The 57,671-nt window shown below is 46.0% G+C and carries 44 protein-coding genes and 3 pseudogenes (1 of these 47 only partly in view); 21 read left to right on the top strand and 26 right to left on the bottom strand.

From position 1 onward, the window contains the following. Window positions 1-229: pseudogene (locus QUA47_RS07700) on the top strand (hypothetical protein); the annotation flags it as partial. Window positions 230-453: 224 nt separating this feature from the next. Here the strand turns inward: QUA47_RS07700 and QUA47_RS07705 are convergent. After that, complete coding sequence (locus QUA47_RS07705; protein ID WP_333430308.1) at window positions 454-1,659, bottom strand: DUF4336 domain-containing protein; 1,206 nt, start codon at window positions 1,657-1,659, stop codon at window positions 454-456. Between the two features lie 212 nt (window positions 1,660-1,871). Between QUA47_RS07705 and leuB the strand changes: the two genes are divergently transcribed. Continuing rightward, the gene (gene leuB, locus QUA47_RS07710) at window positions 1,872-2,957 is read left to right on the top strand and encodes a 3-isopropylmalate dehydrogenase (RefSeq protein ID WP_333430309.1); all 1,086 of its coding nucleotides are present in this window, start codon (window positions 1,872-1,874) and stop codon (window positions 2,955-2,957) included. Between the two features lie 328 nt (window positions 2,958-3,285). On the opposite strand, the gene QUA47_RS07715 is transcribed toward leuB, so the two are convergent. Continuing rightward, window positions 3,286-4,764 (bottom strand): bifunctional orotidine-5'-phosphate decarboxylase/orotate phosphoribosyltransferase, encoded by a 1,479-nt coding sequence (locus QUA47_RS07715; RefSeq protein ID WP_333430310.1) that lies wholly within the window; start codon window positions 4,762-4,764, stop codon window positions 3,286-3,288. A gap of 239 nt (window positions 4,765-5,003) precedes the next feature. On the opposite strand from QUA47_RS07715, the gene QUA47_RS07720 reads away from it, so the two are divergent. The 4 genes from QUA47_RS07720 to QUA47_RS07735 all read left to right on the top strand — a co-directional run bounded on the left by QUA47_RS07720 (window position 5,004) and on the right by QUA47_RS07735 (window position 8,523). After that, entirely contained in the window at window positions 5,004-5,216 is a 213-nt protein-coding gene (locus QUA47_RS07720) for a pentapeptide repeat-containing protein (protein ID WP_333430311.1), read from the top strand. 652 nt (window positions 5,217-5,868) lie between these two features. After that, window positions 5,869-6,579, top strand: a complete 711-nt coding sequence (locus QUA47_RS07725; protein ID WP_333430312.1) for a DUF547 domain-containing protein — start codon at window positions 5,869-5,871, stop codon at window positions 6,577-6,579. 205 nt (window positions 6,580-6,784) lie between these two features. Beyond that, window positions 6,785-6,922 carry a hypothetical protein gene (locus QUA47_RS07730; RefSeq protein ID WP_333430313.1) on the top strand — a complete coding sequence of 46 codons (138 nt, stop codon included), beginning with the start codon at window positions 6,785-6,787 and terminating at the stop codon, window positions 6,920-6,922. A 155-nt stretch (window positions 6,923-7,077) separates the two neighbouring features. Next, window positions 7,078-8,523: a hypothetical protein gene (locus QUA47_RS07735; protein WP_333430314.1), complete on the top strand. Its 1,446-nt coding sequence runs from the start codon at window positions 7,078-7,080 to the stop codon at window positions 8,521-8,523. 229 nt (window positions 8,524-8,752) lie between these two features. On the opposite strand, the gene QUA47_RS07740 is transcribed toward QUA47_RS07735, so the two are convergent. Further along, on the bottom strand, window positions 8,753-9,346 hold the full coding sequence (locus QUA47_RS07740) for a Uma2 family endonuclease (protein ID WP_333430315.1): 594 nt from the start codon (window positions 9,344-9,346) through the stop codon (window positions 8,753-8,755). Window positions 9,347-9,537: 191 nt separating this feature from the next. Between QUA47_RS07740 and QUA47_RS07745 the strand changes: the two genes are divergently transcribed. The 3 genes from QUA47_RS07745 to QUA47_RS07755 all read left to right on the top strand — a co-directional run bounded on the left by QUA47_RS07745 (window position 9,538) and on the right by QUA47_RS07755 (window position 13,096). Then, window positions 9,538-10,938, top strand: a complete 1,401-nt coding sequence (locus tag QUA47_RS07745) for a DUF2157 domain-containing protein (protein ID WP_333430316.1) — start codon at window positions 9,538-9,540, stop codon at window positions 10,936-10,938. Window positions 10,939-11,036: 98 nt separating this feature from the next. Then, a complete protein-coding gene (locus QUA47_RS07750) occupies window positions 11,037-11,735 on the top strand; it encodes a GDYXXLXY domain-containing protein (protein ID WP_333430317.1) in 699 nt (232 codons plus the stop codon). Window positions 11,736-11,971: 236 nt separating this feature from the next. Beyond that, window positions 11,972-13,096 (top strand): hypothetical protein, encoded by a 1,125-nt coding sequence (locus QUA47_RS07755; RefSeq protein ID WP_333430318.1) that lies wholly within the window; start codon window positions 11,972-11,974, stop codon window positions 13,094-13,096. A 305-nt stretch (window positions 13,097-13,401) separates the two neighbouring features. Here the strand turns inward: QUA47_RS07755 and QUA47_RS07760 are convergent, their stop codons facing one another. Together QUA47_RS07760 and QUA47_RS07765 are read right to left on the bottom strand one after the other, a co-directional pair. Next, window positions 13,402-13,629, bottom strand: coding sequence for a hypothetical protein (locus QUA47_RS07760; RefSeq protein ID WP_333430319.1), 228 nt, complete (start codon window positions 13,627-13,629; stop codon window positions 13,402-13,404). Window positions 13,630-13,810: 181 nt separating this feature from the next. Continuing rightward, the gene (locus QUA47_RS07765; RefSeq protein WP_333430320.1) at window positions 13,811-13,960 is read right to left on the bottom strand and encodes a hypothetical protein; all 150 of its coding nucleotides are present in this window, start codon (window positions 13,958-13,960) and stop codon (window positions 13,811-13,813) included. A gap of 196 nt (window positions 13,961-14,156) precedes the next feature. On the opposite strand from QUA47_RS07765, the gene hemH reads away from it, so the two are divergent. After that, window positions 14,157-15,320 (top strand): ferrochelatase, encoded by a 1,164-nt coding sequence (gene hemH / locus QUA47_RS07770; RefSeq protein WP_190663261.1) that lies wholly within the window; start codon window positions 14,157-14,159, stop codon window positions 15,318-15,320. A 197-nt stretch (window positions 15,321-15,517) separates the two neighbouring features. Here the strand turns inward: hemH and QUA47_RS07775 are convergent, their stop codons facing one another. Next, entirely contained in the window at window positions 15,518-16,129 is a 612-nt protein-coding gene (locus QUA47_RS07775) for a DUF4126 domain-containing protein (RefSeq protein ID WP_333430321.1), read from the bottom strand. Between the two features lie 408 nt (window positions 16,130-16,537). Here QUA47_RS07775 and QUA47_RS07780 point away from each other — a divergent pair, with 408 nt between their 5' ends. Both QUA47_RS07780 and QUA47_RS07785 read left to right on the top strand, forming a co-directional pair. After that, window positions 16,538-17,824 carry a Glu/Leu/Phe/Val dehydrogenase gene (locus QUA47_RS07780; protein ID WP_333430322.1) on the top strand — a complete coding sequence of 429 codons (1,287 nt, stop codon included), beginning with the start codon at window positions 16,538-16,540 and terminating at the stop codon, window positions 17,822-17,824. 16 nt (window positions 17,825-17,840) lie between these two features. Then, window positions 17,841-18,002 (top strand): hypothetical protein, encoded by a 162-nt coding sequence (locus QUA47_RS07785; RefSeq protein ID WP_333430323.1) that lies wholly within the window; start codon window positions 17,841-17,843, stop codon window positions 18,000-18,002. Between the two features lie 60 nt (window positions 18,003-18,062). Here the strand turns inward: QUA47_RS07785 and QUA47_RS07790 are convergent, their stop codons facing one another. The 14 genes and pseudogenes from QUA47_RS07790 to QUA47_RS07855 all read right to left on the bottom strand — a co-directional run bounded on the left by QUA47_RS07790 (window position 18,063) and on the right by QUA47_RS07855 (window position 35,208). Beyond that, entirely contained in the window at window positions 18,063-19,190 is a 1,128-nt protein-coding gene (locus QUA47_RS07790) for a formylglycine-generating enzyme family protein (RefSeq protein ID WP_333430324.1), read from the bottom strand. Between the two features lie 161 nt (window positions 19,191-19,351). Continuing rightward, entirely contained in the window at window positions 19,352-20,425 is a 1,074-nt protein-coding gene (nrdJ, locus tag QUA47_RS07795) for a ribonucleoside-triphosphate reductase, adenosylcobalamin-dependent (RefSeq protein ID WP_333430325.1), read from the bottom strand. Window positions 20,426-20,669: 244 nt separating this feature from the next. Next, window positions 20,670-21,914: a ribonucleoside-triphosphate reductase, adenosylcobalamin-dependent gene (gene nrdJ / locus QUA47_RS07800; protein ID WP_333430326.1), complete on the bottom strand. Its 1,245-nt coding sequence runs from the start codon at window positions 21,912-21,914 to the stop codon at window positions 20,670-20,672. Between the two features lie 226 nt (window positions 21,915-22,140). Continuing rightward, entirely contained in the window at window positions 22,141-22,485 is a 345-nt protein-coding gene (locus tag QUA47_RS07805) for a hypothetical protein (RefSeq protein ID WP_333430327.1), read from the bottom strand. 384 nt (window positions 22,486-22,869) lie between these two features. Next, window positions 22,870-23,157 (bottom strand): hypothetical protein, encoded by a 288-nt coding sequence (locus tag QUA47_RS07810; RefSeq protein ID WP_006630975.1) that lies wholly within the window; start codon window positions 23,155-23,157, stop codon window positions 22,870-22,872. 163 nt (window positions 23,158-23,320) lie between these two features. Continuing rightward, a complete protein-coding gene (locus QUA47_RS07815) occupies window positions 23,321-25,483 on the bottom strand; it encodes a DUF4394 domain-containing protein (RefSeq protein WP_333430328.1) in 2,163 nt (720 codons plus the stop codon). Between the two features lie 574 nt (window positions 25,484-26,057). Continuing rightward, window positions 26,058-27,725 (bottom strand): hypothetical protein, encoded by a 1,668-nt coding sequence (locus tag QUA47_RS07820; protein WP_333430329.1) that lies wholly within the window; start codon window positions 27,723-27,725, stop codon window positions 26,058-26,060. Between the two features lie 77 nt (window positions 27,726-27,802). Beyond that, window positions 27,803-27,988, bottom strand: coding sequence for a hypothetical protein (locus QUA47_RS07825; protein WP_445301770.1), 186 nt, complete (start codon window positions 27,986-27,988; stop codon window positions 27,803-27,805). Between the two features lie 57 nt (window positions 27,989-28,045). After that, complete coding sequence (locus QUA47_RS07830; RefSeq protein WP_333430330.1) at window positions 28,046-29,719, bottom strand: hypothetical protein; 1,674 nt, start codon at window positions 29,717-29,719, stop codon at window positions 28,046-28,048. Between the two features lie 77 nt (window positions 29,720-29,796). Continuing rightward, complete coding sequence (locus QUA47_RS07835; RefSeq protein ID WP_333175479.1) at window positions 29,797-30,750, bottom strand: ABC transporter ATP-binding protein; 954 nt, start codon at window positions 30,748-30,750, stop codon at window positions 29,797-29,799. Between the two features lie 367 nt (window positions 30,751-31,117). After that, a pseudogene (locus QUA47_RS07840) lies at window positions 31,118-31,620 on the bottom strand (DUF6745 domain-containing protein); the annotation flags it as partial. Between the two features lie 681 nt (window positions 31,621-32,301). Then, window positions 32,302-33,327 (bottom strand): annotated as a pseudogene (locus tag QUA47_RS07845) (leucine-rich repeat domain-containing protein); the annotation flags it as partial. A gap of 96 nt (window positions 33,328-33,423) precedes the next feature. Next, window positions 33,424-34,464 (bottom strand): ABC transporter permease, encoded by a 1,041-nt coding sequence (locus QUA47_RS07850; RefSeq protein WP_242716899.1) that lies wholly within the window; start codon window positions 34,462-34,464, stop codon window positions 33,424-33,426. 231 nt (window positions 34,465-34,695) lie between these two features. Then, window positions 34,696-35,208: an adenine phosphoribosyltransferase gene (locus QUA47_RS07855; RefSeq protein ID WP_190740620.1), complete on the bottom strand. Its 513-nt coding sequence runs from the start codon at window positions 35,206-35,208 to the stop codon at window positions 34,696-34,698. Window positions 35,209-35,445: 237 nt separating this feature from the next. Between QUA47_RS07855 and QUA47_RS07860 the strand changes: the two genes are divergently transcribed. After that, complete coding sequence (locus tag QUA47_RS07860) at window positions 35,446-36,612, top strand: pyridoxal phosphate-dependent aminotransferase (RefSeq protein WP_333430332.1); 1,167 nt, start codon at window positions 35,446-35,448, stop codon at window positions 36,610-36,612. A 108-nt stretch (window positions 36,613-36,720) separates the two neighbouring features. Here QUA47_RS07860 and QUA47_RS07865 read toward each other — a convergent pair whose 3' ends face one another. Then, window positions 36,721-37,494 (bottom strand): RNA polymerase sigma factor SigF, encoded by a 774-nt coding sequence (locus tag QUA47_RS07865; RefSeq protein WP_333430333.1) that lies wholly within the window; start codon window positions 37,492-37,494, stop codon window positions 36,721-36,723. Window positions 37,495-37,956: 462 nt separating this feature from the next. Beyond that, window positions 37,957-38,799: a photosystem II manganese-stabilizing polypeptide gene (locus tag QUA47_RS07870; protein WP_333402245.1), complete on the bottom strand. Its 843-nt coding sequence runs from the start codon at window positions 38,797-38,799 to the stop codon at window positions 37,957-37,959. Window positions 38,800-39,200: 401 nt separating this feature from the next. Here QUA47_RS07870 and QUA47_RS07875 point away from each other — a divergent pair, with 401 nt between their 5' ends. Beyond that, window positions 39,201-39,566: a hypothetical protein gene (locus QUA47_RS07875; protein ID WP_190663272.1), complete on the top strand. Its 366-nt coding sequence runs from the start codon at window positions 39,201-39,203 to the stop codon at window positions 39,564-39,566. A gap of 67 nt (window positions 39,567-39,633) precedes the next feature. Here QUA47_RS07875 and QUA47_RS07880 read toward each other — a convergent pair whose 3' ends face one another. The 3 genes from QUA47_RS07880 to QUA47_RS07890 form a co-directional block, all read right to left on the bottom strand. Continuing rightward, window positions 39,634-41,235 carry a calcium-binding protein gene (locus QUA47_RS07880; protein WP_333430334.1) on the bottom strand — a complete coding sequence of 534 codons (1,602 nt, stop codon included), beginning with the start codon at window positions 41,233-41,235 and terminating at the stop codon, window positions 39,634-39,636. 541 nt (window positions 41,236-41,776) lie between these two features. Further along, entirely contained in the window at window positions 41,777-47,221 is a 5,445-nt protein-coding gene (locus tag QUA47_RS07885; protein ID WP_333430335.1) for an AAA family ATPase, read from the bottom strand. Between the two features lie 169 nt (window positions 47,222-47,390). Then, entirely contained in the window at window positions 47,391-48,377 is a 987-nt protein-coding gene (locus QUA47_RS07890) for an AEC family transporter (protein ID WP_333430336.1), read from the bottom strand. A 212-nt stretch (window positions 48,378-48,589) separates the two neighbouring features. On the opposite strand from QUA47_RS07890, the gene QUA47_RS07895 reads away from it, so the two are divergent. From QUA47_RS07895 to QUA47_RS07905, 3 genes are all read left to right on the top strand, one after another. After that, a complete protein-coding gene (locus QUA47_RS07895) occupies window positions 48,590-51,121 on the top strand; it encodes a VWA domain-containing protein (protein WP_333430337.1) in 2,532 nt (843 codons plus the stop codon). A gap of 328 nt (window positions 51,122-51,449) precedes the next feature. Continuing rightward, window positions 51,450-52,442, top strand: a complete 993-nt coding sequence (locus QUA47_RS07900; RefSeq protein ID WP_333430338.1) for an ImmA/IrrE family metallo-endopeptidase — start codon at window positions 51,450-51,452, stop codon at window positions 52,440-52,442. 2 nt (window positions 52,443-52,444) lie between these two features. Next, a complete protein-coding gene (locus QUA47_RS07905) occupies window positions 52,445-53,110 on the top strand; it encodes a hypothetical protein (protein WP_333430339.1) in 666 nt (221 codons plus the stop codon). Between the two features lie 191 nt (window positions 53,111-53,301). Here the strand turns inward: QUA47_RS07905 and QUA47_RS07910 are convergent, their stop codons facing one another. Further along, complete coding sequence (locus QUA47_RS07910; RefSeq protein ID WP_333430340.1) at window positions 53,302-54,285, bottom strand: AraC family transcriptional regulator; 984 nt, start codon at window positions 54,283-54,285, stop codon at window positions 53,302-53,304. A gap of 287 nt (window positions 54,286-54,572) precedes the next feature. Here QUA47_RS07910 and QUA47_RS07915 point away from each other — a divergent pair, with 287 nt between their 5' ends. The 4 genes from QUA47_RS07915 to QUA47_RS07930 all read left to right on the top strand — a co-directional run. Next, on the top strand, window positions 54,573-55,517 hold the full coding sequence (locus QUA47_RS07915) for a (R)-mandelonitrile lyase (protein WP_333430341.1): 945 nt from the start codon (window positions 54,573-54,575) through the stop codon (window positions 55,515-55,517). 63 nt (window positions 55,518-55,580) lie between these two features. Beyond that, a complete protein-coding gene (locus QUA47_RS07920) occupies window positions 55,581-56,426 on the top strand; it encodes a 2Fe-2S iron-sulfur cluster-binding protein (RefSeq protein WP_333430342.1) in 846 nt (281 codons plus the stop codon). Further along, complete coding sequence (locus tag QUA47_RS07925; RefSeq protein WP_333430343.1) at window positions 56,413-57,405, top strand: xanthine dehydrogenase family protein subunit M; 993 nt, start codon at window positions 56,413-56,415, stop codon at window positions 57,403-57,405. Before QUA47_RS07920 ends, QUA47_RS07925 begins: the two co-directional genes overlap by 14 nt. Before the next feature lie 126 nt (window positions 57,406-57,531). After that, window positions 57,532-57,671, top strand: partial view of a xanthine dehydrogenase family protein molybdopterin-binding subunit gene (locus QUA47_RS07930; RefSeq protein WP_333430344.1) — the start only. Its footprint extends 2,077 nt past the window's final position; the window shows 140 of its 2,217 coding nt (coding positions 1-140); the start codon lies at window positions 57,532-57,534; its stop codon lies off the right edge, out of view.

Below are 57,671 nucleotides of genomic sequence, written 5' to 3' on the forward strand. Positions count from 1 at the left end.
AAAGAAATTCATTCTTTGTGGAACAGGCATCTTGCCTGTTCTTGAAAATGGTGCAAGATGTAAGATTAAACTGAGATGTTGCACTATTCTCAATTACCTGTTTAGCAACGGGCAAGATGCCCGTTCCACAAGAAAGAAATTCATTCTTTGTGGAACAGGCATCTTGCCTGTTCTTGAAAATGGTGCAAGATGTAAGATTAAACTGAGATCTTGCACTATTCTAAATTAGCAGTTTAGGAACGGGCAAGATGCCCGTTCCACAAAACTAAATTGTATTGTGGAACAGGCATCTTGCCTGTTCTTAACAAGGGTGCAAGATGTAAGATTAAACTGAGATGTTGCACCCTTCTTAATTACCTGTTTAGCAACGGGCAAGATGCCCGTTCCACAAAACTAAATTGTATTGTGGAACAGGCATCTTGCCTGTTCTTAACAATGGTGCAAGATGTAAGATTAAACCTTGTCTTTAGCCGGTGGCACAACACCAATTTTATTCAAACCCGCATCAATCTGCCTGAGCAATTTAAAATCGTCTTCGGGTAAGGAATTAACAGGCGAGTGTTTTTCCAGAAACGAGAATGCTTGCCGAAATTCACGGGGCCGGGAGTCGATCGCACTATCGAAGTGACAAGGTACAATTTTTTCAAAGTCCCAACTCGCCACTGTATCCACCCAATCGAGAGTTTCCCTCGGCGCGCGGTTGAGAATCAATGTCTGCAAAATCGGCGCCACAAACAACCGCCCTCCTCCCCGCAAAGCCTCAAACGATCGCTCCCAATGTGTTTTCCACTTGAACGGATACAACCCGAAATAAGCTTTTCTAGAGCGTTCTGGCGCTTGGCGCGCGCTGGCAAATACCTCCGACCACCGCGGCACTTCCAGCACGCTAGGCGTAAAATACATGGCAAATAAGGCGATTCTCTGCCACCCTTTGCGCCGATTTTCGTGGGTGTCTGCCACCGTGTCCAAGGCGCTGTCTTTGGCGTGAAATAGCAGCGGGTACGAGTCGAGTTGGACGATCGCGGGCGGATTTTCGGGAATCGAAACTATGGAATCTGTTAGCATCAGCGTGCGCGATCGCCTGTGAAATAACGCAACTTCCGCAAATCTGCCCAAACCGAGGTCGAGGGGGCCGAGAATTGCCCAGTCAAATTGATCGGCTAACGGCGTGTTGCTGCTGTCAAAGGGCAGTACAGAGGTGCGTTTCGCCGGCAAACCCAGCCAACTCAGCGGCAAATTCACGGGGAAACTCCACTGCTGGGGCGCGACCAACACCTGCGCTTCGGGAAAACTCCTCGCAAAGGGGCCGACAAAAACTTTGTGCTCGATCCCCGAAACCGTTGTCAGCAGGATGTACTTAACCTCGCCATGCTCTGCTACTAACTCTTTTACCAAGCGGATGCACTCAGGAGTCGGTGCAACGGGGGCGTAGACGAGAAGGCCTTCGGGTTCTAGTTTAATTACAGTCATCCGAATCGGGACAACTACGTAGAAAATGCCTTGTAGTTGGTCAAAAGTCCAGATTGTGTCCTTAACTATTTCCTTGCGGATGGTGCGCCGCTTGCTGTAGGGATAGAGGGGGACGACTGGCCAAAAGGCCCAAGAATAGTCCCGAGAATCAATCTGTGCTGATGTTGGTATGCCTTCGCCCTCTGCCACTCCGCGACTCCTTGCCGATGTTTTTGTACGTGCGTGCGATCGAACTATTGTTAGTTATAGATTAACTTATCGTCTCGATCAATCGGCTGTTGAAACCGCTGTCGAGAGTCAAACGAAGTCTGCCTATGCGGACTAAGAGATCGAGAATGAATTTTTAGCTGACTTGTCCTGATACAATGATAAGCTCGCAAAAATTTCTCAACTTACTAGATATGACTCAAAACTACCGCATCACTCTTTTACCAGGAGACGGCATCGGCCCTGAAATTATCGCTGTGGCGGTAGATGTCCTGAAACTTGTCGGTCAACAATTGGACATCGGCTTTGAATTTCAAGAAGCTTTAATGGGCGGCGCTGCTATTGACGCAACAGGCAATCCGCTACCCGAAGAAACACTGGAAAAATGCCGCAACTGCGATGCAGTATTGTTAGCAGCAATTGGTGGTTACAAGTGGGATAATTTGCCCCGCGAACAGCGCCCGGAAACGGGATTATTAGGACTGCGCGCCGGATTGGGATTGTTTGCAAATTTGCGTCCGGCGACTATTTTACCGCAATTGGTTGATGCTTCTAGTTTGAAACGGGAAGTTGTCGAAGGCGTGGATATTATGGTCATCCGCGAACTCACAGGCGGAATTTACTTCGGCAAACCGAAAGGTATTTTTGAGACGGAAACAGGCGAAAAACGCGGTGTTAATACGATGGCTTACACCGAGTCGGAAATTGACAGAATCGGGCGAGTCGCTTTTGAGACGGCCAGGAAGCGCGGGAAAAGGCTGTGTTCCGTTGATAAAGCGAATGTTTTGGACGTTTCGCAACTCTGGCGCGATCGTATTATTGCCCTTTCTTCAGAATACCCTGATGTCGAACTTTCTCACCTCTATGTTGACAACGCAGCAATGCAGTTAATTCGCTGGCCGAAACAGTTCGATACAATTGTCACCGGCAATTTATTCGGCGACATTCTTTCCGATGCGGCGGCAATGCTAACTGGTAGTATTGGGATGCTTCCTTCTGCTAGTTTGGGAGCAAGCGGGCCGGGAGTTTTTGAACCCGTGCACGGTTCCGCACCAGACATCGCCGGACAAGATAAAGCAAATCCCATTGCCCAAGTTTTAAGCGCGGCAATGATGTTACGTTACGCTTTAAATCAACCGGAAGCTGCTAATAAAATCGAGCAAGCAGTTGTCCAAGTTTTGGATCGAGGTTATCGCACTGGTGATATCATGTCGGAAGGCATGAAACTCGTCGGCTGTCGGGCAATGGGCGATGCTTTAATTGAAGTTTTGCAAGGTTGATCTATTTACCTTTACTCGTTCCCAGGCTCTGCCTGGTAACGCATTTGAGGAGGCTCTGCCTCCATTAAAACAAGCCAAATGAGACATAAATAAAGGAGGCAGAGCCTCCGGGTATTAATTACCAGGCAGAGCCTGGTAACTAGAAAACGAGACAATTAATTCTTACTCGTTCCCAGGCTCTGCCTGGTAACGCATTTGAGGAGGCTCTGCCTCCACTAAAACAAGCCAAATGTACATTAAGGTTTACAGCTTGGTGGGGGCGGGTTTATGAGATTATTAATTTTTGGCGTAGATGGTTGGTAAAACCCGCCCCTACAGGAATTGGGGTTTAATGTTCCGGTTTCAAAAGATTGAATTGCTCGGTATCAATTCGATTTGCTTGATACAAAATCTCAGCAATTTCCGAAAGCGCTAACACAGAATGTGCGCGATAACCATTAGCCTGCAATTTATCTTTAACTCCCTGTTCGTGGTCGATCAATACCACGATATCTTCCACATTCAACCCAGCCGATTTTAACTTACCCGCCCCTTCCATCACGCTTTTGCCACTAATCAAAATATCATCGACTACGACAATCGTTTCTCCTGCCTGAAAATGCCCCTCAATTAATTTGCCGGCACCGTAAGTTTTCACCTCCTTGCGCGGGAAAATCATCGGGCGTTCCATCCGCAAGGCTAAACCGGTTGCTGTGGGTAAAGAACCGTAGGGAATTCCCGCAATGCGATCGAATTTTAAGTTTTTAAGAATGTCTGCATAAGCGCTGACAATTTGATGGAAAATCTGCGGAATTGAGATAATTTTCCGCAAGTCGATGTAATATGGAAATACAGCGCCCGATGCTTGTACGTGGTCGCCAAAAACTACGCAGCCGATGTCATAAAGTTGCAAGATTAAATCGCGGTGAGGTTCCGGTTGCAAAAAGCAAACATCCGGCAGCCACAATTCGCAAGTGGGGCTACCTTCGATCGCCCGCAGCCTCTGTTGATTAATATTATCCCGCAATTTCTCAATTTCTCGGCGCGGCTCTTTCTCCGCTAATAAACTCGGGGGGACTGGCAGCAATAAACCTTCACCATTCTTGCTTAAACCGGCCGCCAGCAGTTGTGCGAGGTCGTTTCCTTCTGCGATGCCATTTTCTTCGGCGATGTCTCCTTCGACTAAAATTAGGCGTTCAGGAGCCTCTTTGCGGATGCGAGCTAACATATCCGGCATTACTCCTACTTCTAAACCGACTTTTTCGGGAGTTCCCCAAGTTTGAGAGAGTCGGACTAATTGCAAATAAAAAGGGTTGTTTGGCGTCGGGTATTCTTGCAAATCCGCCGCTGACGGGTTGGCGGTAGCACAGAGCACAAAAACAGTTTTTCCGGCGTATAACAAAAAAGGCGCTACTTGGTCGAATCCGGCATAGGGACTTAAAGTAATAGCGTCAACTTGCCAGTCTTGAAATACAATTTTGGCAAAGACTGTGCTGGTATTTAAATCGCAGTGTTTGGCATCTAAAATTACTGGCAGGTGAGGGGGAATAATTGTTAAAATTTCTTGCAGCAATGCCCAACCGGGAATACCGAGAGATTGGTAAAAACCGAGGGTGATTTTGCAAGCACAGATTAAATCGGCTGTTTGGTCGATCGCACTTTTTAGCTTTGCCAACAAATCAGTTACAAAACTTTGAGTTTCCTCCCCAGTCATAGAAACCAGCGCGGGCAAGGTTTCCGGGTCTGGATCGAGGGCTAAATACAGCAAACTTTGATTGGTTTCAACAGCCGCTAACAGTTTATCGAAAAAGTCGGTTCGATCGCTCATAGTGTGTTAGGGAGGTAAGGGGAAATTAAAAAATTGCAGCTCAAAGTGGGAGGGGTGTTGTGCCGGAAAAAACCGATCCCCGTTGAAATTGAAATTAAGAATCTTTTAAGATTGTAGAATGTAAAGAGCAGGAAATCTGTAACTTTGCGAGCAGTTTCATGGGGAATGATTTTCGGGTTGGCTACACCGGTGATTCCACCTAACCCCCAGCAAGTCAATTAGTTGTGGTAAACTAACCAGTGTCCGGGCGGCGATTTTATCGGCATTCCCTGCGGCAGGCGAGTTTAGCAAATGCCCATTTGCAAGGGGCAGATTTGAGAGAAGCAAATTTTAGAGAAGCTAATTTATCGGGGGCCAATTTGAGCGGCGCTTCTTTGTGGCAAGCTAATTTACAAGGCGCTAATTTGACTGAAGTTAATTTAACCAGAGCCCGTTTAACGGGGTTAATCTAAAAAATACTACCGTTGCAGGTGTTATTTCGGTTGACGGTAGTATTAAATATAGAAATACTAAATGAGCCGTAAATTTTTTACCCCACCCCAACCCTCCCCTTAGCAAGGGGAGGGAGTAAGAAATTCACAAATGATTTAGTATGGCTATAGAAGCAGAAGCTAAAGCAATGCCCGCCTTATCAAAGAAATGGGTTTAAAACCCCCTCCTTTTAGGACGGCTTTAATTTCTTAAATCCCTTCCTAAAAATCAGGGAATTCCTAGTGTCTGTGGTATACTAGAATAGTCAAGGTTAAACTCCTTCGCCATCGTGAAACAGGGACTCAGACACACTTTTAGGCGTTAATCGGGGGACAAAGAGCGGCGAAAACTCTTAAAACAGCTAGAGGCTTAATACAGTCTCACAACCAGAAAAACAAACAATTTACTTTTGGTAGGTAGGGTAGGGCATACCCAAACTCTAGGTCAATATCCTAGTACGCTTTTGGAGATAGACCCTCTGGGGTGGCTGCGAATCAGGCTCGTTAATTGGTAGGATTTCTACGGTTAAAAGGTTTGAGTATTGCCGTAAGGACGCAACACTTAAAGGTTAGTCGCTGAATTAAGAATTCCCATCCTTTAGGTTGGGGAGTGTCAAATTAGGGATAGTAATAAATGAGCGCTACGATCGACTTTAGGATTTGGGACGAGTTGCTGCAACGCTACGTTGACGATTTCGGCCGCGTCAATTATCGGGGCTGGAAAGCTGAAGGGGCGGATGTTTTGAGGGCGTGGCTGGAAAGTTTGGCGGATTTGGATTTGGCCGAATGTACTGATGCGGATGCGCGGCTGGCGTTGTGGCTGAATGCGTATAATGCGATCGCAATTTCTCAAGTTCTCGAAGTATATCCGATCGCGTCCATCCGTCCCAAAGTTTTGGGAATTCCCAACTGGCTGAGTTTTTTGGATTTTTTCACCCGTTCAAATGTGATTATTGGCGGCAAAAAGTACAGTCTCAATCAAATCGAACACGCAATATTGCGGCCGGAATTTGCGGAACCGCGCATCCATTTTGCATTAGTTTGCGCTTCAGTCGGGTGCCCGCTGCTGCGCCGGGGGGCTTATTTCCCGAAGTCGGTGCGGACTCAACTAGAAGCGGATGCCAGCCGTTTTATTCACAATCCTGATAAGGTGCGATATGATGCCCAGAAAAAGACGCTTTATTTGAGCAAGATTTTTAAGTGGTACGGCGAGGATTTTGTAAAGGCGGCGGGTTCGGTGGCTGAGTATGTGGGCGGTTATTTGGGGTCGGAGGCGGCTGTGGGTGATGGATGGGCGATCGTTTTTTTGCCTTACGACTGGAATTTGAATCGGGTTGATGGATAAAATTTGCGCCTGTGGGTAGGTGTTTTTTTGAGGGGGTAATTTTTTTAGTCTGTGGTTACCCCTTCAAATTGCCAGATTCAACAGGGCGATCGGATGACTCCGAGGCGATCGACTGTGACCAGGTGAGAGGCGATCGGACGGCTGGCACTGGCACGGCTTCAAAATGCACCATTTAGGGCGGTGTGTGGGGTTTTGGGGTGATTGGATGGCTGGCACGGCTGAAGGCTGGCAGAATCGCACGACAGGCACGGCTGAAGGCTGGCAGAATCGCACGACAGGCACGGCTGAAGCGATGGGAGAGGCTGGCACGGCTGGGACGGTTCGAGAGACTTCCACGGTCTAGCACTTGGAGCCATCGGAATTGATAGAAAATCCGCTACAGGTAACTTGTAGCAGGTTTTCTTTCTTCGTTTCACATCTAAATGGTTGACGTGTACTAGAGATAAATTATTATAGTGGTGTGACTTTCTGAATAAGTAAAGGCTGTTTAATAAAAAAATGCCTAAAAGAATTAGTGATGTGTTTAACGTAGAACCGACAGTATTAAAAAAACTGAATGTTTTTAATGGTTTTATTAATTTAGATTCTAAATTGTATATAGATCCAAGGCTTTTAGGAAAATCTTCAATTCCTGAGTTTGTAAATTCAGATGTAGAATTTAATAATTTTTTGGCTGATATAATCAATGATATGTTAATTCTTATAGAGCTTGAGAAAAAATCAGAGTTGGAAAATCATTACAGACAAGAGTTTCTTATAAAACAAAATAAGATTAAAGAAAAATTAAAATTTCCTGAGCTTCCGCTTGCAGGGTTAGGATATTCAAATAAAAATAATGAGGGTAAAGGAATTGGTGATGGTATAGCAAATGATTTGTTAACAAACATTAAAGATTTTGTAAAAGTAGGAATAGTAGATCCTGCTATTTTTCAGCTTGCCGACATTTTTGTAGATAATATAGGTGCTGATAGAATTAGTGATATGATAATTTATATATTATTACCACAACTGGTTAAATTTACACGTAGAATTGCCGAACAATTAAACCTACCAAAATCACTCTCAAGAATTATTAACAATGTTGATTGTTTTGATTTACCTTATTACTCAAATAAATTAATTCTTTTAGTACCTGAAGATATATTGAGGTTACTTCCAACTCCTGAAAATGGATTAAAAGAAAATTATATAAATGACGAAATTAGATTTTATTTAAATCTAAGAATGAGAAAACTATTTCTTACTCATTCTAGTAAGTGTTCTTTAAAACAGGTTCTTTTGGAATCACCAAAAATGATGACAAATATGATTAAAGAATATAAATCAAAACTTGTTATTCCTTATGACTTTACAAAAGATCCTGAAAACTTATTTAATTGGCATGAGGTTGCTAGATTTTATTCTAACCATCCAGAATACCCTTTAAATATTAAAGATGAAATTCTTATAAATTATCCTTACAATAAAAAATTTTTAGAAACAATAGGTGTATACTTTTCTCAACTCGTAACAAAGGAATTGTATAAAGAATTCTATGATGAAAAAGGTGTTGCTAAAAAAGAAAAAATAGGGGTGGATATACTGTTACAAATACTGGAATATAATCTACAAGATATTAGTAGTAGTGTGAAATACTCACATGATGATAAAGCTATAAAAATAGGTTATTATAGTATTATATTAAAATTTACTTCTACACGGGGAATATGTCAAAAGTTTTATCAAATACTAAAAAACACGTATTTTTACCCTGATAATTTTAGGTCAAACACATCATTCACTATTTTACTTCTTATAATTGTTGATGGAGGTAAGTCACAATACGAGATAGAAGAATCATATTATAAATTTGTTGAAAAAAGTGGTGTAGAAATGATAAACAGAGTTATAGAAAATAAATTTGTAAAAATATTTTATATTGATGCTAGATTGAATAGGACTTAGGCGGGGAAATGTGAGTTTCCCCGCCTAGATTTATTTAGCAAAGTAAGGTTGATGATATTCTCACGTCACTATCTAAAAATGGTGTGACTGTTAGCGAAACTTACAGATTGCAATCAACCTAAATCCCTATCAGGGATTGAAACATGGCCTCAATCAGGTTGAGGGTGGAGATTTTCACTAATCGGTAGGTGGTTAGATGAATGCTAACCAATTAGCTATCGATCCGCCCTTAAACCTCTCCACTCAAAATCTGTTGAACCGTCAAACTTAGCTGTGGAAACATCGGAGATACGATCGCCTCTCCATCCCGAAATACCCCAACCTCAACATATTGCCCATTCTCAAGCCGCAAAACCGTCACAACTTGTTCAATTGGATCGATAACCCAATACTCTGCAATGCCCCGCGCTGCGTACTGAGCTCGTTTGCGATCATAATCCCGATCCCTGCCCAGTCTACCCGGACTGACTACCTCCACAACAAACCGAGGGGGCAGCATATCGAAAGTGATAGTTAGCCTGTTTGCTGTCAGCGGAATGTGTTCAGGTTCCAGAATTATCAAATCGGGGTAGCGGTTGGCGGCATCTCCCGATCGCAAAACGGCAACTTGAACCTCGCAATTATGCGTTTTAATCAGTCTAAGTGGCACTAGCCCGCTGCTAGCCAGATAGAAAAATAGATAGTTAGCAATGAAATTATTAGGTTCAGATTCTGGCGGCAAAGCGATTAACTCCCCATCAATTAACTCATAGCGTTGATCCGTATCATTGGAGTAATTAAGGTACTCGTCAAAAGTTAATTTTTTAGATTGAGCTTGTACCATAAAATTACCTTCCTTAATTTATTCGTCCCTTGCTGCTGGGAGTTTGTTTATATAGAAACGGTTTCAACCGCCGAAGGATCTCAATCAAATCTGCTGTGCAAGTTAGACAGGTGTCCCAGCCTCCATCGACAATCAACCCACAAGTGACATATTAATAACTATCACAGTTCAAATCCTCTGGAATATTAAAAATGATTTCAGATAAATTTCGACGCGAGTTGCGCGAACAAGCCAAACTCTGGGAAGCAGAAGGACTCATCGACACTTCATTCTACCAACAACTTTCGGAACGCTACCAATTCAACACACTCGAAACCGCCTCCCGCAACCGATTCCTCACCATTCTCATGAGTCTCGGCGGCATTCTCCTCGGTATAGGAGTCATCACCTTTGTAGCCGCAAACTGGCAAGTTTGGTCGCGAGAAGTGAGAGTAGCGCTGCTGCTAAGTCTTTTCGTAGCAGTCAATGCAGCAGGTTTCTATCTGTGGCGCATTCCCCCATCCCGAAGCCAAAACTCCAATCTCAATATGCCCCTAACAATAGGGCGAAACAAACTCCTAGGTGAAGGATTGTTGCTGTTAGGAGCTCTGATTTTAGGAGCAAATATGGCTTTGATGGCACAAATGTTTCACATTGGCGGTTCTTCCTACGGACTTTACCTCACTTGGGGAATCGGCGTGCTCGCAATGGCTTACAGTTTGCGGTTGACTTCCTTGGGCGTTTTGTCCGCACTTTTAGTCGGTTTAGGCTATTGGCTGGCCGTGTTAGATTGGTCTTCCAAAGTCGAGTTTTCTTGGCTGGAAGTTTTGGTGCGGCAAATGCCGATCGCAGCCAGTATAATGTTTGTGCCGCTGGCTTATTGGTGTCGATCGCGTGCTATTTTTGCCATAAGTGCGATCGCGATAATTTTTTCCCTACAAGTTTCTATTGTCCAAGGGTTAAATCTAACCTGGGGTACAGCAATTTTTTGCGCCCTACCGCCCGCTTTGCTGTGGGGATACGACGATGCAATCTGGCCGAAGGTACGCAGCAAGCTGTTTCAACCTACCGCCCGCAGTTTAGCACTGCTGTTTCTCGCCAGTTTATTTTATTTTCTTTCTTTCCACTGGTTGTGGCAAGATTCGCCGAATCCTGGCCAAACGGAACCCGATTGGGTTTTGCTGGCAAATGTGGCTGTTTTGGGCGGTTTCACGGTGTTTGAGTGGCTGCGCTTGGGACGTTTGGAACTGCGGCGACCAAAACAAAAAGCAGTGGATTTGACTACAAGTGCGATCGGCATTTTCATCCTCGCCAGCGCCTTTATACCGCTTTTTCACCTCAGTTTTACTCCCATTCCGCAATTAGCGACTTTCCTGTTTAATGTTTTATCGTTTCTGCTCGCTGTCGGCTTAATTCGAGAAGGTTTAGCATTAGGAAACCGCAAGAGTTTTTGGGGAGGCATGGTATTAATCACCCTGCAAATTATCAGCCGAGTATTTGAATATAACACAGGATTGTTGCTCAAATCTTTTGTCTTTGTTTTGTGCGGACTTGGCGTAATTGCTGCTGGTTTGTGGTTCGAGCGCCACTTCGCAACAATCCCCGATGAATAGAAATTATTCATCTCTCTCTTCTCTAACTCAGCGCCCTCTGCGGTCTCTGCGGTTTAATCATTCCGAAACAACCCTAAACAATATAGCCCATACCTAATATGAACACAAACAACATTGACTTATTAGTTGAAAATCCAGATACAACAAATGTGTTTCAGCTTCCCCCGGAAGCAAAACGCCTTCCCGCGTGGCGGCTGTGGGTTCCTTTGCTGCTGCAAATCGGACTAATTGCCGCCGTACCCGCTCCCGCAGTTTACACTTTTATGACTGGCAAAACAGTTGTCCTGCAAACAGCACCAGTAGATCCTTACGACTTTTTGCGCGGATATTACCAAGTTTTGAGCTATGATATTTCCGATCGCACAAATCTGCAAAAACTCCCCGGCTGGAAAGATTTACCTGCCGACCAAACACCTTGTCCACCCGGGGTTGCTTGTCCACAAAATACACAGAATGTCAAGCCGCAAACCAGTTTTTATGTAATATTAGAAGCGCCAAAAACTGCGACTAATCCCGACCGCCCCCAAGCTTGGAAACCCCTCCGCGTCAGTCTAGAAAATCCCACAAATTTGCCCGCCAATCAAATCGCAATTAAGGGCAAATATAACGGTTGGCAGATGGAATACGGCTTAGAAACTTATTATATGCCAGAGGATGAAAGGGAAAAAGTCAATCAGGAGATTAGCGAAGCTCAAAGGAACCAGCGACAATCTTTTTTGGTAGAAGTAAAGGTTGACAAAACAGGCCATGCTGTGCCTGTGAGTTTGTGGGTGCGCGATCGCAATTATCGATTTTAGCCAAAAAGGGCAAAAGGTCGATCGGTCTTTTGCCCTTGTTTTGAGTATTTTCGCTTAGACAGAGGCGGAGGTTGGGCGATTCCCTACCCTTCACCGAACGCACGCGCGTTGGGGATAGCTTCGCGGGTGCAGACAGTTCAATTGCCGACAACCCAGGAGAATCTATTAAGATATATAAGACTTGTGCAAATCTTGCCAATTCAAGGGCGCAAGTCATGACTCTACTGGAGCTTCTCATGTTAGCCGAGCTAATCTCAGCCAGACGCATACTCAAGACCAAACTCCTCGACTTCTTAGGACTTCCCGACAATTGCCAAGACAAAACCGATCACCTCGTCAACCAAATTGTATCCCTGCTGGAAGCAAATCCAGCCGAACAAGAAAGATTTTGGGAGACATTCAAAAGTGAATTAGCCGTCGATCCTGCTGAATTAGAAGCAATGCTCAAGTGTTCGCCAGCAGAACGCCAGCAGTGGATTGAACAAGACAAACTCCCTGTTCTCGAATACCGCTCTTTCCGCAAATCAGGAATCCATTTAGAATATCCCGTTCACGACAGAAGATTCATCTTAAGTCTAACGCCAACCGATATTAATAATTGGCGCAAAGAACCCAAAGGGCTGATTAAAAATAATCGCCAAATACCCCCCCCAATCAATACAGAAAAACCTGAAGAAAACGAAGAATCGCGAGTAGCTTTTAGTTCCGAGTGGGAAAAAATCATTGCCGACTGGAAAGAACAAGGTTCGGCGGAAATTTCAGCAACCTTCCAGCTAGCTTACTGGACAGTGTGGGCGTCGCGGTGGGCAAAAGAAAATCAGCTCAACAGCTTTAAAGCAATTAATAAATATAAGGAAATCTACGAAACTCACCAGCAGGAATGGTACCAGCGAAAAAATCAAGCAGTCAAGTTACTGATTGAAATGCCTTACGCCATGCTTTACTTCTACCGTCCGGCGGATTCTGACAAATTATATCTCGAACTGTGCGACGACCACCAGGAAATGATGAAAGATGGCTACTATTGGGACAAGTGGGACTTTTTCTATCAGAACCGCAAACTTGTAAATAAGTGCCGCGAATGTGTGTACTCCGAAACCAAAGATTATTACTCGCTTTACTACCTGGAAATCAAGAGCGACAAGTTTCCAGATTTTAGTTTTTCTTTCCACACGCCGTACACAATCGGCAGAAAATTTTTGCCACATCCAGAAACGTTGCCTTATGTAGACCACGTAGAACAAGACGGCATTTTTCGCTTTGGCCGTCCGCTGCTGGAACAAGAGAAAGCTATTCACACAGAAAAGGATGTATTGCTCAAGTTTGAGGCGGCTTTGGCAGAAGCGAAAAAGTTTGTTTAGTTATGAGTCATGAGTCATTAGTAGACTTATTGCAATTTTTTTTATTGATAGGGAAACCGCAGATAAACGCAGGTAAACGCAGATGCTTTTCCAGATAGTTGGCGACTTTTGCCATTCAAGTCTACTAATGACTTTTGATATCGTTTCCGGCTGCATCGGAATAATAAATTCGAGGGCAATTAATGAATAATTTTTACAAGTCGTTACCTATCTCGGCGCAATTTTCAGTTGTTCGATTCACAGTCAACAGTCAGCAGTCAACAGTCAACAGTCAACAGTCAACATCATTCCGGTGCAACCGGAATTTATATGACTAATGACTTTTGAACTTGGATTACTTGAATGCTGCCGCCAGCATAAAATTTGGGTGGTTGAGTTACTTCGGAATTGTACGATCGCAATCCCACTTCGGCCAACCCACTCCCCAAGTCAGTTTCGCTCGACTTCCAAGCAGTTTCAGTCTCAAACAACCACAAAAATACAGCCAATCCGGGCAAAAATACCGGATTTGTAGGCGAGTGAAAATCTACCAAAATGAATAGACCACCTGGCTCGATCCCGCGCTACACTTCTTGAAATATTTGTCGCAATTGCGCCCGTTCCATTTCGTGCATCGCAACGCTGCTGTACACTTCTGTCAAACTGACAATCCGCCAAAGGCATCGACTCAGCAAAAGCTTCTACATAATTGGCTGATGGTACATTTTTCGTTGCCTATTGCAGAGATAATGGCGAAGCGTCAAGTCCTGTGACATCCTGGAAATATTGCACCAGAAATTGCTTAGTTTGAGCGCTACCGCAGCAACGGTGTAAAACTTTAGTTTCCGCGCTGACGGTAAAATTTTCCCAGGCTACTTGAGTCAAACGAGCATTGCCGCCTACGCTCAAAGCAGCCAGACGCGCGATCGTATCGTACAGTCACTGATACCGATAACTTAAATCTCTAAAAATTGTTCCCACAGTCAAAATTATGTATACCTTGCTATCGACTTAAGATATTATTAAGTTATATGATAAAGATAAGTAACAGAACTGAGATATTGGGAGAGCTGTAACCGCTATGGGTCGTGTGGGAGTATTGCTATTAAACTTGGGCGGGCCAGATCAAATCGAGGATGTCCGTCCTTTCCTGTTCAACTTGTTTGCTGACCCGGAAATCATTCGCATCCCGTTTCCGTGGATGCAAAAACCGCTCGCCTGGTTGATTTCGACCCTGCGCTTTCAAAAATCCCAGGAAAACTACCGCCAAATCGGGGGCGGCTCTCCTTTGCGGCGGATTACCGAAGAACAAGCCGCTTCGCTGCAAGAACGATTGCAGTCCAAGGGACAAGATGCTCGAGTATACGTGGGGATGCGCTACTGGCATCCTTTTACCGAAGAGGCGATCGCCAAAATTAAGCGCGATCGCATCGAACATTTGACAATCTTGCCGCTGTATCCTCAATTTTCCATCAGCACCAGCGGTTCTAGCTTCCGGCAGCTAGAAGAAATGTGGGGCAAAGATCCTGCCCTCAAGGATATCGAATATACCGCGATTCCTTCTTGGTATAAGCGGCCAGGCTACATTCAGGCAATGTCGGAACTGATAGCCCAAGAACTAGACCACAATCCGAATCCCGATCGAGTGCACATCTTTTTCAGCGCCCACGGCGTCCCCCTCAGCTACGTAGAAGAGGCTGGAGACCCCTATCAGCGCGAGATTGAAGATTGCACTCGTCTGATTATGGAACATTTGAACCGATCGAACGAACACACTCTAGCTTATCAAAGTCGGGTTGGCCCGGTGGAATGGCTCAAGCCTTACACCGAAGACGCGATTACCGAATTGGCAGAAAATGGAGTCCAAGATTTGTTGGTAGTTCCGATTAGTTTTGTTTCCGAACACATCGAGACTCTGCAAGAAATTGACATGGAGTATCGAGAATTAGCAGAAGAATCGGGGATTAAAAATTTCTACCGAGTGCCCGCCCTGAATACTCATCCGGTGTTTATTGAAGCTTTGGCCGATTTAGTCATCGAGTCGATCGAATCTCCCAGCGTTAAATTCTCGGATGTTATACGCCCTTCCAAGACAGTGAAAATGTACCCTCAAGAGCAGTGGGAGTGGGGTTTGACCACGGGGGCGGAAGTCTGGAACGGTCGTGTGGCGATGATTGGTTTTGTGGCACTATTGCTGGAGTTAATTACGGGTCAAGGCCCGCTACACTCGATCGGATTGCTTTAAATTGACAGTTGACAGTTGACAGTGGACTGTTGACTGTTGACTGTGGTTACAAATGACTAATGATATAAAATCCGTTGGTATCGGAATTATTCATCTGTCTCTTCTCTTCCTTAGCGCCCTCTGCGGTCTCTGCGGTTAAATCATTCCGAAACAACCGCAAACAATATGACTAATAACCCATAACTAATTACCAGTAACTAATCAGGATCGCGCTTGCGGTGGCGGGGATTTCCCCTATCGCCCGGTATTCCCTGACTTCTGTACCAGCGATACCACTCTTTAGAACTGCGAATTGCCAGCCACAGCAGCATCATCGCAACTAACCCTCCCTGGCGCGGTGCGTCAAAGGCAAATAAAACCAAGGAAATGGACAGAACATCTTGGAGGAAAATCACCCAAATCGGCAAACCCCGCAGCCGATAAAACCATCCTGCTTGTACCAGTTGCAGCACTAAAGCCAACAAACCTCCGACAATACCAATTATCCACAGCATCCAAGGGTGAGCAATAATTTCATCGATCGAACTTACCTGAGCGATCGCAATTCCCATAATTGCTCCTACAACGGGGCTGAAAATAATTTGCACAATTTGTAGCACCCGCTGTCCCACAAAAGTTTTAGAAGCAAATAACTCTAACAGCGACCAACTCACCAAGATGGTGATAGCCACCTGGGGGGGAACCCCCGACAATAAAGGTATTTCCGACCAAAGTTTGTCAATCCGCAACAAACCAATTAACAGCAGGGGCAGGGCAATTCTCATACCCCCTGCCGCAGACGCTGAGAGTGCGGCTAGGAGTCCAACCATAATAATAATTCAGTTTCTAACGTCAGCTAAAGCCTCGATGTATTTCAGAATTTAATTCCCCTGATGGCTGGCTGTGATTTGAGCGAGCGAACTCAAATTGCGGCTTGAGGTTAAATATCACCTTCTATTGTAAGTGTATCTGCTTAATCGCTGCTTGGCACGGCGAGATTGTCGATCGACACAAGGCAGTTTGTGGACAGTTGACCGTTGACAGTTGACAGAATTCAACCGGGATTGTGATTAAATTAAAATGTATAGGAAAACCAGTAAGCCAGCCGAGATACTTAAAATTAAGATGTCAGCTATTCTTCCTTCTTCCCTCTTCCTTCAAAATCTGACGGACACTAAATAATTAATCCGTGTATCCGTGTCAAAATCCATGTCGTGCTTTCCTTCTTCCTTCCTATTATGTCTGATTCATTATTTGCCGATGCCAGTCGCCGATTAGAACGAGCCTTAAAATATGTGTCCCTTTCCGAGGATACTATTGAACGGCTGAAACACCCCAAATCCAGTTTAATTGTATCGATTCCCGTGCGGATGGACGACGGTTCCCTGCGAATTTTTCAAGGTTATCGGGTGCGCTACGACAATACCAGAGGCCCGTCTAAAGGAGGAGTGCGCTATCACCCGGGAGTATCCCTTGATGAAGTGCAATCCTTAGCATTTTGGATGACTTTTAAATGTGCAGTTTTGAACTTGCCTTTTGGAGGAGCCAAGGGCGGAATTACTCTCAATCCCAAGGAATTGTCCAAACTGGAATTGGAACGGTTGAGCCGGGGCTATGTCGATGCGATCGCAGATTTCATCGGCCCGGATGTCGATATTCCCGCGCCGGATGTCTACACCAATCCCATGATTATGGGTTGGATGATGGATCAATACAATATTATTAAGCGGCAGCTTTCTCCAGCGGTTGTGACTGGTAAACCCGTGACAATTGGTGGCAGTTTGGGCAGAGATACGGCTACAGCCATGGGTGCTTTTTTTGTAGTACAAACTCTTCTACCCAAATTCGATCTAAATCCTCAAGATACAACTGTAGCAGTACAAGGTTTTGGTAATGCGGGTGCAGAAATAGCAGAACTTCTGTGGGAAGCAGGTTACAAAGTTGTTGCTGTCAGCGATTCCCAAGGGGGAATTTATGCTAAACAAGGGTTGGATATCCCCAGTATTAGAAGCTTTAAAGACTCTAACAAAGGTATCAAAGCTGTTTACTGCGAAGATTCGGTTTGCAATATTATCGAACACGAAATATTGACAAATGAGCAACTTTTAGGCTTAGATGTAGACGTGCTGGTTCCAGCAGCTTTGGAGAATCAAATAACTGAAGCCAATGTTAATGATGTTAAGGCTAAGTTTATTTTTGAAGTAGCTAACGGGCCGATTGATTCTGCTGCTGATTTGGTTTTAGAAGCGAGGGGAATTCAAGTAATCCCTGATATTTTAGTCAATGCCGGAGGTGTAACGGTTAGTTATTTTGAGTGGGTGCAAAATCGCAGCGGGCTTTATTGGACGCTGGAGGAGGTCAACCAGCGGTTGAAGCATAAAATGGTCGAAGAAACTGAGGCAATTTGGAAAAAATCTCAGGAATTGTCAGTTTCCATGAGAACTGCTGCTTACGTGTACGGGTTAAATCGACTCGGAGAAGCGATGAATGCGAAGGGAACGCGGGATTATTATGTGAACGGTTGACAAGAGTGCGGTAAGATTGCCCGATCGCACAATCTTACCGCACTTATTCGAGAAAAGCGCACTCTACGAACCGACTTGGCAAAACTTGGCTTTGAATTGGGGAATTTTAGGTTTGCACGCAGCAGTTTATTTAACCGCCACTTTGCTGTTGCAGAAGCGGAAAGATATTTTTAAATAAGAGGTCATCCGGGTATTAGATTCCCGACTTCTTCTCGGTATTTTTCGTGAGAACTCGGACTTATTTAAGAAGTCGCGGATCTGGGTATTCTAAAGCTACGCGAAAACCGATAGTCCAGTGCTCGCAGTGGAGGTGCGTCCCGAACCAGTCACGATCGGCACTGCGGCAATTGAGCCCATAGGAGCTCCAGGAACCGCCACGCATCACTCGGTAACTATTATGTGTGTCCCTTTCCCAGGAACTTCCGTCAGTTGGTGCCCCGTTATAGTTCGAGTGCCACGTATCGCTGCACCACTCCCAAACATTGCCGTGCATATCGTACAGTCCAAAAGCATTGGGGGGAAAACTCCCGACATCGGTTGTTTCTCGGCGGGAAAGCCCTTTGGGGGCGTTTGCGTAGGGGTAGTTTCCGTCATAGTTGGCTAATTCCGGGGTAATAGTTTCCCCAAAATGAAATGGGGTGGTTGTACCACCACGACAGGCGTATTCCCATTCTGCTTCACTTAGGAGGCGATATTTTTTCCCGGTTTGTTGCGAGAGTTGGGCACAGAACTTGACGGCAGTGTGCCACAATATAGTTTCTTGAGGACGTTTTTCGCCTTTGAAAGAGGATTGGTTGTATCCTCCCCCTGGTTGGAACTGTACTTGGGTGATGGGGTATTTGCTAGCAAAAAAAGCCGGTACTGTTACTTGATGCTGAGGACTTTGGCTATCATGTCTACCTTCTTCGTTTTCGGGGCAACCCATCATAAATCTACCACCGGGAATGTAAACCATTTCCAATACAATTCCGTTACCTAAATCTTCAGGAAAGAAGCGAGCAAAGGACTTAGTGCGACTATTTTCTTTTCCAGAAGCATCGACTGTAATAACATCAAATCCAAATCTAGGTAAATAGTCTTCAAACGGCAGTTTGCTCTTTAAGTCATCCCTATCTTTCAGCAGTGAATAGGCAGCTATTTTTACCTGCATTGACTCATCCCCCAATGCTTGAATTATTAAATCCAAGCCTGCTTCTCCATATTTCACCGCTTCGGAGAGGGCGGCGATTCTAACTTCGACAGCGGGCGAGGCTAAGCGGCTTTTAACGCCGGGGATGCCTCCGAGTACCGCAGCATTGACAGGAATTAAATTTTGGCCGCCGAGGACGGCATCGTATTCTCTAGGTTCATTTTGGTTGTCTGACATTGCACTAAAGCCTCTGCATTTTAATTCAGCACAACTTTAATCTCTGATTGTCGAATGATAGCATTTTTAGCTACCCCCTCGATTATGCGGCGGTTGAAACCGCCTATTTGCTGAAAATAATCAAAAAAAATCCCCCATGTGGGGGATTTAGTTCAACGGTATTATATAGCCTTAGTCTCCGGCATCAAACACTTATCGGAATCGCAGCCCGCCGGCCCGGAATCCATCATTTCACCTAAGTCATAGCGACTCAAAGCCGCGTGAAAAACATCAATTTCCCGGCGCGCTAAAGTCTCTTCCACCATCTTGGTGTAAGTTTCCTTGTTTATCGGTTCAAAGGGCAAACGCGGGAAAGTTTCAAGAGCATCAAACCGAGCTAAAAGCGCTGCGGAAATGTAGCCTTCATCATCGCGAATGGCTTCATAAATCCGCCTACCAAAACTTTCAACTTCATTTTCGCGCAGTTCAATCGTGGCCGAAGTGTTATGTCTGACATAGAACTTTTGCACCTGCATATAAAAGTCCATTTGTGCGGCGGCTGAGAACTTGTTAATGTCAATTTCATCAGCACCGGGCAAGTCAGCCCAACTTACGGCAACGGGTATTTCTACCAGCCATTCCGTGCAGCGTTCATCGAAGGGATTGTTCAGCAAATTGCCGTTTTCATCTTTGTCAGATTGAGACGGAATCACGTTGTATCCGTAGTCGATGCAGGCGAGGGCTACGGGGTCGTTTTTACCAAAAGTGATTCGGCGAATAAAACGCTGGGCTTTCGGCGGGTGCCAGCCGGGGGAAGCACCTGTCAGCAGAGATTTAGTACCCGATGGTTGAACCGTTGTGCACCGATTTGGGCGTTTTAAGGAATGGCGATCGCAATAATCCCATACTACCCCATTGACAATCTCGCGCCAACCACTCAAATACTCTTCTTCCCGCTGTTTAAAAGCGATTCCTTGCGGAGTTTGCGGGCGGCCTTCCACCCACCAGCGCAGCCACTCAACGCCAAAAGCATGAACGAAGAAATCGAACAATCCCGTGAAAGATACGCCGACAATCGGGTCTAGTTCGCGGCTGTATTGATAGCGGGGTTCAAGAAATTTGTGATTGAGAAGTACCGCCACAGATAGAGCCGCAGCCCTGAAAGCTTCCTCCTGTTCTTTGAAGTTGTAAGGAGCAATTTGATTGAGGTGAACCTCCGCCAAATTACAGTGGAAATTAGAGCCGATGATTTCCATTTTTGTTACCCTAAAGGCTTTTTATCCTTTAGTTCTACAGATTCGATTTTCCCTGTAGATCGGCGTACTTTTTCATCTACTTTAGTTGTAAATGCCCCGCACTCTTGCCAGGATTATGTTCTTCAAAAAAGAAGGTTCACCCGGTACGCTCTACGGTGGTAAAGGATTTTTAATTCCCTTACTTACCTCGGAGTTAACATCTCAGTCTTCTCCGATTTTGCGAGGTTTTTTACGTGAGGCAAAATTACTTACCACACGGGTTTAAGCCCACGCGGACTAACCGATGCTCTAACTCGCCAGCAGTCATATTAGGATGGCGTTCCTGCAACCACTCTTTAGCTTTTCCTTCGTCGTAAGCTTTCAAAAATTCAAGTTTAAGACTCGGTGTTGACAGTAAATCAACGTTAGCTCTAGCTACGGCTTCGCCAGCCCATTGAATCGCACCTTCGCCGCTATAATACTGTTTGCGGACAGCATCAATACATTCTTCTAGTGTAGGTTTGGTATGGAAAACTCGCGTATGGTTGGCCATCCGAAGGGCATCGCGTTCTGGATCTATTCTCCAGTTGCCGCTTTCATCTTGTTGCCACAAATTGTTTTTAGCATTTGCCCCCAGTTCGTCATTAAAAGAAAACTGACGCATTCCTGCCGATCTTCTAATATTTCCTGCGACGATCGTGACCGCCGCTTCATCTATCAAAAGGCAGCATTCAACTGAATTTAACTGCCGCCCTAAAGCTTTATTCAAAATAGCGGTGCAGCGCTGATACAGGTCGGGCAATTTCACGGGATTTGCTACTCCGCCAAAACCTTTTAAAGGTTCTCCCACCGGGCGAACGTCGCTCAAATCGATGAATACTTGAACTTCTCCTGCAAATCTTTCATCTGTGGATAACTCCAGCAAAGTTTGATAGGAGTTTACCCAACCTTGGCGAGAATCTCCGACATAAATAGTTGCGGTTTTTTCTGCTATTTTTACTTCTGTTTCTTCACGGCGCGACTGGGCGGGTGTAGAGCCGATTTCGCCTTGCATGGTTAGGGTTAGACGGTTGCGGATAGGCGGCAGTTGATTGATATATTGTGGTTCCAAGACGGCCCCAGTGCCGCAGCCCATCATTGCCAAATCCATCAACAAACCAAAGGAACGCCAGTCGAGAATATTTGTTGAGGAGCAATTATATGCACCGGAAAAATTCTCTGGTTGCTCGATCCATTTGCTGCCACCTACCCACAGCCAGCGGCCTGAAGCGAGGGTTTTGAGCTGGTTTTGCATCCGGTGCAGCAGTTGTGTTTCTTCGGAGGTGAGGTTTCCCAGCTTTTGCAGCCCCTTGACTGTTCGATCGCACACTTGGGCCCAAGTCTCCCTTCCCGTCTCGGTACGGCGGCTGTAAGTCCTAAAAAATACTGGATTGGCTGCGGGTGCTGTTTCGGGGAAATCGGACAGGTTGCGTTTCTCGCGGGCACTCGATCGCTCTAATTCTCGAACCATAGGTTGTGTACTGACGTGTCGGAATATATCAACAGACTACGAATATACAACAGGATTCAGATTTAGGGTAAAAGGTTAATATATTTGACAATTTGCACTAGATATGGGGCTCAGAAGTGTATAAGCTCAGCAAAATTTTCTAGCTTGCCCCTTGGATACCAGTAATTTTGTTGAAAAAACAACCCTGACTTTTTAAGCCAGGGCTGCACACCTACTGTATTTTCAACTACCAGTCTGAATTGCAAATTGCATCTCCATCAGGAGAGTTGGGATTAATACGCCATTGCAATTCTTGGTTAATCTGCCTCAAGTTTGAGTTTTCAGTCTTCAAGTCGAAGTTTTCAGTTTTTAAGTCGAGGTTTTCAGTTTTTAAGTCGAGGTTTTCAGTCTTCAAGTCGAGGTTTTCAGCCTTTAGGCCATTCATTTGAGCTTGAAGCTCTTGTATCTGGCTGTGGTAAGGTTGATGTCGGTCAATATCTGGGCTTAACACCAGTTTTAGCTGGATATTTGCTACTAATTTTGGGTACTCGAACTCTTGAGCCTTTGCTCCAAAGCCATTGATTTGTGTCATAATTATCTCTTGGTTTTTTTGTGCATTTCCCTGGTCAGTTCGTAGCTGCTGGGGATTTTTATTGGTCTAGCTCTTGTTTGCTCACTGGCGATATTGCCGAGTCTGACTAACCGCCAGACACTGCGATCGCACGCTAGTTGCCCAGTCTGTTGCTTCGCTCGCTCTAATTCTCGAACCATAGGTGGTGTACTGACGGGTCGGAATAAATCAAACTACGAATATACAACAGGATTCAGAGTTAGGGTGAAAGCTTTACAAATTTGACAATTTGCACTAAATATGGGGCATATAACTCTACAAGCTCGATCGGGCGATCGGCTCAAAACTTGACAAAAAAACCCGATTTCTTCCTGAAACCGGGTGAATAGCAAATCTTGTCAATTGTCAATCCTTTGTCAATAAAAACTCAATATTGGGTAACAGCGGGTCTTGAACAACCCCCACACCGTTAAATCCCCAACGTTCGAGTAGCTTTTTTACCTGAGAACCGGAAATCGATTCTACTCCGAATCGATCGGCAACATCAGCAGCGTGGGCGTTGAGATAGCTCAAAGCGTCATAGTCTTCGCGAAACATCAGCAGGTAACTCACTGCCGCATCTGGATTGGGATTCGCGGACAGATATTTGCCGTCACTGCGGGAACGTAGCAAGTAAAAAACTTGAGATAACATCTTATCTTGGTTGTCAAAATAATATGTTACCTCAAATTGGGAATTGGGAATTGCCCAAACGATTTTAGACTGACAATTTCAGATTGTAGAAAAGTTGAGTTGTTTTCAATTTTCCACCTAAAAACTAGATAATTGATGCCTAAAATCGCTGGGAATCTAGCAGTTAAATCAAAGTCAGTGCTAAGCCTTTAATCCCTCGCCCGTCACCAATTTGACCGACGATCGAAGCTTGACCGGTCGTCAAATTGATATTGTACAGGCTGGAAACTCCGCCAACCTCGATCGCAGCCAAAGCCGTCTCGTTACCGCCAAAACTCCTGACATCAAAGCCGAGAACGGTACCAGCATCAATTCCCAAAGATCCGATCGTATTCAACACCCCATTATTGGGCGGATCTTGGCGCACCAAAACGTCTAAATTGGTGTCAATTGCAAAGAGTGTCGTCGAAGTTGCCCCTGCAAAGTTATTCACATACGCCGCCCCAACAGCCGCGCCGGGATTGCCAGAATTGCGATCGCCCGCAGCATAAGCCAAATTCCCGTCGAGTTGAATTCCCCCCGTCAGCGTGTCAAAATCCACAAGTACCCCAGTATCAGGGTTGAGGCGGGCGTTTTGACCGGCTTGATTGACCAACCGAATTCGATCGACTGTCGGATTGAAATCAAAACCCGCAGCCCCCGGAGTTAGGGGAACAGCAAACTGCCCGCTACCGACTTGACTTGCAGCCCCAGTAACCGGATTAATCGCGTACAAGCGATTGCTAGAACCCACACCGTAAAGCACACCGTTAGCGGGGCGAAAATCAATTCCCAGCAAACTTTCTCCCGGCTGCAACCCTGTAACTGCCACGTCGCTGAGAATTGCCCGCGGTCCCGCCTCGTTAAAACCGACAATTGTTTCAGCGCCATTTCTGACAGTTAAAGCGTAAGCTGTAGGCAAAGGCAAAGCCAAACCGTTAATCTGTCTCCCGTCAGCAATTTGACCGACAAAGGAAGCTTGACCGCTACTTAAATTGATATTGTACAAGCCGGAAAGGCCACCAACTTCCAGCGCCGCCACTGCCACCTCGCGGCCGCCAATACTCCTGACATCAAAGCCGAGAACGCTAGTAGCATCAACTCCCAAAGATCCGATCGTATTCAACACTCCATTATTCGGCGGATCTTGTCGCACCAAAACATCCAAATCGCTGTCAATTACAAACAGGGTTGTCGAAGTTCCCCCTGCAAAGTTATTCACATACGCAGCCCCAGCAGCAGCCGGATTTGACCCAAAATTGCGATCGCCCTCCCGGTAAGCCAAATTCCCGTCGAGTTGAATTCCCCCCGCCAGCGTGTCAAAATCCACAAGTGCGCCGGTATCCGGGTTGAGGCGGGCGTTTTGATCGGCTTGATTGACAAACCGAATTCGATCGACTGTCGGATTGAAATCAAAACCCGCAGCCCCCGGAGTTAGGGGAACAGCAAACTCCCCGTTACCGACTGGACTTGCTTCCCCAGTCATCGGATTGACAGTATACAAGCGATTGCTAGAACCCACACCGTAAAGCAAACCGTTAGCCGGTCGATAATCAATTCCCAGCAAACTTTCTCCCGCTTGCAATCCAGTCACGGGAAAATCTGAGAGTACACTTCCCGGATTGGAAAGACTAAAACCGACAATCCGATTAGCAGGAGTTAAAGCATAAGCCGTTGTCCGCGCTGGAGGCGGGGGGCTGGGAACAACGCTGCCAATATTATTAGTGAAACTTGCCTGGTTAATCGCACTTTGTCTCACCCCTCTGAGAGTAGCGAGAAATTCTCCAGTCACTCGGTCTTGAATAACAGTATCGTTTCCAGCTTCCTGAATATTCAAGTCGCTAAAACTAAGACCTCCCGCCAAACCGATTAAATCTGTACCGGCTGTAAAATCGGCGATCGCGTCAGCATTTGCGAAATTAGCACCGCCGCTGGTACGACTAGGATCTGCCTCAGCATAGCGCCTCAAAACAAATACGTCTGCCCCGTCTCCGCCTATCAGGACATCAGTCTCTCGATCGCCCGACAAAACATCATTCCCGGAGTTTCCCGATATAGAATCGCTGCCTTTTCCGCCCACTAAAAAATCGTTACCGTCTCCGCCGTTAATAGTGTCGTTTTCTAAATCTCCAAAAAGCGAATCTTGACCTAAATTGCCCTCAATTAAATCGCTTTGTTTTCCTCCATAAATGCTGTCATTACCCGAGTTTGCCGCAATGGTGTCATTCCCCATCAAACCAAAAATTAGGTCATTTTCTGGAGTTCCTGCTAGCAAGTCTGCTTGGGCGGTGCCTCTAATATCTGCCATGCTCTAATCAGCCTCTAAATTTGATACTTATGTTGCCTAACGGCGGTGGTATGCTCAGTCAAAATATCACAAACTCGCACTTTTAGGATAGTTTTTCTTATTTACGGCTGTAGGGGTGGGTTGTAATCAAAGTATTACAGCCCGATCAAATGATACATAAACCAGCCCCTCAATTCCAATAAACCCACTCCTAAATACAGATCACTTAGCCGTATTTTATAGTTGGGTGTGTAGCCAAGGGCGATCGCAGCTCAACTGCAAACAGGCAAGCTGAAATTGTTAGCGGTGCGAACCTATGAAATTGTGTACTGCGTTCATTAGTAATATACGCTGACTCTATAATTTTGGATCTGTACAGTCAGAAATTTTTTTCAACTTTAATCTTAAAGCCTCCGAAGGTGGGCTTTGTCTGTGTAGGGGCGACCACCATCGCTCAATATAAAGTGGATTATAAATGCGGAATTGGCATAATAAGTTAGTTGAACAGTCGTTTTCAGACGACTTAAGCTTTCAGGCAGGGGTTTAAATCCCTGCCTGAATCGGAGTTTCACGTTTGATCCCTTCCCCAGCTTTTTCAAGCTTTCAGCAGTGCTTTAGAAGCTGATTGCCCTGCGAGTCTCAGTTGCGATCGCAATTTGAGATTCAACAACACCAAGACAGTCCACTGACTGAGTATGGAGAGCAAAATCGTATTTCCTGACGCTGCCAAAGACGAAAACCAAAAGCCACCAAATGTTGAAGACAACCAGAGAATAGGAGCTTTTTCTGGGGTTAGCAAGAGCATAGATAAAATCAGAGGCGGCAACAACAGAGCGCTACCGACTGTGCAGGCGGCCCAAATTTCCTGATTTCGGGTTTTGGTAAATAGGAATAGTTGAGTGATGGCTGCGTAAATTAGGATAAGATTCAGGCAGAAAATTACACCCCCCCATCCCTGATTCTCACTTTTTTCCAACAGCGCCCAAGGTGTTAAAATTATTACTGAGATGAGGAAATTGATCGCGATCGCAACTACAGCCGGACTTTTATCGCTCCAAATTAAATCGAGTAGTGGGTAGCGCCGCCACAGCTTCTGATTGCTGGGAACGATTTGTTTCCGATACCTCGCCCAATCGTACAAAGATTGTCGGTCAGATGTTAAAGCTGCAATTAAAGCTAAGAACATCACCAAATTCCAGATAAGTAAACAGCCCAAATTATAGGCTCCGGGATCTGATTGAAGTGCAAACCCTAAAAATATTGTTTGACACCAGATAACTAGCCAATAACTTTGCCGCTTGCTCAAAACTGTAGCACTGGGATTTGGAAAGCGGCGCTGCCATCCCTGCCACATCCAGTAGGTTCCTGTACCACAAACCAAGAGAGACAAAGCAAGACCACTCGCAATATTTGTACCCACTGGCGAGTAAAACCATTGCAACTTGTCTAAATTTTCACCTAACCAATGGAAATTATCATATTTTTTGATAACTCCAAAAAGTAGATATCTCAGGATAGCAATGGGAGATAAAAATGTTAGCAAATCCGCAGCAGTACCCGTTAACGGGATCGCAGAAATCCAACACACAACAAAAACCGTACCGCTAGCCAACCAAGGTTGAAATCCTCCCAACCAACTGGTTGTCAATCCAAATAGCATCGCAGCGCTGTAAAATAAAGCACAGCTAGCTGCAACTGCTGTGTAAAAACATAAAATTTCATTCAGGGGTATTTGAGCAGCTAATCCAGCGTACAGGTGCAGGGGTACGGTCAGAATAGTTGCTAAATAAAGTAAAATTGGTACGCCAAGAATTTTGCCCAAAAAAATTGTTTTGGCAGACTGGGGACTGAGGCGAATAAAGTTGAGCGTGCCGCGGCGTTCCTCCTTGTCTAAGTCGCTGACAAGTAGATAAGTCCCTGCTACTAATAAAGCTAACACGCTCAATATGCTCAGCCACATGAATATCTCTAGCCACCACTTCGGCCAGTTAATGGCAAAGTTGCCCAAGGCATCTCTGACGCACTGTTTCTCATAGGAATTGGCATTGTTGAAAGTGCAAAATCTGTGATAGATGGGGTAAGTGTACTCCCCCTTAGCAGGGGTAACGGGTATCTGGGCGCTGTAATACATGAATAGCAGCAGTTGACCGCAGAGGGAAAGGGCAGATGCGATCGCCATATTGCCAATCTTCAAGCGGCCTTTGATTTCTCGAAATAACTGGGGATTCCAGTTGCCTATTTTGTCTAGTAAGTTGAGTGTCATTGGTTATTGGTTATGAGGAATGGGTGATGAGTTAGTTATAACTCACGGTTCATCTTGGTAAGGAGGGAAAAAGCTTCTTAGGATGCTTGCTGGTGTCCCATCTTGAGGAAGATGGTTTCTAAGTCTTCTTGAGTGCAGTGGAATTCGGTTAGGGGAATGTTGGCGGCGACGAGTTCGCGTAATAAATTTGCGGCATCTTCCGGGCTTCCTGAAAAATCAACGCACACCTGTTGAGTTTCCGGGATTATTGCCCAATTTTCCACCCAAGGAAAGTTTTTTAATGCCGAATGATTCCTTCCCCTTTTTCTTCCCCAGCTTTTTCAAGCTTTCAGCAGTGCTTTAGAAGCTGATTCCCCTGCGAGTCTCAGTTGCGATCGCAATTTGAGATTCAACAACACCAAGACAGTCCACTGACTGAGTATGGATAGCAAAAAGGTATTTCCTGACGCGGCTGTCAGATACGGCGCAAACAAAAGGCCAAATGTTGAAGACAACCACAAAAAAGGAGCTTTTTCTGGGGTAAGCAAGGACATAGATAAGATCACAGGTGGCAACAAGATAGCGCTGCCGACTGTCCCGACGGCCCAAATTTCCTGATTTCGAGTTTTTGCAAATAGGAATAGTTGGGCGATGGCTGCGTAAATTAGGATGAGATTCAGACAGGAAATTACACCCCAAAATCCGTTTATATGGTTTTTTTCCAACAGCGCCCAAGGTGTTAAAATTATGACTGAGCTGAGGAAATTGATCGCGATCGCAACTACAGCCGGACTTTTTTCGCTCCAAATTAAATCGAGTAGCGGGTAGCGCCGCCACAGCTTCTGACTGCTGGGAACGATTTGTTTCCGATACCTCGCCCAATCGTACAAAGATTGTCTGTCAGATGTTAAAGCTGCAATTAAAGCTAAGAACATCACCAAATTCAAGATAAGTAAACAGATGAGATTAATGTAGGCTAGGGCGTCTGATTGGAGTGCAAACCCTAAAATTATTACCTGACAGCAGATAACTAGCAAATAACTTTGCCGCTTGCTCAAAACTGTAGCAGTGGGATTGGGAAAGCGGCGCTGCCATCCCTGCCACATCCAGTAGGTTCCTGTACCACAAACCAAGAGAGACAAAGCAAGACCACTCGCAATATTTGTACCCACTGGCGAGTAAAACCATTGCAACTTGTCTAAATTTTCACCTAACCAATGGAAATTATCATATTTTTTGATAACTCCAAAAAGTAGATATCTCAGGATAGCAATGGGAGATAAAAATGTTAGCAAATCCGCAGCAGTACCCGTTAACGGGATCGCAGAAATCCAACACACAACAAAAACCGTACCGCTAGCCAACCAAGGTTGAAATCCTCCCAACCAACTGGTTGTCAATCCAAATAGCATCGCAGCGCTGTAAAATAAAGCACAGCTAGCTGCAACTGCTGTGTAAAAACATAAAATTTCATTCAGGGGTATTTGAGCAGCTAATCCAGCGTACAGGTGCAGGGGTACGGTCAGAATAGTTGCTAAATAAAGTAAAATTGGTACGCCAAGAATTTTGCCCAAAAAAATTGTTTTGGCAGACTGGGGACTGAGGCGAATAAAGTTGAGCGTGCCGCGGCGTTCCTCCTTGTCTAAGTCGCTGACAAGTAGATAAGTCCCTGCTACTAATAAAGCTAACACGCTCAATATGCTCAGCCACATGAATATCTCTAGCCACCACTTCGGCCAGTTAATGGCAAAGTTGCCCAAGGCATCTCTGACGCACTGTTTCTCATAGGAATTGGCATTGTTGAAAGTGCAAAATCTGTGATAGATGGGGTAAGTGTACTCCCCCTTAGCAGGGGTAACGGGTATCTGGGCGCTGTAATACATGAATAGCAGCAGTTGACCGCAGAGGGAAAGGGCAGATGCGATCGCCATATTGCCAATCTTCAAGCGGCCTTTGATTTCTCGAAATAACTGGGGATTCCAGTTGCCTATTTTGTCTAGTAAGTTGAGTGTCATTGGTTATTGGTTATGAGGAATGGGTGATGAGTTAGTTATAACTCACGGTTCATCTTGGTAAGGAGGGAAAAAGCTTCTTAGGATGCTTGCTGGTGTCCCATCTTGAGGAAGATGGTTTCTAAGTCTTCTTGAGTGCAGTGGAATTCGGTTAGGGGAATGTTGGCGGCGACGAGTTCGCGTAATAAATTTGCGGCATCTTCCGGGCTTCCTGAAAAATCAACGCACACCTGTTGAGTTTCCGGGATTATTGCCCAATTTTCCACCCAAGGAAAGTTTTTTAATGCCGATGTTAGCGCTTCTAATTTATTTCCTAAAACCGACATGAAAATTTGCTGGCGGCTGAGGCGTTTGTAAAGTTCTTGTAACGGTGCGCTTTCGACCAGATATCCGAGTTCCATGATGCCTACCCAGGTACAAAGTTCGGCTAAGTCGCTGAGAACGTGAGATGATATGACTACGGTCATGCCGACTTCTTGCAAAACTTTGATAATTTCGCGGAACTGCATTCGGGCGATCGGATCTAAGCCAGAAACGGGTTCGTCTAACAACAGCAACAGCGGTTCGTGGATAATAGTTCTCCCCAAACTCAGGCGCTGTTTCATCCCCCGCGACAGGGTGGAAATTAAGCTGTTGCGCTTGTTGGTTAGTTGCACGAGTTCTAACACGGAGTTGATTCGCTCTCGGCGGCGCGGTTGCTGGAGGTTGTAGAGTCGGGCAAAATAGTCTAAATAATCCCAAACAGTCAAGTCGTCGTAGAGGGGAAAGTCGTCGGGAAGAAAGCCGATGCGCTGTTTGAGAATTGGGTGCGATCGATCGCGCAATAACCTATCTCCATTGATGTAAATTTCCCCTATAGTCGGTTCCTCAGCCGCCGCCAGCATTCGCAGCAAGGTAGTTTTGCCGGCACCGTTGGGGCCGATCAGTCCGCATACTTCACCTGCTGCTACTTGCAAATCGATGTCATTGACAGCTATATGGCGATCGAATTGTTTCGTCAGCCCGCGAGTTTCTATTGCTAGTTGTTTTGCCATGTTTGGAGGGTGAATGAAGTTTTATCGGTACATTCCTGGCATGAACAGAAGTTATATCAAGTCCGATCGATCCGATCCGTTTTTACATGATGCCATGTCTTGTAGGGGCAGGTTTACCGACAATAATTGCCGAAAACCGACAATCTCATAAACCTGCCCCCGGTCGATGACAAATCGCTAATCTACCGGACAGGATATTACGCATCAACACCCAAGAAACCGGGTTGTTGTCGCTTTTAGGTGCTATAACTAACTATTCCCAAAAAAAAAGCGTTTCCGATCGCCCGTGCGTAAATTCCCCTAATCGGGGTAGGCACGGGGACACTACGCCTACAAATCTTCATGAATGATTGAGAGTTGTTATATATCAAGTCTGCACGGAAAATTCCTCGGGATCGATATCCCAATTTACCCAGCCAATTGCCTCTCTCGCTGATGTCAGGTTAGGCGGGACTCTCAAAGCGTGAATGAATCCCGTACTCGGACAAGTCATTTTTAACAAACAAATCGGCTCGACATCGGCATTATCTATTTGTAATAGTGCATATTCCTGCCAACTATCTATTTGTTTTGCTTCCACTCTTGACAAATGCGATCGTAACCAATTCCTTCAAATAACACTAGCCTCACTTCGGCATTCTCTTCTGTTAAAAGCCATTGCGATTGCCATTGATTTGGGTGGAATTTGCCGTATTTTTCAGGCAATCTGACGCCGTGATAATAGTAAAAATTCCATCCATCTGCAAACTCGATCGCAGGTTCTGCTTCAGCGTGCAGGCGGTTTTGACTGTCAAAGCGCAGGTGGCGGGGGCGATCGCACACCAGGCAAATCTTTTCAAATGGAAATATAAAACCGCAATGCTCGAAAAGCAGGTTTTGGCAGCGAAGTATTTCTTGTGCCTTTTGGGAGAGATTGACGCCTAAGGAAGAGATATACCATTGAGTCAAATAGATTTCTTTAAACAAAGTCGTGGGGGTGTCAGGGTATTCCAGGGATAATAAATGAGCGGGAAAAACATTCCCCTTCGTTTGTTCCGATCGCACATAGCTGTTAACCAATTCCCTCATTAGCGAACTCAGTGTGCTGTCTGCTTCGGACTCGATCGTCATGCGATGGAGCTCATACTTCCACACGCCCGGACTTGCAAATTCTCCCACAGGGCGCATCCTTTTCAAGTCTAGCTTTTTCCCCAGTCTATTCCTGTGCCATTCCTCTGACCAGTTTGGTGAATGGTCGCGTTTCGGCAAGCGTTTCGGCAAGTTGAAGATTTGGAGAATCGATGCCGACATCCATTTCCAGTCTAGCTTTTTCCCCAATCTATTCCTTTGCCATTCGTCTGAGCAGTTTTGTGAATGGTCACCTTTGGGCAAGTTGAAGATTTGGAGAAAAGCGTCCCGGGGACTGCTGCAAATAATAACTTCGGGTTCTTCTATGTCAATAGCTGCATAGGCAACTTTGACTGCTTCTGTGGCTTTTTGAGCATCAATGGGCTTAGTCGAGAGAGTAAGACGTTTCTGTGCGAGTTCGCCTAACACGCACAGAGCGGTAATTTGATTGTTGTCGAGAGAGAGGTCTGTCAGATTGGTGAGCGATCGCAAGGCGCTGATGTCGCTAATTTTATTCCTGCACAAAGATAGTGTGGTCAGATTGGTAAGCGAGCCGAGGACGCTGATGTCGCTAATTTTATTCTCGGTGAGATAGAGTGTTGTCAGATTGGTGAGCAAGCCGAGGACGCTGATGTCGCTAATTTTATTGTGGGCGAGATTCAGTGTTGTCAGATTGGTGAGCGAGCCGAGGAAGCTGATGTCGGTAATTTTATTCAAGTCGAGATCCAGTGTTGTCAGATTGGTGAGCGAGCCGAGGACGCTGATGTCGCTAATTTTATAGGCGCTGCGGCACAGATGCAGTGTTGTCAGATTGGTGAGCGAGCCGAGGACGCTGATGTCGCTAATTTTATTGCTTTCGAGATCCAGTGTTGTCAGATTGGTGAGCGAGCCGAGGACGCTGATGTCGCTAATTTTATTGTGGCCGAGATTCAGTGTTGTCAGATTGGTGAGCGAGCCGAGGAAGCTGATGTCGGTAATTCTATTGCTGTAAAGATCGAGTGTTGTCAGATTGGTGAGCCAGCCGAGGAAGCTGATGTCGGTAATGTTATTCCAGTCGAGATTCAGTGTTGTCAGATTGGTGAGCGAGCCGAGGGAGCTGATGTCCCTAATTTGATTGATCGAGAGATTCAGTGTTGTCAGATTGGTGAGCGAGCCGAGGAAGCTGATGTCGCTAATTCTATTGCGGCACAGATTCAGTGTTGTCAGATTGGTGAGCGAGCCGAGGGAACTGATGTCGGTAATTTGATTGTCGCCCAGATCCAGTTCGGTCATGCTTGAAAGTATCTGCTCCGCTGCTTGTGGGTCATCAGTGCCAGCCTTTTTTAACAACACTTTAACTGTGTGCCTTGCCGATTCTGAAAGACTGTCAATATGCCTGCACCAGTCGGCAAAGCTGCTAAAACTAATTGGCTCCTTTGGTTGTTTTTCTGACATAAAACACTCCGAGATGGGTAATGGGGCATGGGGCATGGATAATCGGAATACTGTTGACTGTTGACTGTTGACTGTTGACTGTTGACTATTACAAATCGCCCTTGCGTACCTTCTGTTACTGAATTAACTCTTCTATTTCAAATCTTCCAGCTTAATCCGAGGATCGACAGCTTTGAGCAGCAAATCTGCCAACAAATTCCCAACAATCAACATCGTCGCACCCATCATCAAACTTGCCATTACTAAATACAAATCTTGATTGTTCACCGCATCCAGAGTCAGCTTTCCCAAACCCGGCCAATTAAAGAAATATTCGGCAATAAACGCACCGCTCAACAAACTAGCAAACTCAAAACCCAATAGCGTAATCAACGGATTAACAGCATTCCGCAAAGCATGAATGTAAATTACTCGATCGTCCGGCAAACCTTTCGCCCGCGCTGTTCGGATATAATCTTGACGCAGCACGTCCAAAAATTGTCCGCGCATCAATCTTTGCAAACCCGCAAAACCAGTAAGGCTGAGGGCGACTGTTGGCAAAATTAAGTGCCAGCCGTAATCGAGGATTTGACCCCACCAAGGTAAGTCTGCGTGGTCAATGCTTGTCATTCCTCCGACGGGAAACAGAGGCGAAGTATTCTGAGCAAAAAATAGCAGCAGCAAAGCTGTGATAAAGCTCGGAAATCCCTGTCCGGTGTAGCTGACTACTTGCAGAACTCGATCGACTGTGCGGTTTTGATTGACGGCGGCGACAATTCCCAAGGGAATCGCGATCGCCCAAGTTACAATCAAAGATGCGATCGCCATCAATAACGTCGCCGGTACCCGTTCCCACAGCAGCGAAGCTACGGATCGCTGATACACAAAACTCGTGCCAAAATTCCCCCGCGTCACAATTTGTTGCAGCCACAGCCAATACTGCACAATCGCTGGTTTATCTAAGCCGAACTGCTGTTCGAGTTGCTTGAGTGTCTCCGGCGAAATCTTGGGATTTTGGCTCAAAGTATCCAAGTAATTTCCCGGTGCTAGCTCAATAATTGCAAAACAAAGCATCGATGCCAAAAATAGCGTTAAAAGTGCCTGCAACAGTCGCTTGACAACATAAGTAAATGTCTCGCCACCAAACAGAGAATTCAACATCCGCCAATTTCGATTTAACTTAAGAGAAGTCATACAATTTTAGATTTTAGATTTTAGATTTTAGATTTTAGAATTGTGAATGATATTAATTCCGGTTGCATCGGAATGATTTAACCGGTCTTGACGCAGAGATCACAGAGGAAGAGAAGAGAGAGATGAATAATTCCGATGCAAAGGTCAAGGATATTATTTGTCAGTAGTTTTTACTCAGCAGTCAACAGTCAACTGTCAACAGTCAACTGTCAACAGTCAACAGTTAACTAACTAATATTCAACTAGCGTAACAATTGGCACATCCGGCAATTTCTGCCTGCCGCCCAAAGCCTGCAATTCAATGATAAAAGCAAAACCGACAAGCTCGCAGCCAGCTTGTTCCAACAATTTAGCCGTCGCCGCCGCTGTTCCGCCAGTGGCGATTAAGTCGTCCACAATCAGCACCCGGCTGCCGGATGTCATCGCATCTCGGTGCATCTCCAGTCGATCGACACCGTATTCCAATTCGTACTCAGCAAAATGAACCGCACCGGGCAGTTTCCCTGGTTTGCGGACAGGAATAAAGCCTATTCCCATTTTATAAGCCAAAGGCGCGCCAAAGATAAAGCCCCGCGATTCCATGCCCACCACATAGTCAACAGACATTGCAGAGCATTTTTCCGCTAAGCTGTCAATGGTGTAGCTGAGCCCTTGCGGGTCGCGCAGCAAAGTTGTAATGTCTCGAAACATAATTCCCGGCTTGGGGAAATCAGGAATGTCGCGAATCAGAGATTTGAGATCCATAAGCTTGCAGATCGGCGTTGAGGGTAACGAGGCATCAAAAATGCTACAATAATAACGTCAAAATTTAAAAATTTAAAAATAAAAATTAAAACTAAGAGCTTCTTTAATTTTTATTCTTTAATTGCTTAATCCTTTACGTACTATGTAAACAAATGTCATAATTCCCTAACAACAGGGTTGAATATCAACATTTGTCACCCTAAGATCTAAAGTCAAAAATCTAATATCTAAAATCCAATGATTAAGTTGGCAGCACGAGTGGGTGAGGTTCCTCCTTCTATAACCTTGGCGATCGCCGCTAAGGCTAAAGCCATGAAGGCCGAAGGGATTGATGTCTGTAGTTTGAGTACGGGAGAACCCGACTTTGATACGCCCGAACACGTTAAAGCAGCGGCAAAACAAGCTTTAGACGAGGGCAAGACTAAGTACGGCGCTGTGGCTGGGGAACCGCAGTTAAAAGCTGCGATCGCGCGCAAACTCCAATCCGACAACAATCTCAACTATCAACCAGAAAATATCATTGTCACCAACGGCGGCAAGCATTCGCTCTACAATCTGATGATGGCTTTGATCGAGCCTGGAGAGGAAGTAGTTATTCCGGCTCCCTACTGGCTGAGCTACCCAGAAATGGTGAAACTCGCCAGCGGCAAGCCAGTAATTGTACGGACTGATGCTTCTACAGGATATAAAATTACACCGGAACAACTGAGTCGAGCGATTACTCCCAAAACCAAGTTATTTGTACTGAATTCGCCTTCTAACCCGACGGGAATGGTGTACACTCCGGCGGAAATCAAAGCATTGGCTGAGGTGATAGTCGATCGAGATATTTTAGTCGTTTCTGACGAAATTTACGAAAAAATTATATATGACGGCGCCCAACACGTCAGCATCGGTTCCCTGGGCAAAGAAATCTTCGATCGCACTCTCATCAGCAGCGGTTTTGCTAAAGCTTACTCGATGACAGGCTGGCGAGTCGGTTATTTGGCGGGGCCGAGCGAATTAATTAAAGCCACCGGCACCATTCAAGGTCACAGTACCTCAAACGTGTGTACCTTTGCACAGTACGGCGCGATCGCAGCTTTGGAAAGCAGCCAAGAATCTGTCGAAAAAATGCGTCAAGCTTTTGCCGAAAGGCGTCAGGTAATATTTGAATTACTCGATGCTATCCCTGGAATTAGCTGCATCAAACCAGACGGTGCTTTCTATATGTTTGTCAACATCAGCAAGACTGGAATGAATTCTTTGGAATTTTGCGACGCTTTCTTAGAACAGCAGCAAGTAGCAGTTATTCCGGGGATTGCTTTTGGTGCAGACGACCACATTCGCTTGTCTTACGCCACCGATTTAGGCACAATTAAAAAAGCCGTAGAAAGGCTCGATAAATTTGTCCGCAGCATCTAAAAATTAGTTAGTAGTCAGTGGTTATTTGTTATTTGTTATCGGTAGCAGCTTACTGGTGACTGGTGACTGCTGACTGCTGACTACAGACTAAAGACTAATGACTAATAACTAAAGCTGTTTAGTCATAATCTCTTTGAGCAAATCCAGCCCCTTCTTAACTCGCCGAGAAACAGTCACCGCACTGATACCTAAGCGTTCAGCCGTTTCTTTCTGCGTCAAATCGTAGAGAAAAACAAACTCCAATATCTCGCGAGTCCGTTGTTCCAACATAGCCAAAGCTTGCTGTACGCGAATTTGATCCTCTTGCGCCAACTGAAAACTCCGATACTTAGTATCGGGCACCAATTCTCCCAGACAAGTAGCCCCCTCATCCTCATCTTGCATCGGCGCGTCCAAGCTCAGAGGCGATCGGTTGAGATGGGCCAACTTAATTTCTTGCCATTCTTCTAAAGAAACCTCAAGGACTGCTGCTACTTCAGCATCGGTAGGTTTGCGGTTTAACTGCACCTGCAAATCCTTGATCGCTGCTACTGATTTGCGTTCCAGGGACTGCCAGTGGCGGGGAAATCGCACAGAAGGGCTTTTGTCCCGCAAGTAGTGTTGAATTTCGCCCCGTATGTAGGGAATTGCAAAGGAACTAAAAGCGTGTCCCTTCGCGATATCAAACCGCTCGATCGCCCTGATCAACCCCATACATCCGACTTGCAGCAAATCGTCATAGCTTTCACCGCACTGGTTGATCCAGTGGTAAACTTCTTTTCTGACCAGTCCAATATTCAGTTTAACTAACTGATTGCGGATTTCATTCGATCCAGAAATTTGGTACTCGCGCAACAATTGCAAATTTTCGCTTTTTAGCTCGTTCGGCACTGTGGTAGACATGGTGACATAAGGGTTGGTAGAGCAGAGGACGGAGGTTGCTTTAGATCTAGCTTCTTATCTAGTCTAAAACAATTCACTTTTAGCTAGTGTAATCCTAGCACTTAATAGGTGTGATACCGGACACACCAGTTTAACTTTCGGAACGTGAACGGATTTAGCGGGATTATCAGAAGGTTTTCGGCATAAGGCAGACTTTTACCAGGTAGAAGGCCTTCAACCGAATCCCCTATTTAACCAGGTTTTTTTAAAAATATATTATAAGCTGAAAGCGCTTTGACTACAATACTTTAATTAATAAAAAATCCAAACTTCATAACTTGCCAATCACCACAATTCAATCATAAATTTAGTCATTAGTCAACAGTCCTAAGTTATGTTGCTCAAGACTGTTGGCTAATGAAGAGCGAGCAGTACCTTTAGGATAAAAAACTACTCAAGTTCGATCGATCCAGAAAGCCAATTTTACGAGACAGAAGGCTCAATGCGAGCGTAAAACAAACCCCGAATTTTCACGTCCAGAGCGGGTCTAGCTCCCAAATCAGTATCAGAAGGCTGCGTACTCTCAAAAATTCCGCCGATTTCGCCAGTGGCGCTGTTGACTTTAGCAACTTGGAGAGAAATTTTGCCAGCTTTGGTGCTGGTGTCAGCTACCTTAACATTAGCCCGCACACGTTTGGAATTGTCAGAAGCCGGAAGCGCTACAGCATTGTCATAGCCAGTCGCTACCCCGCGACCTTTAGGGTCTAAAAAGCCTGCGCTGCGGTAAGAAGGAACGTTAAACTCCCCTCTCAAATCGGTGGAAGTATTGATAGCAACCACTCCCGGCTCGGAACTGGCTACCAGTTCTTTAATAGTGAACAAGAAAGGTACTTGCTCTCCGCCCGGTAATTGAATCGTAATTGCTTGAAAGTCCAAGCCGTCCTCTTCTGTGAAAGTCAGAGTCCCGTCATTACCCACCTTGAGCGTACCTTGAACTTGGTCAATGCTCGAGGTGAACCGCGTCAGCAATTTACCAGGCACAAATTCCGCTTCTTGGCGTTTGTTTGCTGGTTCTTCCTTGACAAAATAAGTTGTGGGCTGCAAACACAAACCACTCAGTTTATAGGTGCCACCCGCTTCGATGGGGATCGAGCCCCGAGAAGTTTCTGCCAAGCTAGGGCAGTTATTAGCCAAGCCAGTACCTCTAATCTCGTCGTAGGTGAGCAACTCGGTAGTCGCCACCGTCGTGTCAGAAGCAGAAGAACAAGCAACCAGCGCACTCATGCAAAATGCTAAAAGTGCAACAATTAAAGCACGATATTTCATTGCCAACCTCAATATCCAACATCGGATTATATTAAGAAAAAGCCCTACTTCGAGCAAAATATAATTGCCCGCCGGCAGGCTAGGCCAGCGCTTAGGGCAGCATTTAGATCCAGATCGCTCGCTTCACAGACACCGGCATTGACTCAAAAAATCAAGCTAGTGCGCCGTGAAAATAAGCATGAACTTATGATTTCTCAATCATGTTCGGATCGCAGCCCAATACACATGGTACGACGGGTGGTGCTCTTTTCCTGACTTGGACTGCAAATTAATATTGCTTAAGTCAACCTACTTAAGTTACTTTGCTTATGGCCCCGAATGACGATCGCGACTAGCTCGATTAGTCGGTTGACCAAAAGGCTGGGGACAAAGGCCTTGTAGATTTCAAAGGAAGCAGCGGTATGGACAACGGCAAAGATTTAGAGTCAGAAAAGTTGCAGTCTCAAATGCAATCAGTGACAGAGGCGATTCGGACTTTAGCCGAAAGTTGTCAGGGAGACAGTCTGCTGCTTTTGGCCCTGCTGCGGAGGCTGGAAGCTTCGCACCGGGAAATTCGGGACGGTTTGTTTCAAGCGTCTTTTCCCGACAACCGCCAAGCACTTTACAAACTGCTCAGGAATATTGAAGCCAATGGCGGCTGGCCTTACATCCACCGCATGAAACTTCGATCGCTCTTGGGGTACACCCAACAATTATTATCTCCTCTAGAAGATTCTCCAGCCGAGCCGCCAGAAGACTCGGCCGAAACTCCCCAGGACGTTAAATAGTTTTGAGTGATGAGTTTAGTGAGTTTTACATTAACTCATCACTCATCACTGAGCTGCGCGATCGCACCTATAACCCGTAAGGTGTAGGAGCTAAGGGTATCGGGTTCGGCACCGTCGGGAATATCGGCGTCTGGCCGGGCATTGGCAATAGTCCGGGAGTCGCCGTCGGGGCGATCGAACTAATTGATAGCAGAGGCGAATCAGGCACACTAACTGTCGGCGGAATCGGAATCCTCGGAGTCGGCGTCGGAGGCGAAGTTGGAGTAGGAGGCGAAGTTGGAGTAGGAGGCGAAGTTGGAGTAGGAGGCGGAGTTGGAGTAGGAGGCGGAGTTGGAGTAGGAGGCGGAGTTGGAGTAGGAGGCGGAGTTGGAGTAGGAGGAAGAGTTGGAATTGAATCTGTAGTTGAACTTGACTCTGTAGTTGCAGTTGAACTTGACTCTGTAGTTGCAGTTGCAGGTTGAGTTGGATCTGTAATTGTGCTTGTAACTGTAGTTGTAGTTGTAGTGATAATCGTGGTTGGCCTGGGAGTAGCCGTCCCATTCACAGCGATAAAATCATTCGCCTCGATCAGCGCCGCCGGAGTGTCGATCAAAATTGCTAAAAGCTTGCCATCTTGCGTCGTAATTACTGTATCCCTGACATTTGCACCGTTACCTTGGCGAACTTGCAGTTGAGCGAAAGATAAATTGCTCGGCAGTCCAAAGAAATCCTCTGTGTCATTGTAATCAGTAATTAAAGCCAAACTGCCAGGCCCAGCTCCCAATCCAAAGACATCGCTGCCGCTGCCGCCAATCAGAGTATCCGAACCCTCACCTCCGATCAGAGAATCATTACCCTCTGCCCCAAATAAATTGTCGTTGCCGAAACTGCCCAAAATTGTATCGTCGCCGATACCTCCGGCCAAGGAGTCATCGCCAAAACCGCCGTCGATACCATCATTACCTTTGCCACCAAACAGGAAGTCATTACCTTCATCTCCCAGTACCGAGTCGTCGGCTTCATCGCCGCGAAGGGTATCGGAACCGCTGCCGCCAAAAGCTGTATCGTCAGCCTTCCCACCGAATATCTGGTCATTACCAGCATCTCCGAAGAGCGAATCGTTGTCGGCATTGCCGTACAAAGTGTCGTCGCCGTCGCTGGCGCTAAAGTAATCGTTGCCACCACCGCCCAACATTTGATCCCTGCCACTACCGCCGTTGAAAGAATCGTTCCCAAAATCCCCGTAGAGAAAGTCGTCATCAGCATTCCCGAACACGGAATCGTCGCCGTCATCGCCTGTGAGGGTGTCGTTGCCAGTACCGCCGGCAATCACATCAAAGCCTCCGTTGCCAAAAACTAAGTCGTCCCCAGCGTCTCCCACCACGCTGTCTATCCCGTCGTTGCCTTCGAGGATGTCGTTGCCCAAACCGCCGCGAATCGAGTCGTCGCCGTTCCCGCCGGAAGCAAAATCGCGACCTTGGTTGCCAATGAGTTCGTCATTTCCTTCACCGCCAAGCAGCGAATCTGCTCCGTCAGCTCCAAGAAGCTGGTCGTTGCCGCCGTCGCCCTCTAGGGTGTCATCTCCTCCCGCACCCAGGGGCGTGTCATCGCCATCTAAACCGCGAATTCGATCGCCCAGCGGAGTTCCTAGAATAAAGTCGTTGCTGTCTGTGCCGATCAGGTTTGCCATACGGGATACACCGGTCCTCAATAAAATAAATTGTTTGAAATTATGTTAATCGCCTTCGTGACAAGGGATTGCTGCTTGCCTAGGTTAGCATAATTGAGATTTTGGCAATCTGGCGAAGGGGCGCTGGAAGTTTTGCTCGTGTCCGCAGTTGCGATCGGGGCTGGTATAATGCCCGATCGGCAATCTAATTTAGTTATTCTGGATTTTTTCAAATAGAAATTAGTCGATCGCACTCAAGAAAGTCAAACTCGACAAACGAAATGAGGAAGAAGGAAAAATGAATAACCTTTTTCCTTCTTGCTCCTCCTCAAATTTTTACTTCGGATACCACTTTTAAAAAATAATGCAACTGTAGGTTAGCTCGAAATCATTAGGTCATCTGTCATTCCCAATTCTTTAATCTAAAATATAAAATCTAAAATGCTGAAAAATGTCTTCTATAGCAGTTCTCAATAAAGTGAGGTATGCCCTATGCCCTATGCCCTATGCCCTATGCCCTATATCAAGCGTGCACCTCATGTTACTGAGAAAGGCTATACTTTTATTCGGTAACAGGTAACACTATCTCAAATTCAGTTCCTCCCCCCAAAGTAGAATTCACATTAATTGTTCCGCCGTGGGTTTCGACTACTATCTGGCGGGCGATCGCCAATCCTAACCCCGTGCCTTTTCCTACTGCCTTCGTTGTGAACAGATGGTCAAAAATCCGCTGTTTCACTGATTCTGTCATGCCCGCACCGTTATCGGCAATCTGAATTTTGATGTGCCGATCGCCCCACTGACTGGTACGAACTGTGATACAGTGTGGATTTGCTTTAATTGCCTCCAAACTGCGTCCTTGGTTTGATTCTTCTAGGGCATCGATCGCGTTAGCAAGCAGGTTCATAAAGACTTGGTTCAGTTGACCGGGAAAACATTCGATGGGGGGGAGATTGCCGTAGTCTGTGACCACTTCGATCGCAGGATGGTGTTCGTTAGCTTTCAGCCGATGTTTCAAAATTAAGATGGTGCTGTCAATGCCCTCATGGATATTAAAGGGAACTTTGTAGTCTTTATCGGCCCTGGAGAAGGTGCGGAGGCTGGTGCTAATGCCGCGAATGCGATCGCACCCCACTTTCATCGACAACAGCATCTTTGGCAAATCTTCTAAGGCATACTCTAAATCAATATTCTCAGCATCTTCTTCAATTTCCTCGCCTGGATTTGGCAGTTTTTCTTGATATAATTTTAAGTGACCAATCACATCTTTGATCGTGGTGGTTGCTTCCTCAATATTGCCGCTAATAAAGCCGACAGGATTATTGATTTCGTGGGCTATTCCTGTGACTAGATTGCCCAAGGCGGACATTTTTTCGCTTTGCACGATCTGTAACTGTGCTTGCTGCAAATCAAGGAGCGATCGCTCTAATTCTTTTGCATAAGCTTGAGATTGTTGGTACAAGCGCGCATTTTCTAGAGAGATAGCTGCTTGGGCGCACAAAAGTTGAATGACTTCAGTGCGATCCTCTGTAAATGCACCGATTGTCAAGTTATTTTCTAGGTATAGCAACCCGATTAATTTACCCTGATTTAAAATCGGGGTACACAGCACACTTTTGGGCTTTTCCTGCATCAAATACGTATCTGCAATAAAATCGTTTTGTACTGCTGCATTATCCAAAACTACCGTTTTCCAAGTCCGCTTAACATAGTTAAGCACAGCAGCGGGAACCTCGTAGCTGGCTGACAGCGGTACAGATATTGAGATGACATCTTGATTGAAGGAAGCTACAGCTTCGATCGCGAGATTTCCATCCTTAACCAACAGCAAAACTGCTTTTTTTGCCCCGGCATTTTCCATCACCACAGACATCAGTGCAGCCAGAACTTTTTCTAATTGAATTTCACTTGATAGAGTTTGGGAGGCTTTGAGAATAGTCGCGAAATCGAGGGCTTCGTAAATACTGCTACTGCTAGATAGAGTTGTGTGCAAGGTTTGATGTAAAACTGACGATTTATTGATTGTGTGGAGGCGGGTTTCGCTAATGCCAAAACGATTTTCTCTTGCCTGCAATATGGGAGCAAGAAGTTGGGGGTAGCGTTTTTCTAAGTCATCGATTTTGGCTTTCGCACCCCAGTGAGCGTAACAGTAGTAGGCGTCTTGCATATAAGCTTGTGCCACTTTTTCTTTGCCCCAGTCCAGGTAGAATTTAGCTGCTAATTCGTTAGCAAGGGCTTCTTCTTGGATGTATTTGTTTTCTTTCGCTCCAGAAATGGCGCGATCGTACATTTCAATAGCTTCTGCCCTCTGTCTGGCAACTCGGTATTTCTCTGCTTCTACCAACTGCCACTTATGCAAATAATTCATGGGGGCGTGTTCTGCCCAATGCTGCAACTTCCTTTGATTTTCCTGAACTCGTTGCCGCTGCGTTTCTAACTGAGTCTCGGACTCAGGAGTGGCAAGGGCTATGAGTGAGTCATAGAAATATAAAACAGCTTCGGAAGTAAGTCCTAGGCCTCCCGCTATATACTGTCTTGCTCGATCGACATCTGCCCAGGCCCCAGCAATGTCTTCCAGCAGGAATCTCAACGTCGTCCTGTACAGATAGAAGGTGTAGAGTCGGTACAAATCGTTAGAGGCAAGCGACTGAGAAACCAGCTTCTCCTCATAGCGTTCCTCTTCAAAGGAAATCTCAAACTTGTTTGGATTACCCAATAAAAACAGCGTTGTTTCCCAATAAATCGAACAATAATTTGCCGTCGTTAGTTGGTTGAGGTCGAGTAATTGCTGACGGTATGCCCGAATTTGGGGCTCAAGTTCTGCCAAAGGTTGACCGCACCAGTAGGAATTTAGACAAAATCCATGGCCATTATGCCCGACAAACTCTAGATTGCCTGTTTCTAATCCGGCTTGATAGCCTGCCTGAAAAATGGGGAGGGTCTCCCGCAAATGCGATTTGCGATGGTACAACATGGCTCCGATCACAACACAAGTTGCAGAGCGAATATTTTTGGCATCCGCCCCACTGGCAAGACGATAAGCTAATCGGCCAAATTGATCGGCTACCGTCACATCTTGTAGAAAGTTGTTGAGAATCCCCCCATAAAAACTATAGCTATAAGCTGAAGTACGACTGTTGCCATATTGGATAGATAAATTTACCTGTAAGGCAGTCACCAGTGGAAACAAAGACGAACCAACCAGATAACAAGCTGACACCATACTTGCCGCCACTTGCATCGCAGCCAGCTTTTGGGGGTTTACCATCGCTGGCAGATCGAATAACTCTTCAATCGGTCGATCGCCGATCGAGCTATTAATTTCCTGCACTGCTTGCTGAATATCTTCTGATGTAGGGCGATCGGGCAATTCAACTCCTAATTCTTTGAGAATCAACAAACCGATAGCAATTGCTTCTAAAAACTTGTTCTGGGACGATAATGCCTGAATTTTGACGGTGTAAACGCTCACTCGCTCTAGGGGAGTTCTGGTATGATCAATCACAGTGTCAATCCACCGATCCATCTCGTCAAAATCACCACAGAGTGAAGCCACTTCTGCGGCTATTTCGTGCAAGTTCAAGGTCATCTCGTACTGTCGTTGCCAAGCGCTCTCTCCCAGCAAATTTAGCCCGATCGCAGCATACTCGCGAGCAGCTTGATAAGCAGTAGCGGCTCTGGCTTTGCGGCAAGCCGTGAGGTTGAGTTGTGCCAGATGGTCGCGTTCTGTTTGGTCTTCAATCAGCGCAATACCATAATTCAACTGATTGACGACTGAAAAAATTTGCTCTTCTATAGCTGCGGGTGAAACTTGCTGGATCAGCAATTGTCCGATCTGATAGTGAACGCGCGATCGCTCTTGTTGGGGAATTAAAGAATAGGCAGCTTGCTGAACGCGATCGTGCAAAAACTTGTAATTCACCACCTCCGAATTTTCGGCCTCCTCCCGTCTTTCTCGCCCCATATAAAACTTGTAGACTTCACTTTCAGGCAGGATTAACCCCTCTTGCAAAGCCTTCCACAAATCCGCCGCCGTTTCCGTTTCCAATTGCTGGGAGACAACTGCCAAAGTCCCCAAATCAAACTGATTCCCAACACAAGCAGCCAACTTCAACACATTCTGAGTCCCTGGCGGCAATTTTTGCAACTGCAACGCCATAAACTCGACCACATCATCCGTCAGCGCTGCCTCCCGAACTCGCACAATATCGCACTGCCAATAACCAGCAACCCGGTCAAACTCAATCAGCTCATCCTGATGCAGTGCTTTGAGAAACTGCGTTGCAAAAAAGGGATTTCCTTGGGTTTTTTGTGCCGCCAAATCAGCCAAAGGTCTTGCCCAAGATCGATCGCAATTGAGCGTATCAGCAACCAAATGATTTAGGCTTTCTGAACTCAACGGTTCCAGCGTCAGAGTATTCACCGTCGCCCCAGCTTTTGCCATTGCATCCAGTGTCAGCATCAACGGATGTGCTGCAAACACTTCATTATCTCGGTAGGCACCAATTACTAATAAATAGTCGGTTGCTGACTCGGCAACCAGCAGTTGCATTAACCGCAGCGAGGCGGAATCAGCCCACTGCAAGTCATCCAAAAACATCACCAGGGGATGTTCTGGTTTGGTGAACACGCGAATAAAATTTTGAAAGAGCAAATCAAACCGATTTTGGGCTGCAGTTCCTGATAATTCGAGTGCGGGCGGTTGTGGCCCAATAATTCTTTCGAGTTCTGGGATTACTTCAATAATGACTTGTCCGTTATCGCCCACTGCTTGCAATATTTGAGTTTGCCAATTTTTCAACTGCTGGTCACTGGCGGTCAACAGTTGTCCCATTAAATCTCGAAATGCTTGGACAAAAGCTGAGAAAGGAATGTTGCGGTTAAATTGGTCGAATTTGCCTTTGATGAAATAGCCGCGCTGGCGGGCAATTGGTTTGTGAACTTCATTGACAATTGCAGTTTTCCCTATCCCAGAAAAACCCGCAACTAACATTAACTCACAGCCTCCACCCTGTTCTGATGGCTGCTGGGAAAAACCTGATACTCGATCGAATGCGGAGAGTAATTCGGCAACTTCGGCTTCGCGGCCGTAGAGTTTTTCGGGTATGAGGAAGCGATCGCCCACATCCCTCTGCGCGATCGTAAAACTCTCTATCTTACCGTTTTCTTCAAGTTGCTTCAAACAAAATTCTAAATCAAATTTCAGTCCCAAGGCACTCTGATAGCGGTCTTCGGCATTCTTTGCCATTAATTTGCTGACAATCTCCGAGAGTACCGGCGGGATTTCGGGATTGATTTCATGCAGTGAGGGCGGTTGCTTGGCAATATGACAGTGTACCAATTCCATCGCATCGTTGGATTGAAACGGCAATTGTCCCGCCAGCAATCCGTAAAAAGTCACGCCCAAAGAATAAAAGTCTGTCCGGTAGTCAATCCCCCGATTCATCCTTCCCGTTTGTTCGGGAGACAAATAGCCGAGTGTTCCTTCCAAGACGTTAGGATTCATCAGGGTTTGAGTTTCCCTTGGCAGCAATGATGCAATACTAAAGTCAATGAGTTTGACTTGTTTTGTTTGGGGATTAATTAAAATATTGGCTGGTTTAATGTCTTTGTGAATTATCCGGTGGCGGTAGAGTATATCTAATGTATTGCTCAGGTCGATGCCCACTTGCAAAAACTCGCTCAGAGACGGCCCCGCTTCCTGTTTTTCCATCCATTCGTTCAGAGAAATTCCCCCAAAGTCTTCCATTACCAGCGCATAGCTGTTTTGGTAGGTTTCCAATCTGTAGGTTTCGATGATTCCGGGTAAGTTGAGGTTTTTGGCGATCGTGTACTGATTGCGAAATTGCACCAGTTCGCTGAAGGTGGGATACTGACTCCGCAAGACTTTGATGGCGACGGGCTGTTTGTCGCCCCTGCGGAAAGCTCGATAAACTAGGGTGCGAGTTCCTGAGTAAATGCGATCGAGAATTTGATAACCTGTCAATGTAAAATTTATACTTGCCATACTTTTATTCTTCCCGTCCTCCGCGGGCTATTTCCCCATTAGCAGAAGCCAATACACTTTCCCAGTCTCGTAATTGTTATTTTAAATCAATATGACATATATCGCTCAATGTTGGTGATGGGGATCACTGAAGTAAGGTAGTTTAAAAACAGGGCAATTCCTATTTTTATTAAAAATTAAATAGCCTCATCCATATTGGAATAGTGAATAATAAACTAACGCAGCCGAGGCCGATCGCAGTTACGGCTAATTCGCGATCGAGATTGAAAGCTTCTGCCAGCAAAGTAGTACCAAAAGCAGGAGGCATTGCCATTTGCAGCACTAGCACAAGTCGCGGCGCGCCCGCGATGCCAAAAAACGTTAATCCCGTGCCAATTACCAAGGGAATTAACAGCATTTTAATCGCCAGACAAGCCAAAACTTGTTTGAGGTTGTGCAAGGAATTCAACTTGCTCAACTGCATCCCGATCGTAATTAAAGCTAAAGTAATTACAGTCCAAGCGCCTGTGGTTAACAATTCTGCGATTTGTGCCGACAGCGGCAAGCTGCGCGAGACAAATCCTACACCAAAAGCCCACAGTGCCGGATTCAGAAAAATTGCCCGCAGGGGACTTAACCAACTCTGACGGCGATCGCTTTTACCGCAGTGAGAAGCAATAGCAACTCCCAGTATATTGATTCCCATGGTAGTGCCTAGCAAGTCGTAAAACAACGCCCAGGCAAAGTGTTCCGCGCCTAATAAGGACAAACTGACGGGAATGCCTAAAAAACCCGTATTACCCACCATCGTTGCCAATAAGAAGCTGCCTTGAGTGGGCAAACTCCAAGCGGTGTTGTGTTCCGGGCTATTTGGGGTGCTCCGATTAACATTCTTGAGACGTTCCTCGCCGACACCGAAATTTATCAAAATCCAAGCGAGTCCTCCACCTGCTAGAATTGCCGCCCAAGCTATCAGCGGCGCCTTCCAAATAGCGCCCGACAAATTGGCGCTGCGGATAAAAGCAACAATGCTCAATGGCGTGCCAAAGAAGAAAAGAAACTTGGCTAAATATGTAGAATAGCTTCTCGGTAGCAGGCGGCCGAGAAAAAATCCCAATGCTACCCATCCGATCAGATTTAGATAAAGTTTGAGCAGCGGATTTTCTAAATAAAGCATGATTGACTAAATATTTACTAAATACTTACGCATATCCACTACTTTTGCCAAAAAAGCCCACATTTACCCTACCGCCGCAGTTTTCCCTGGCACCGCAGGGCTAAATATTAATGATTATTCAGCCTCGCAGATAATTTTCCATACAGGCCTTGACATCCACAGAAGCGCGTGTAATGATGAGATTGAGGAATAAATCAACATAGGTTAAAACTATGGCACGGCAAGCAAAACAATCGTCTCAAGTCAAAAGTTCCAGCAGCCAAGCAGCCTCCAATACTCGCACCAAATTTACCCTCTACAATTTTGCCGGAAACGCAAAGGCTTTCTATCTAGTCGATCGCATTAATTTAGAAAGAAAGCCCGGTGATATCCCAGAAAAATCCGTCGCTCACAGCATCATTATCATCGACCGTTCCGGCTCAATGTATTATGACTTAGAACCACTGAAAGAAACCCTAATCAAGCTTTTGACCTTAGACGAATACAACAATTACCAGCTAATTGTCAGCCTGGTTTCCTATGCTAGTAAGGGGGACGTAATTTGTCACTTCCAGCGAATTCCCATTCAAGAAGTGCTGAAGTTTGACTCTCAATACATCAAAGAAATTCAAAAAATCCACACGGCTGGCTCTACCTGCATATCGCAGTCGATGGAACTCGCTAAATCTCTGGTTAAACCGGGAGAAATGACAGCGATCAATTTGCACACAGACGGCTATGCAAATGACCCCAGTGCCAATTCCGAAGCTGCAAAACTAGGGAAAATTTCCGAAGAACTCAAAGACATGGATGTGTTTGCCAACACGATATCCTATGCCTATGCTGACTTCAAACTGCTCTCCAAAATCGCCAACATATTATCGGGAAATTGCATCCGCGCTGGCGAAGTCAAAATGGTTTATGATGCTCTTTACGACAGCACAAAACTGTTAGGCAGTTCCGTTGCACCTCCGCTGGAAGAACCGTTAATTAAGGAATATGATTATCAAGTTTTTGTTTCCAAAAGTGGCAAGAAAATCAACGGTTCATCGAGCACGCTGAAAATCTGCGGGCTGAAAGCAGACGATCGCGGACTTTTTTACAAATATCAGAAAGTCGTCAAAGATGAGTATGACAAACTAGATGTTCCCGTTGCTCAAACTGATGAGTCGGTGTTTGCTTTTGCGAAAGCTAACCTCGCTGACGGCAATTTAAATACGGCTAAGTATGCGCTGGCGAGCACCTTCGATGCTACTTTAACGGAAAAACACGCTAAAGCTTTGACAAATGCCCAAATAGCCGAGTTTACCGAAGATTTGGAACAGGCTGTTTTTGCGCCTGATGTGTTGAAAAATCATGAAATTGGCGATCGGGTAAAAGTCAGCGAGAAAATTTCCCTGCTGGAGTTAATCAAGATATTGGAGGAAAACAGCAACAGCATCATCATCAACTTGAAACACTTGCAAGAAAATTATCAGCGAAAAGGTTTGAAGCGAATTGAGGGAAAGCGAGACGAAAACGGCAACCTGGTCAAGCCTTGGCTGAAAACTGAATTCTTAGATGGTGGCGAATACGTGCAAATGGGTTCATTTGCCATCAATCAAAATACCGCTACCATCAATATGCTGATTACCCGAAAAGCTAAGCTGGTAAAAGTTGAGGATGAAACTTTAATCGCAGAAGTGGCGGGAATTCTAGTTACAGACCTCAATACTTTCAACAATTATACCATTGTCAGCGACGGCGAAGTTAATATCAAGTCGCTGCGAACCAAAATCAGCAGCAAACCAGTGTTTGATTTGCTCAAAAAATGCGGTGTTCTTGAAAAAGACGGTTCGCCTGTGCAAGAATTTGACTTCCGTTCAGAGTACGATATAAAGTTAGATATTTTGCCCCTCGTGCCTTTTGACGGGCGTTACGGCAGCCTTGACGGAGTGTTTGAGGAACTCGCAGAAATCAAAATTCTCTCTAGCATTCTCTCGGCTCATTTGAAGGAGGAATCCGAGGCTTACACTGCGGAACAATTGGAAGAATTGAAACAGCATTATCTGTCAAAAAGCCTTTACATCAACTTTCCGACGACGACGGAATACACAGATTTAAAAAGTGCGATCGCCCACGGTTCAGTAGATTCGCGAGTCAGCTACAAAATCGACATCGGCAGCAAAAACATCCTTAACTTCGGCAAATTGCACTCGGCAAACAAATTTCTCGATCGCCTTTATGAAGTTTACCACAAAAACACGGGCGAAAAGCTAGCAAAACCGACATTTGACATCACCTTAGATGAGCCTGTTGTCTTCGCACACAAAACGCTGTCATCCCGAACAAAAATTACCAAAGTTGACGACTTGATGAAACTGATTTTCGATGAGTTTTTGGGGTTGGAGGATAACGGAATTGTGAGCGCTACTTTAGCCAAAGTGGGTGCAGATAGTTTGCTGCGCCTTTTGCAAGCGAAATGGCAGGAAGAAGATGTCAAGCGAGAGGAATTTGTCGCTGCTTTAGCTAACGCGAATGAGCGACTGGAAGCTTATGCTGAAAAAGTGTACAGGGAAAAAGTTTCACCGCTGGTTTTCTATATCGGTTCTACCGGACTTATCCCGGATGAAATGGAGGCAAAAGCGGCGACTGCTGAGGAAATTAATTCTAAATACGGCAACTTGCAATTTTCTAAAGATGAGCAAGAGGGGATGTTTTTTGAAGTGGGGGGCTGTATTATTAGCGTGTATGCTAAGAATGAGTATTTCACTGTAGGGAAGTAGGAATTAGGGTGGGCTTTTGTCCACCTTGGTTAAATATGGGTGATTGAAATAAACCGCAAAGGCGCAGCGGTGGCGACTAGGAAATAGGTAAATGGGACAAGTGTTAGGTTGCGAAGACGAAAGGAGCGATCGGAATCGTTCCGGTTTGTAACTTTCCTTTGGTGTTGCTTTTGCGAAAGTTTATTCTGTGGTAGGATAGAGAACAACGCTCTATAAAAAATCTAGTAGCCAAATTCTCTGCAATTAGGTTACAATGATATTACGCGAATTCTCATATATTACGCGAATTCTCATATATTACGCGAATTCTCATACGGAGGGCAAACCAATGACACAAACATTATCAATGTCTGTTCTCTATAAAAAACTCTCGGCGATCGGTTTCTCAAAACGTTTCGTTCGAGAAAAAGGTTTGCCCAGTTGGTGGAATGAAGAACTAGACAATAAACCCGCCGCCGTCCTAGAGGGTGCTGGTCATATTGCCCAACGTCTGCACCTAGACCTCAAGAGTCTTTTAGCCGAGAATCAGAAGCCTCAGTTTAAGCCCTTACTCCATACCAAGTTCAAGTACCATCAACAGGATAAAGCAGATGTACCTGATGTTGCCCATCAACTTGCCTCACGGGTTGCGGAAGTCGTAGCTGATACTATAAAGCTCGAATTTCAGCCCATCCCATCCGACCCTCATCAAGTTCGTTCAGAGATAGTGGCTAAACATCCTCAAGTCACTTTATACAGCTTGCTCGATTACTGTTGGCAACATGGTATCGCTGTTGTCTATTTTAAGAATTACCCTAAAAAAACCCGCAAAATTAGAGGCATGATCCAATGGCAAGCCGAGCATCCCGTGATTGTCTTAAGTAGTGGTAACACACAACCCGTATGTCTAGCATTCGATCTTGCCCATGAACTGGGTCATCTCGCCCTTGGTCATATTCAAGAAGGTATTTTGATTGATGATGATATTAAGCAAGGCTGTGATGATCGAGAAGAAAGAGATAGCAATCAGTTTGCAGTTAAACTGCTAGTCAACAGTTTTGACAACTCCATCGGCCATAAAAAATTTAACAATGCAAAAGACCTAAAGAATAAAATTATTCAACTTATTCAAAGTGACTCAACTATTGATCCATCTGCATTAGCTTTAAATTATGGCTGGTATAATAAAGATTATTTTGCATTGTCTATGGGATGTGTAAATTTAATCAATCCTGCTAAAGAAGGACACAAGACTATTAACAAATTTTTAGAGCAGCATCTAAATTGGGAGGAATTAAGTGACGATAATGCTGATTACTTAGACCAAATTTTAGGAGAATAGCTTTGTCTGCTTGTATCTATTGCATCGATAATGACATCATCAAAAAGCTTGCTACATTCCAGCTATTCGATAAGACTCTTCAATTATTTGATGCTAGTTCTGAGCAAGTTAATATCCTAGAGACGGCACAATATAAATTTGAAGGCGATTGGAAAAAATTTGAAGCAGGTAAAAGTCGAAAATCAGAAGATTCTCTGATTAATTATAAACAAGTTCTTTACCTTACTAAGACTTTACCAAAAATATCTGAATCTGATATTGACCAAGAAATTTTTATCCAATTATCCAATATTGAAAATATCGATCAAGGTGAAGCCATTCTCACAAGTCATGCTATACAAATTATCCAAAAAGATAAATCTGCTCAGATTTTTACGGGAGATAAAAGATTCATCAAAGCCTTAGCAAAAGTTAACTTACCTATCATTCAAGAATCTCTCAATCATAGATTATGGTGCTTAGAGCAACTTGTTCTCAGAAATATTGAAGCCGATGGCTTTGAGACTATTCGAGATTTCCTTGTTCCTGTTCGAGAATGTGATACAGCAATTAAGAGTGTTTTTGGTTCAGGGCTTAAATCAACACCTGAGAACTCCCTAGCTACTTTAAAAAATTATATTGAGGAGTGTCGGCAGGAGGCAGGTAATCTACTAAATCCTTACAAGTAGATTTAAGTGTGACACGCTTGCCTTAGTGCTGGCTTAAAACGGAATTTCCTCATCTTCATCTTCCACCGTCTTAGCCGTCATCCGCCAACTGGTAATATACTCAATTTGCACATCAACTTTGTTAATCGCTTCCGCTAACCGCTTTTGAATGTTTTAGCGATTTCTGGCCTAATTAGGGCATCTTGAGGAGCTCATGTTGAACTCGCAATCTGCCTAGCAGCTTCTCGCAGCCGCTCCATATCGCGCATCGGCGGTATACCAAAGAGCCGCTTGTACTCTCGGTTGAAGTGCGAGGAATCGTCATAACCGACACGGTAAGCAGCACTGGTAGCGTCAAGGTTTTGCCCCAGCATCAGACGGCGAGCTTCTTGGAGCCGCAGTTGCTTCTGGAACTGCAAGGGACTCATGGCAGTGACAGACTTGAAGTGATGGTGGAAGCTCGATACACTCATTCCCAGCTCTCGTGCGATGCTTTCAATCCGAAGCGGCTGGTTAAAGTCTTTACGAAGTCGATCGACAGCTCTAGCAATTTGGTGGGTAGAGCCACCCAGAACGGCAATTTGACGCAGCCGATCGCCTTGCGCTCCCATCAGCAGTCGATAAATGATTTCTCGCTTAATCAGGGGTGCAAGCACATGAGCTTCCACCGGGGAATCGAGCAACCTGACGAATCGCACCGTAGCGTCTAGCAGATTGGTATCCAGTGGACTGACATCGATCGCTTTGACACTAGCCTCCCTTTGAGCTGAGGGATAGCCTGCCTCAACCATGACTGAGCCAACGAGGGTGGGGTCGAGATCCAGACGAAGCCCCAGGTACGGTTTTTCCTGGGTTGCTTCTAGAATTCGGCTGGCAATCGGTAGTTCGACCGTCCCCAATAGATAGTGCATCGGATCGTACTGGTAGCGATCGCTGCCTAGCAGCACTTCTTTGCTGCCCTGAGCAATGACACAAAAGGAAGGAATCGAGACACTATGAACGCATTCCGAAGGTGAGGAGGAGCGGTAGAAGTGCAATCCTTTGAGCGGCTCGATCGTCCCATCATGACGAATCGCCTGTGCAATCCGCTCGGTCAGTTCGTCTCTGTGGGCTTGCGCTCTATCTGCCTCGCGCTTTGCCTGCGGGTCGTTCATTAACTCCATATCGGGCTTTTCACTCAGTTTGGCAGCGTTCATTTCTAAGTTTGCAGGATTGTACAACAATTTTAGACGATCGTTCTATTGCTTGCCCTTGAGCATTCTTAGAATGAAGCTAAAGCAATGAAAAACCATTTCGGCTTCTTATAAGCATTCTGGATTTTTATACAAGAGAAAACTCAGTTTTGATTGGGCAAGAGATTCGCCTACTGACAACCAAAAGGGCATCAAGGCGAACCTTGCTTCTTAAAAAATTCATCCCTATTGATAGAGCAGGCGCTAAGTGTTCGATCTCTACAATTGGGGTAGCCAAAGGAATTCAAACGATGAAACTGTTCACGGCAAGGGTCATATTGCTTTCTCTGCTCGCTTCGGTATCGGCCCAAGCAAATCAGGCAGGAGCCGCCGAGGGGTCCGGTGCTCCCCAGACCGCGCCAATGCAAGATTCGCAGACAATCAACATCACGCGAAGCGGCTCTGTGCCCTCGCGGAACGGACCAGCCGAAAACTTTACGGGTTCGGTGCGCGTCGATCCTCTGTTCCAGGCGAACGATCCAGCAGACACGTCTGGCGCCAACGTTACATTTGAGCCTGGTGCTCGATCGGCATGGCACACCCATCCGCTTGGTCAGACCCTGATCGTGACAGCGGGCGTCGGGCGGGTGCAGGGCTGGGGGGGGCCGATCGAGGAGATCCGGCAAGGAGATGTCGTCCGGATTCCGCCCGGTGTAAAACACTGGCACGGAGCCTCGCCAAACACCGCGATGACGCATATCGCGATCGTGGAACAGCTCGACGGCAAGAGCACCGACTGGATGGAAAAGGTCAGCGACGAGCAGTACGGCACGCCAGTCCAGGCGCAACGGTCGGCATCCGCTGTGCCTGCACGCTCCGTCCCCGGTGTCAGTGTGCAACCGACGCCGGCCCAAAGAGCGATCGGCGATATCGCTCCCAAGTTAGTCGAGCTTACCGACAGCGTGCTATTTGGTGATGTCTGGGAACGCCCGCAGCTATCAAAGCGCGATCGCAGCCTGGTGACCGTCAGCGCGCTGATCGCGATGAACCGTCCCGACCAGCTTCGATTTCACCTCGCCAGAGCGCGCGAAAATGGCGTCACCCAAGACGAGTTGATCGAGACCATTACCCACTTGGCGTTTTACGCGGGCTGGCCTAACGCAGTTACCGCGATTGCCGTGGCTAAGGAAGTCTTTGAGAACAAAGGACGCCCCAGCCAAGGCGCTTCTGCGCCTGCGGTGGGTGCAGACCGTTAGAAGAGTCGGCGCGAAAAACAAACACTTGTCCAGGGGTGGTTTGAGAATTTTGCAAGGAGAATCATGGACGATAATCAAGAACGGAAAGATTTCAGTTCAACCGAGAGCGATGAGCAACTCAGCGCGGACGAAGAAACACTGCTCGACCAACTCGGTATTGTCGGCGCTGCTCGCCGCAAATTCTTGGGGCAAAGCATGGCTGCCCTACTCGGCACCTTCGCCTTCCACCTGCTGGCTAAAGAGGAGGCCTTTTCCACGCTCGCCGCTGCGCCCGACGCCGTGTTCGCCCAGACCCCTGCGGTTGAAAACGCCGTTAACGTTCTTTTGAAAATCAACGGCTCGACCCAACGCCTGGAAGTGGATTCGCGCACGGCGCTGCTAGACGCCCTGCGCGAAAGACTTGGATTGACCGGCACCAAAAAAGGATGCGATCAAGGACAGTGCGGCGCTTGTACGGTGATCGTTGACGGGCGCCGCGTGCTTTCTTGTCTGACACTTGCCGCGAGCTGCGAGGGGAAAGAGGTGACGACCATCGAAGGGATCGCTGACGGCGACAATCTTCATCCGATGCAGGCGGCGTTCATCAAACACGACGGCTTCCAGTGCGGCTACTGCACGCCGGGGCAGATATGTTCGGCGGTGGCGCTTCTGCAGGAAGCCAAAAACGGCGACGCGAGTCACGTCACTAACAATTTGCGGACGAGCGCCCAGAATGTAGCCCTCTCTGATGAAGAAATCAGAGAACGCATGAGCGGCAATATTTGCCGTTGCGGCGCGTATCCGGGAATCGTTGCGGCAATCAGAGAAGTTCAGTCCGGGCGCGAAACAGCCCAAGCTTGGCATTTCGCGAGCGATGAAGAAATTGCCGTTGCATTGAATGAGGAGGGCAAAGCCGATGAAATCGTTTAAATATTCAAGTGCAACCGACGCGGCAAGCGCCGTTGGCACCGTTTCCGCTAATCAAACGGCAAAGTTTCTCGCAGGCGGGACAAATTTGATTGATTTGATGAAAGAATACGTCGAGCGTCCCAGCGAACTTGTTGACATCTCAGGTTTGAATCTGGCGGAAATTCGATCGACCTCGAACGGAATTTCGATCGGCGCCTTAGCCAAAAATACCGACACGGCCAACCATCCGCTCGTCCGGCAAAATTACCCGCTTCTGTCAATGGCGATTTTAGCCGGCGCCTCCGCGCAGCTTCGCAATATGGCGACCAACGGGGGAAATTTAATGCAGCGCACCCGTTGCCAGTATTTTTACGACATCGCTATGCCGTGCAACAAACGCGATCCCGGCAGCGGATGCGGAGCGCTTGAGGGGCTTAATCGCATTCATGCCATTTTTGGCTACAGCGACAAATGCGTGGCGACTTACCCGGGCGATATGGCGAATGCGCTTTATGCGCTTGACGCGGTAGTGAGGATTCGCGGCACGAACGGGCAAGAACGCACAATCCCGCTCCAGGATTTTCATCGCTTGCCGGGAAACACGCCTGAAAAAGATAACAATCTTCAGCATGGGGAATTGATCGTCGCGATCGAAATGCCCAAGAATAACTTCGCCAACAAGTCTTATTACCTAAAAGTTCGCGATCGCGCTTCCTATGCTTTTGCACTGCTTGCCGTGGCTGCTGCTTTAGAAACAAGCGGCAACACCATCAAACAGGCACGTGTTGTTTTGGGCAGCGTCGCGCATAAACCTTGGCGTTCACCCGAAGCGGAAAGAGTTCTGATTGGAAAACCTGCTACGGAAACAACTTTTCAGGCTGCTGCCGAAGCGGCTCTCAAAGATGCGAAACCGCTTGAACATAACGGTTATAAAGTCGAACTCGGAAAACGCGCCATTGTTCTGGCTTTGCAGCAAGCGATGACGAGCGGTGCGGCCTAATTATATCAATTCCGGTTGCATTGGAATGATTAAACCGCAGAGAACGCAGAGAACGCAGAGTTCGAGAACAGAGAGATGAATACAGGACGATGAAGGGCGGATTTGATATTAGGGAGGATAAACGAAATGCCAAGATACATCGGAAAAGAAATGAGCCGCGTGGACGGCGTAGCCAAAGTTACGGGTCAGGCTAAATACGCGGCGGAATTCCAGGTTCCCAATCTCGCTTACGGTTTTATCGTGCTGGGAACCGTAGCAAAGGGCAC

Source organism: Microcoleus sp. MON2_D5, from assembly GCF_036701905.1.
Lineage (GTDB): Bacteria > Cyanobacteriota > Cyanobacteriia > Cyanobacteriales > Microcoleaceae > Microcoleus.

Coding starts and splice junctions, on each gene's coding strand:
- QUA47_RS07870 (WP_333402245.1), bottom strand. CDS start 38,799: ATGAAATATCGTGCTTTAATTGTTGCACTTTTAGCATTTTGCATGAGT.
- QUA47_RS07740 (WP_333430315.1), bottom strand. CDS start 9,346: ATGGTACAAGCTCAATCTAAAAAATTAACTTTTGACGAGTACCTTAAT.
- QUA47_RS07750 (WP_333430317.1), top strand. CDS start 11,037: ATGAACACAAACAACATTGACTTATTAGTTGAAAATCCAGATACAACA.
- QUA47_RS07880 (WP_333430334.1), bottom strand. CDS start 41,235: ATGGCAAACCTGATCGGCACAGACAGCAACGACTTTATTCTAGGAACT.
- QUA47_RS07805 (WP_333430327.1), bottom strand. CDS start 22,485: ATGACACAAATCAATGGCTTTGGAGCAAAGGCTCAAGAGTTCGAGTAC.
- QUA47_RS07730 (WP_333430313.1), top strand. CDS start 6,785: ATGGCTGGCACGGCTGAAGGCTGGCAGAATCGCACGACAGGCACGGCT.
- QUA47_RS07900 (WP_333430338.1), top strand. CDS start 51,450: ATGACACAAACATTATCAATGTCTGTTCTCTATAAAAAACTCTCGGCG.
- hemH (WP_190663261.1), top strand. CDS start 14,157: ATGGGTCGTGTGGGAGTATTGCTATTAAACTTGGGCGGGCCAGATCAA.
- QUA47_RS07890 (WP_333430336.1), bottom strand. CDS start 48,377: ATGCTTTATTTAGAAAATCCGCTGCTCAAACTTTATCTAAATCTGATC.
- QUA47_RS07815 (WP_333430328.1), bottom strand. CDS start 25,483: ATGGCAGATATTAGAGGCACCGCCCAAGCAGACTTGCTAGCAGGAACT.
- QUA47_RS07790 (WP_333430324.1), bottom strand. CDS start 19,190: ATGTCAGACAACCAAAATGAACCTAGAGAATACGATGCCGTCCTCGGC.
- QUA47_RS07755 (WP_333430318.1), top strand. CDS start 11,972: ATGTTAGCCGAGCTAATCTCAGCCAGACGCATACTCAAGACCAAACTC.
- QUA47_RS07860 (WP_333430332.1), top strand. CDS start 35,446: ATGATTAAGTTGGCAGCACGAGTGGGTGAGGTTCCTCCTTCTATAACC.
- QUA47_RS07810 (WP_006630975.1), bottom strand. CDS start 23,157: ATGTTATCTCAAGTTTTTTACTTGCTACGTTCCCGCAGTGACGGCAAA.
- nrdJ (WP_333430326.1), bottom strand. CDS start 21,914: ATGGTTCGAGAATTAGAGCGATCGAGTGCCCGCGAGAAACGCAACCTG.
- QUA47_RS07775 (WP_333430321.1), bottom strand. CDS start 16,129: ATGGTTGGACTCCTAGCCGCACTCTCAGCGTCTGCGGCAGGGGGTATG.
- QUA47_RS07725 (WP_333430312.1), top strand. CDS start 5,869: ATGAGCGCTACGATCGACTTTAGGATTTGGGACGAGTTGCTGCAACGC.
- QUA47_RS07895 (WP_333430337.1), top strand. CDS start 48,590: ATGGCACGGCAAGCAAAACAATCGTCTCAAGTCAAAAGTTCCAGCAGC.
- QUA47_RS07745 (WP_333430316.1), top strand. CDS start 9,538: ATGATTTCAGATAAATTTCGACGCGAGTTGCGCGAACAAGCCAAACTC.
- nrdJ (WP_333430325.1), bottom strand. CDS start 20,425: ATGGAAATCATCGGCTCTAATTTCCACTGTAATTTGGCGGAGGTTCAC.
- QUA47_RS07830 (WP_333430330.1), bottom strand. CDS start 29,719: ATGACACTCAACTTACTAGACAAAATAGGCAACTGGAATCCCCAGTTA.
- leuB (WP_333430309.1), top strand. CDS start 1,872: ATGACTCAAAACTACCGCATCACTCTTTTACCAGGAGACGGCATCGGC.
- QUA47_RS07855 (WP_190740620.1), bottom strand. CDS start 35,208: ATGGATCTCAAATCTCTGATTCGCGACATTCCTGATTTCCCCAAGCCG.
- QUA47_RS07915 (WP_333430341.1), top strand. CDS start 54,573: ATGAAACTGTTCACGGCAAGGGTCATATTGCTTTCTCTGCTCGCTTCG.
- QUA47_RS07920 (WP_333430342.1), top strand. CDS start 55,581: ATGGACGATAATCAAGAACGGAAAGATTTCAGTTCAACCGAGAGCGAT.
- QUA47_RS07925 (WP_333430343.1), top strand. CDS start 56,413: ATGAAATCGTTTAAATATTCAAGTGCAACCGACGCGGCAAGCGCCGTT.
- QUA47_RS07875 (WP_190663272.1), top strand. CDS start 39,201: ATGGACAACGGCAAAGATTTAGAGTCAGAAAAGTTGCAGTCTCAAATG.
- QUA47_RS07850 (WP_242716899.1), bottom strand. CDS start 34,464: ATGACTTCTCTTAAGTTAAATCGAAATTGGCGGATGTTGAATTCTCTG.
- QUA47_RS07835 (WP_333175479.1), bottom strand. CDS start 30,750: ATGGCAAAACAACTAGCAATAGAAACTCGCGGGCTGACGAAACAATTC.
- QUA47_RS07735 (WP_333430314.1), top strand. CDS start 7,078: ATGCCTAAAAGAATTAGTGATGTGTTTAACGTAGAACCGACAGTATTA.
- QUA47_RS07885 (WP_333430335.1), bottom strand. CDS start 47,221: ATGGCAAGTATAAATTTTACATTGACAGGTTATCAAATTCTCGATCGC.
- QUA47_RS07715 (WP_333430310.1), bottom strand. CDS start 4,764: ATGAGCGATCGAACCGACTTTTTCGATAAACTGTTAGCGGCTGTTGAA.
- QUA47_RS07910 (WP_333430340.1), bottom strand. CDS start 54,285: ATGAACGCTGCCAAACTGAGTGAAAAGCCCGATATGGAGTTAATGAAC.
- QUA47_RS07865 (WP_333430333.1), bottom strand. CDS start 37,494: ATGTCTACCACAGTGCCGAACGAGCTAAAAAGCGAAAATTTGCAATTG.
- QUA47_RS07820 (WP_333430329.1), bottom strand. CDS start 27,725: ATGACACTCAACTTACTAGACAAAATAGGCAACTGGAATCCCCAGTTA.
- QUA47_RS07780 (WP_333430322.1), top strand. CDS start 16,538: ATGTCTGATTCATTATTTGCCGATGCCAGTCGCCGATTAGAACGAGCC.